Raw genomic sequence first — 55,894 nt, forward strand, 5'->3', positions numbered from 1 at the left:
CGGCAGGTGGTGGTAGTCCAGGGTGCGCTCGGCCCCGTCCAGGGCGTTGTCGGCGACCAGCGTGCCGTGGGCCCCGGCGACATAGACGAACTGCGGATGCCCGGTCACGTCCCCGGCCGCCCAGATCCGTTCGTTGCCGGTGCGCAGGTGCTCGTCCACGACGATCTCGCCGCGCTCCCCGGTCTTGACCCCCACCGTCTGAAGGCCGAGGCCGTCGGTGACCGGGCGGCGGCCGGTGGCGACCAGCAACTGCTCCGCCTTCCGTTCGAAGACGTCGCCCGCGCGGGCGGCGGTGAGCCTGTAGCCGCCGGTGTCGCGGCGCACGGCGGTGATGGTGACGCCGGTGTGCACGCTGATGCCCTCGCCGGTGAAGACGTCCTCGATCATCGCGGAGACCTCGGGCTCCTCGAACGGGGCGAGCCGGTCCAGCGCCTCGACGACGGTGACCTGGGTGCCGAGCCGGGCGAAGAGCTGGCCCTGCTCCAGGCCGATGGCGTTGCCACCCACCACGAGCATCGACTCGGGCAGGCGGTCGAGTTCCATGGCGGTGGTGGAGGTCAGGTAGCCTGCCTCGTCCAGTCCGTCGATGGGCGGTGCCCACGGGGCGGAGCCGGTCGCGATGACGTAGTGGGCGGCCTCGATGGTGGTGGTGCCGCCGTCGCCCAGGGCGACTTCCAGTTCGGGTCCGGGGGCGAAGCGGGCGGTGCCGGCCAGGATCGGCCAGTCGTACTCGGTGGCCAGGTCCTCGTACTTGTCCGCCCGCATCGCCTCCACCATGGCCTGCTTGCCGCTGATCAGGGCGGGGAAGTCCACCGGGCCCGCTTCGGTGCGGATACCGGGGAACGGCTGGGCGAGGGCCACATGGCGGGCCTCGGCGGCGGCCAGCAGCGCCTTGGAGGGCACGCATCCGGTGTTCACACAGGTGCCGCCGGTGGTGCCGCGCTCGACCATCACCACGCTTTTGCCCTTGTTCCGTGCGGCGATCGCGGCGGCGAACGCTGCCCCGCCCGAGCCGATGACCGCCAGATCGAACCGGCTGCGCTGCGTGCTCACAGCCACCACCTCCCTTGGATGGAACGGGTACCGGCCCGCTTTCTATATGCCTTGCCGAATACCCGAACCCCGCCATACTATTCGAGTAGGCGAATAGATGCATGTGGGAGAGGGGCTGTCATGGGCTCCGCACCTGTTCTGGTCCGCACTGAGGCCGCAGCGTCCGCCCGCCAGGCCGACGCCGGGTGTTCGCACACCGACACCGTGGCCCGGTTCTTCCGCGCGCTTGCGGACCCCACCCGGCTGAAGCTGCTGGAGTTCATCCTTCGCGGGGAGCGCACCTGTGCCGAGTGCGTCGGATATGCAGGGGTATCCCAGTCGCGGGTCTCGGTCCATCTGGCCTGTCTGACGGCCTGCGGGTATGTGACCGGCCACCGGGACGGAAGGAGGCTGCGCTACCGCGTCGGCGACCCCCGGGTGGCGGACCTGGTCGTCCTCGCCCGCGCCGTCGCCGCGGACCACGACGGCGTCCCGGACCGCTGCTCTGGTGATCGCGCCCAGCCGGGACCGACTCTCGGAAGGAATCGCCATGCCGACCTCTGACCAGCCCCCACGCCGCGAACAGGACCGGCCCGCCACGGGCGCTGCCCCGGGCATCGGGATCGTCCTGCTGATGATCGTCTGCTGTGCGGGTCCCGTCCTGGTCCTGTCCGGTGCCCTCGCCGGGATCGGCGCCTGGCTCGCCAATCCGTGGGTGATCGCCGCAGCCGTGGTCCTGGCCGTCGCGGCCGTCACCGTCCTCGTACGCCGCCGCGCCCGCCGCGACGACTGCTGCCCGCCCGGGGGCGCCTCCGGCAGCGCCGCAAGGCGACGCCGGGCACCACAGCAGCGAGGCGGCCCGCATGACCGCTGATTCCGACCCCGAGGAGACCGTTATGTATGCCCCTCCCCAGCCCTCACGCCGTCAGCTGCAACGGTCCGGTGACCGCGGTGCCGCAGGCTTCGTCCGGCTGCTGTCGACTGTCCGCGGTGCCGGTCCGTTCCTGCTCGCGGCCGTTGTCCTGGCCGGGATCGGCGCCGTTTTGTCTATCGCGTGGGTGGTCGACGCCGCGGTCGTCCTGGCCATCGCCGCCGTCGTCACCGTGCTCGTGCGCCGCCGCGTCCACAGCGACGCCGCATCCGCGCACGGCCAGGCCGGCCGGCGCCGCAGGCGGTGCTGCTGAACCGCGGGGAGGAATCCACCGATGGCCGCCTGGCTTTGTTCACGAATCGTTTCGAAGGCAGCGGGGGGCTTGCCAGGACGGCATCGGGGCTGCCCCGGAGGCAACGCCAGCCGGGGCAACCCTGAGGAGCTACTGGCCGACCCTGGTCATCTTCTTCCCACAGCAGCAGGTCGGGTTCTGCTGGCCACCACAGGTCGCTGGGGCGCCCTTGGTCACCGTCAGCTCGCACCCACAGTTCTCGTCCGGGCAGCGGTAAACCTCACCCTCACGGAATGGCACCGCGCTCACCTCCTTGTTCTCGCGTTTTTGTCCTACGCGAGCGACGCTAGAACCTGGCCCCTGGGGCAAGGTCAACACTGGAGAGGAGGAAGGGAGCGATCATGGCGTTGCACGGCATGACCATCGGGCAGACTGCCCGCGCTGCAGGACTCACGCGCAAGGCGGTCCGGGTCTATGAGGCCAGGGGCCTGCTGCCTGAGGCAGAGCGCAGCATGGCCGGCTACCGGCTCTACACTCTGGCCGATGTCAAGCTGCTGACCTTCATCCGCCAGGCCCGCGCTCTGGGACTCCACCTTGATGACGTCCGCGAAGTGTTGGAGATTCGCCGCGGTGGCACCCCGCCCTGCGACGCCGTCCGTGACCTCCTCGACGCCCGCATTGCTGAGATCGATGCCACCGTCGTTGATCTCTTGGCCCTGCGGCAGACCCTCACCGAGACTCGCGAGGCCGCTGGCGACCGCCCCACCGGAGAGCCTTCCACGGTCTGCTCGATCATCGAAGAGGCTTGAGGGAGCTGTCACAGACGGCGGGCTGCCCCATGCAGTGAGGTCATTTCTCCTCGTGAACATTCAGGCCGCTGTCGACCGCCAACCGACGCCCGAACCGATGGACAAACGCTGTCGCTTGAAGTGAACGAAGCCAGCCGCCGCCTTGTCCACACCGGCCCGGCAGCGCATAGTGCTGAGCCGGGCCGCTCGGAGACTGCTGGAAGTCACCCTTGCCGGTCTCGGTGCCCTGGCCGCCACGCTGGGCGCGGGGCTGTCGCTGGTCGGCCTCTGCTGTGGCGCTCTGGCCGCGGCGGGTGCGGGCACGGCCGCCACGGGCGCCGCCGTGCTGGGCCCCTGGCCGTGGCTGTTGCTGACGGCCGGGGCCACGCTGATCACTGCCGCGCTGTTCGTGCGGCGTCGGCGGACGGCCCGTCGGGACTACCGCCTGCCGAAGCCCACCCCGCCCGATCACCGCGCCCATGGCGAGGGCGCTATCGGCCAGGATCTCCGCAGACAGGGCGGGCGGGACGCCGGCTGAGTTCAGCCGGCGCAGCAGGAGAGCTTGGCGACGTCCGAGGTGAAGGTCTGGGCGGCCAGTTTGAGGGCTTCGGCCATGGTCAGGTAGGGGTGCCAGGTGTGGGCGAGCTGGTCGACGGTCAGTCCGGCGGTGATGGCGTAGGTCGCGGCGGTGATGATGTCGCCCGCGCCGTCGGCCAGGACGTGGGCGCCCAGCAGCTTTCCGGTGCCGCGTTCGGCTATGAGCTTGACCAGGCCGCGGGTGTCGCGGTTGGCCAGGGCGCGGGGTACGTACTCCAGCGGCAGGGTGCGGCACTGGCAGGCGATCCCGGCCTCGGCCAGCTGGGCGTCGGTCATCCCGACCGACGCGATGGCGGGGCTGGTGAAGGTGACCTTCGGCAGCGCGGTGTAGTCCAGGGTGCGCTCCGCCCCGTCCAGGGCATTGTCGGCGACCAGGGTGCCGTGGGCGGCGGCCACGTACACGAAGTCGGGGTGCCCGGTGACGTCGCCGGCCGCCCAGATGCGGGGGTTGCCGGTGCGCAGGTGCTCATCGACGACGACTTCGCCGCGCTCGCCGGTCTTCACGCCCACCCGCTCCAGGCCGAGGCCGTCGGTGACCGGGCGGCGTCCGGTGGCGATCAGCAGGTGGCTGGCGCGGATCTGCTGCTCGCCGTCGGGGCCGGTGAGGGTGGTGAGAATGCCGTCGCCGTCGCGGTGTACGGCGCTGGCCTGGGTGCGGGTGTGGACGGTGATGCCCTCCTCGCGGAAGACGGCCTCGATGCCGGCGGAGATCTCCGGCTCTTCCTGGGAGGCCAGGCGGGAGCGGACGGCGATGGTGACGCGGCTGCCGAGGCGGGCGAAGAGCTGGGCCTGCTCCAGGCCGACGTAGCCGCCGCCGAGCACCAGCAGGTGCTCGGGGAGCTCATCCAGTTCCATGGCGGAGGTGGAGGTCAGGTAGCCGGCCTCCACCAGTCCGTCGATGGGCGGCGCCCACGGGGCGGAGCCGGTGGCGATCACGTAGTGGGCGGCCTCGATGGTGGCGGTGCCGCCGTCGTTGAGCGCGACCTCCAGGGCGGGGCCGTCGTCGTTCGCCGTGAAGGTGGCGGTGCCGTGCACGATCTGCCAGCCGTACTCGGCGGCCAGATCGGTGTACTTCTCCGCCCGCAACTGCTCCACCAGCGTGTCCTTGCCGCCGATCAGTGCGGGGAAGTCGACCGCGGGCTCGGTGCCCTCCAGGCCGGGGAACCGGCTGGCCGCGCGGGCGCCGTGGCGGGCCTCGGCGGCGGCCAGCAGCGCCTTGGACGGCACACAGCCGACGTTCACGCAGGTGCCGCCGGTGGTGCCGCGCTCGACCATCACCACGCTCCTGCCCTTGCTGCGGGCGGCGATGGCCGCGGCGAACGCGCCACCTCCCGAACCGATGATCGCCAGGTCATAACCGGTGTGTGCCTGAAGCACAGCACTACCTCCCTCAGTGGGGGCCGGACGCTCCCGCCGAACCCGTTTCCTATGCGGCTTGCCGAATGGCAGACGGCCACCATACTATGCGGACAAGCGAATAGCTGCTTGTGGAAAGGCTCTGCCTATGAAAACCCCTGCCCTTGCCGGCTCACCGGACACGGCCGCCGCGGCCGAGGTGCCGTGCATCCATCTGGACACCACAGCCCGGTTCTTCCGCGCGCTCGCGGACCCCACCCGGCTGAAGCTGCTGGAGTTCATCCAGCGCGGCGAGCGCACCTCGGCCGAATGCGTCGAGCACGCCGGGATCTCGCAGCCGAGGGTGTCGGTGCACCTGTCCTGTCTCGTGGACTGCGGCTACGTCACCGCCCGCCGGGACGGCAAGAAACTGCGCTACTCCGTCGGCGACCCCCGCGTCGCGGATCTGATCATGCTGGCCCGGTCCCTGGCCGCCGACAACGCCGCCGCCCTGGACTGCTGCCCCCGCATCCCCGCAAAGGGGGACCCGCGATGACGCGCCCGCCCACCCAGCCCGGCGAGCGCCGAGGCGGTCTGCTCGGCACCCTCGGAATGGTCGGCGTCGTGCTGCTGCCCGTCCTGTGCTGCGCCGGGCCGGTACTGCTGGCCGGCGGCGCTTTGGCCGGACTCGGCGGGGCCCTGGTCAGTCCCTGGCTGCTGGCCCCGGCCGCGGTCCTGCTGGCCGGCGGTCTCCTCTGGTGGCTGCGCCGCCGCCCCACCGGCAGCGGCGATTCCTGCTGCCCGCTGCCCGCCCGCACCGACCAGCACGACCGCGACCTGCTCCGCAAGCCCTGAGCAGGTCGGCGACCGGCACCGCCACGACACGCGTATCCGCCCGCCCGCTCCGCCGCCGACCGGGACAAACTCCCGTCCCGCCTCCGAGGAAGGCCCGCACCACCATGACCTCCCCGTCCCCCACCGCCCGCCGCACCCGCCTGCGCCGCCGCACAGTCCTGGCCCTCGCCGCCGCCACCGCCGCCGTACTCACCCTGTCCGCCTGCGGCACCGCCACCACCGGCTCCACGGCCAAGACTGACACCGTCAGCGGCAGTTCCGCCGCAGCCAAGACGGACACCGTCACCCTCCTCGACGACACCACGCTGGCGGTGCCCGGAAAGAAGCCCGCCGCTCTGTTCTTCTTCTCCGTGGGCTGCGGCGAGTGCGCCGGAGGTGCCAAGTCGCTGGACAAGGCTGCCAAGGCGTTCGGGGACAAGGCCACCTTCCTCGCGGTGGACATGGACCCGAGCGAGTCGAAGACGACCATCATGCAGTTCCTCGACTACATCAAGGCGCCCGGACTGGCCACCACCGTCGACAAGGGCGCCGCCCTGTCCCTGCGCTACCAGGTCTCGGCCCTGTCCACGCTGATCGTCGTCGACCCCCAGGGCAAGGTCACCTACCGGGCCACCGACCCGTCGGCCGACCAGATCCAGGCCGCCTTGAAGAAGGCGGGCGCGTGATGAACGGCCTGCTCACCCTCGCCTTCGCCGCCGGGATGCTCGCCCCGGTCAACCCATGCGGCTTCGCCCTGCTGCCCGCCTGGATCACCTCCGCCCTCGGCGAAAACGACACCTCCCCGCTGCCGGTACGCCTCACCCGCGCCCTGCGCTCCGGCGCCGCCCTCACCCTCGGCTTCGCCGGCACCCTCGCCGCTGCCGGGCTCATCGTCAGCGCCGGGGCCCGCGCCCTGATCCGTGCCGCCCCCTGGCTCGGCCTGGCCACCGGCATCATCCTGCTGCTCCTCGGCGCCTTCATGCTCACCGGCCGCGCGCTCAGCCTGCGGCTGAACCTGCCCACCGGTACCCGCCGGTCGGCGGGCCCGCCGACCGCCCGGCGCATGGTGGTCTTCGGCGCCGGCTACGCCGCCGCGTCCCTGTCCTGCACCTTCGGTGTGCTGCTCGCCGTCATCGCCCAGGCCCAGGCCACCGCCAGCTTCGCCGGGCTCCTCGCGGTCTTCGCCGCCTACGCCGCCGGATCGGCCGCCGTGCTGCTGCTCGTCGCGGTCACCACCGCCGCCGCAGGCGCCGCCCTCACCCGCAAGATCACCGCCTTGGCCCGGCACGGCACCCGCATCACCGCCGCCGTCCTCGTCCTCACCGGCGCCTACCTGGCCTGGTACTGGTACCCCGCCGCCACCGGCGGCCCCGCCACCGCCGCCCCCGGCGGCGGCCTCGCCGCCTGGTCCGCCACCGCGACCGCCTGGATCCAGGGCCACACCACCACCATCGCCGTCACCGCTCTCGTGGTCGTCCTCGCCGTCACCGCCGCCGCCCTGCGCCACCGCAGGCGGCAGGCCGCCCGCAACGCCGCTCCCACCGGGGCAGCCCCCTCTGCCGAGGCGGACTGCTGTGCGCCCCAGCCCGTCCCCACCCCGGCCGCCGCCCCGGACCGCGACAATCCCGGCCACTGCTGCTGACCACGCCCCATCTCTGCGGCCGGGAAACGGATAAAGCCCCGGCCGCAGGCATGCAGAACGGACACTGCTCCATGACCATGCCAGCAGCCCGCGAGACGGCCACCCCAGCCGTGCACAAGAGCAGGCACGCGACGTGCGGCGCCAGCCGGACGCTCGCCCTCCTACTGATCCTGGGCGGCTCCCTCGGCCTGCTCGCCTCGGCCGTGCTCACGCACGACAAGATGGAACTGCTCGCCAACCCGGACTACGTCTCGGCGTGCAGCATCAACCCGGTGCTGTCCTGCAACAACATCATGAAGAGCTGGCAGGCCAGCACCTTCGGCTTCCCCAACCCCTTCATCGGCTGGGCCGCCTTCCCCGCCGTCATCGCCATCGGCGCGGGACTGCTGGCTGGCGCCCGCTACCGGCGCTGGCACTGGCTGGGCCTGCAGGCCGGCACCGTCTTCGGCATCGGCCTCATCACCTGGCTGCAGTACTCCTCGCTGTATGCCATCGGCGCACTGTGCCTGTGGTGCACCCTCGTATGGGCCGTGACGATCCTCATCTTCTGGTACACCACCGTGCACAACATCCAGCACGGGCTCATCCCCGCCCCCGACCGGGTACGCTGCACTGTCGCCGAGTTCCACTGGGCCGTACCCGTCCTGTGGATCGGCATCATCGCGCTGCTGATCCTGACCAGGTGGGGCAGCGCCCTGTGGGCCTGACCCCCAGCCCCCGAAGCCCCGGCCGCCAACCCCCGTGGGAGCCGGGAGGGCGGTCGGCTGCCGCATCCCCCCGAGCGGCAGTCGGCCACACCCTCACCCCTGCCCGCCCCGGCCCCTGGAGTCCAGCCGATGCACACAGCGCCCCCGCCCGGCTACGCCGGGTGCTCGGCCACCTGCTGACGGCCACGCTCGCCGCGCTCGGGGCCCTCGGCACGGCCCTCGGCGCCGGGCTGTCCATGATCGGCCTGTGCTGCACCGGCCCAGCCCTGGCCACCGCCGCCGCAGGCGGTGCAGCCACCGGGGCCGCCGCCTCCGTCACCCCTGTGACCTGGCCCTTCTGGACAGCCGGAGCCGTCCTGCTCACCGCCGCCGCATTGTGGCACCGCCGCCACCGCACCTCCACCTGCCGCAGCCGCCGCCTGCCGCCCGCATCACCCGAACAGCCCCGCCCCTCCGGCCCCACCGGCCCGCACGGCTGAGGATCTTCACACGCCCCAGTACGCACCGTCCGCACCGGGCTGGACAGGCAGAGACACAGAAGGAGTCCTCTCATGGCCGAGCGGTACGACACCCTGGTGATCGGCGGCGGCATGGCCGGCCTGCCCCTGGCCCTGCGCGCAGCAAGACACGGCCGGGTCGCCTTCGTGGAGAAGGAGAAACTCGGCGGCACCTGCCTCAACCGCGGCTGCATCCCCACCAAGACGATGATCGCCTCCGCAGCGGTGGCCCACCAGGTGCGCCGGGCCGCCGAGTTCGGCGTCCACGTCCCCGCCCCCAGCGTGGACCTGGCCGCCGTGGTCGCGCGCAAGAACGCGATCGTGGAGACGATCCGCTCCGGCTCATACAAGACGGTCGGCAAGGCCGACCAGATCGACTTCTATCCCGCCGAGGGACGCTTCACCGCGCCCCGGCGGCTGCGCGTGGACCACACCGAGATCGAGGCCGACAAGATCTTCCTGGTCACCGGCCTGCGCACCACCATCCCCGCCATCGACGGCCTGGAGACCACCCCGTACTACACCTCCCGCACCCTGCTCGACCTCACCGACCTGCCCGAGCACCTGATCGTGGTGGGCGGCGGCTACATCGGCTGCGAGTTCGCCCAGATGTTCGCCCGCTTCGGCTCCCGCGTGACGCTCATCCAGCGCGCCGAGCGACTGCTGCCCGCCGAGGACCCCGACATCTCCGCTGCCGTCACCGACGGCTTCACCGCCGACGGCATCACCGTCCTGACCGGCACCACCTGCACCGCCGTCGACGGCCGCCCCGGAAACATCCGGGCCGGCTGCCAGGGCAGCGAGACCGGCGAGATCAACGGCAGCCACCTCCTCATCGCCACCGGCCGCACCCCCAACACCGACATCCTCGGCCTCGAACACCTCGGGCTGGCCCCCGACGAGCGCGGCTTCCTGCCCGTCGACGACCTGCTGCGCACCGCGGCCGAGGACGTGTGGGCGCTCGGCGACATCCGCGGCGGGCCGATGTTCACCCACACCGCCCGCGACGACGCCGACATCGCCTACCGCACCACCTACCGCGGCCAGAACCGCTCCACCAACGGGCGGATCGTGCCGCACGCGGTGTTCACCGACCCCGAGGTCGGCTCCGTCGGACTGACCGAACCCGCCGCCCGCGCCGCCGGACACCAGGTCCTCATCGGCCGCCAGGACTTCACCGGCGTCGTCAAGGCCCGCGCCATCGGCAACACCCGCGGCCTGATCAAATTCGTCGTCGACGCCTCAACCGACAAGATCTTGGGCTGCCACATCGCCGGCCCCGACGGCGGGAACCTCGTCCACGAGGCCGTCATCGCCATGACCTGCGGCGCCACCTACAGCGACATCGCCCGCGCCATCCACATCCACCCCACCCTCGCCGAGGGCGTCAACACCGCCGCCGGCGGCGTCCACCGGGAGATCGGCACCTGACCCTCCGGGCCCGGTGGTGGCAAAAGACCGCCCGCAGCATTGTCAACTGCAAGACCCGTACGGCGCCGGACCACCGCGGGCGGCAGGCAGCCGACGGACGTTGCCGACGGCGGCCGCCTGTTCCCGCAGCCGCTCGATCTCCATCCGCTGGGCGGCGATCTGCGACAGAGCCCGCTCCCTGAAGTCAGTGAGCCCATCGATCTGCGCGTCACGCGCGGCGAGGCGCTCCTTCAGCCCGGAGACCTGTTCTTTGAGGCGCTCGATCTGTGCAGCCCGCGGGTCTGGAATCACGCCCGTTTCCCGAAGCTCGGTCAACCGGCGCTCGAACTCCTCCGCCAGGTGTTGATAGGGACCTGGCCGCGGCGAGCCGTCGCGGTTCTTCTTGGGATAGAAGCCGGTGCGTGCGACCCCGGCTTGGGCCGCGAGGGTCTTGATGTCGCACTTGCTGCCCGCGGGAACGTCACCGGCAAGGAGCCGCTCCATGACGTGCCGAATGGCCGCCTCGTTGTCCCGACGGGTCTCGTCGCTGATGCGGGCCACGTCATGCCCCCGTTCCGGAGCGGGCGTCGATCTCGGCCAGCACCCGTTCATCGCGGGCGAGTTCCGTACCCAGCCGGGCCTTCTCCGTCCGCTGCGCGCGTCCGATGGTGGCGATGAAGACCTTCTTGCTCTCGGCACTGGCCGCCCATACCGGGCGATGCCCGGCATGGTGGGTGGCCTGGGGGCACCGCGCCGAATCGCACATGCCGATCAAGGGCTCTGTCGCCCCGCGGGCGTGGGCCCCTGCGAGCTTGAGGCACAGCGCCTTGGACGGATCGAGGAACCAGCAGTAGTTCGCCGGCCCCAGGTGCAGGGCCTTGGCCCGCTTGGCGAGCAGGTTCGTCATCTCCTGGTCGCTGCGCTTGATGTTCGGCGCCCCGGAGGAATCCAGCTGTTCGTCGACGAACGCGAAGAAGTCCAGGAGGTCACTGGCGCCAGGCCCCGCAGGCCGGATACCGTTCTGGTAGTCGTGGAAAGCGTCGAGGGCGACGCGCAACTTGTGCTCCCGCTCCTCTTGGCCGAACTCGGCCATCAGCACCGACTGGGCCCCACCGGGGCGGTCCGCATAGCCCTCCGTGGTGACCACGGAAATGTGCTTGAGATGGATCTTGGCGGCCAGCAGACCACCGGGCCGGTGCGCCATTTCCACCGCGAGGGTTCTCCGTAGCATCCGCAGACTGACCGGCTCCTCGGGGATCGGCGCCAGCCCAAGGCGACGGCCGTCTGGGCCATTGACCCAGGTCAGGAACCATTCGTACGGGGTGAAGAAGGAGAGCGACTTGAACAGGTGACCGGTGTTCTTCACCGGGTCGGCGAGCGAGGCGGCCACGCCGGCGGTGTCGTACGCCTGCTTGATGGTCACCCACTGATCGTGTTCACCACCCAGCTTCCGGCCCTTGATGACCTTGCCCTTCAGGCGGTAGCGGAGGCGGCCCTCGCCGAGCTGCTCGGGAGGCAGGCGGCAGTCGTGGGTCAGCTCGGCCAGTTCGCTCTTCCGCATCCCCGTCAGTGCGGCGAGCGCGATGACGCACGCTGTGCGGGCCCGGGAGAGCTGCAGTCGGGCCTCGGTGGTGTTCATCGGCAGGGTCCAGGGGACACTGCCCCGTCCGTCCGCGCGTTCGACCAGGGCGGCCGTCCGGCCCCAGCGTTTGGCCAGGCCGACTTCCCGGACGGCCTTCTCCAGGTGGCCGCGCAGGGTGGGCAGCCACCTGGAGTGGAAGGCATGCCGTCCGGTCTCGTGGGCGAGGGAGATCAGATTCACCCGCAGCAGCGGATCGTCCGGATCCCAGCCGTCCGCCAGCCGCTGGGACACGACGTGATCGAGGGCGACATCCAACGGATCGCCCTCTTGTATGTGCCGGTCGATGGCCTGCGCGACCTCGACCCTCCAGTCCGGACGCTCTCGGTTGTTGCGGCCCGGCCGGTTCGGCACCATCTCCTGCAACTGTTGCTGCAGCTCCATGACGTGCGGCGCCAGCACCTCCACCACGTACAGGGCCGCCGCGACGAGCGGTTGGAAGACGTCGTTGCTCAGCGGCGGTGTCGTGTTGCCCGTCCGACGGACCATCCCGGCGACGGAGTACGCCGTGCGTCGCCCCCACGGACGGAAGGCCGACACGTAGCCGTCTGCTGAGAACAATTCCTTGTAGTAGCCCAGCTCCTGGATGACCGCCACTACGTCCATGCGGTAGCCGGGGCTGCTGTCGCGGATCACGACGCCGTGCTTGTCCCGTACCTTCTTGCGAAGCTCCAGGTAGGCAGCACAGTGCTGCTGGGTGACCTCCCCGAGACTGTCCACGCCCTGTTCGGTGAGCCAGTTCAGCCAGCCGGTCAGCACGGTCAGCCGCCCGTGCACCGTGGCAATCAGCACCGGCGTTCGATAGGCGTGAGCAAGTTCCCGCACAGCGCGGTGGTCCGGTGCAAGCCGGGCGAAGACGAACTCCTTCGCGAGTTCCCTCCACTGGGGATTGAGGATCTCGACGAAGGACAAGATCCGCGCGTACCGCGCAAGGTACCGCGGCAGCCCGATGACACCAGTGAAGTCCCAGATTGCGTCGTCGAAGTGAGGATGCGGGCCCGCACCGTGAACCGGCAGACCGGCCGCAGCGCACACGTCTTCACCTCGAAAGACGGAACGCGAAAAGGCAGCCGCGAGGCCCGCGGGCCGGTGCAGGGTGGTCATACGGTGTGCTCCTCAGGTCGCAGGGGAAGCTCGACATCGGAGTCGGTGACCTCGGCAGCGGCTGCCCGCAGCGCGTGCTCGGAGAAGTACCGGTCGGGGGTCAGGATCTCGTCGAGACGGTGGGCGTACGGGCCGAAGACGGGGATGAACTCGGCGGTGGTCATCTGCTCCCACTGACGGGAGAAGAACGCCCGTAGTCGCAGCAGGTTCGGCAGATGGCGGGGGGCGAACAAGGCCAGCGGACACAGCAGGCACACCCACGGACGTGCCGGACAGGGCTTGCCCTTCGGCCCGTGAAGTCCCGACATCTGATCTCCACATGCCGCAGTGAATACGTCGCGCTGCCCGGACAGGAGCTGCGCCAAGGCGTTGTCATCCAGGCCGAGCCGCTTCATGTGCTCGGGATAGTTCTCCACCAGGTCGGCCATTTCAGCGGTGGCCAGCACCAAGGGCGGCAGCGCCCGGCGAACGAGGTCCTCCTGCGCCTGGACGATGATGTCTTCCACCGCCTCACGCTGAGACGGCGTCGTGTTCGTCAGATAGTGATCACCCTCGATGCCGGGGGACCGGTTCGGATCCAGCGTGGACCGGCGGCTGCCGCGCCAGTGCGACCGGTCTTGCAGCGCGTCGTGAGTAGTGCGGATGCGGTGCAGGTGAAGGGCCAGGGGGAGACCGTCGTCACCGGTCATCTGCGCGGGGCGCCCGTCCTCGTCGACGGCCTGGCGCCGCTCCACCCAGGCGCATATGGACAGGCGCGTGGCCGGCTTGGCCAGCCATCGCTCTCCCGCCCATGTGCCACTCGGCGTGAAACGCACCCAGAGCTCGGGGCGCAGTTCCTCGGGCGCGAAGCGGCGGGCCACCGCAGAGTGATCGAGCCACTGCTCCAGCAGGCGAGTGGCCTGACGTGACAGAGCAAGGCTCTCCGCCGCTGTGCGGCCCTTGACGTAGCTGAGGAGGATCTTCTCGTCACCCGCCCACTCGATGTCGTCGAGTCCCAGGTCCGCGATCCCGTCCGGCACGACCCCGGTGTAGGCGCCGAACAGCAGCTGATAGGCGATGATCACGTCCAGGGTCGGGATCAGCGGATCCAGCACCGCGCGAAGACCGACCCCGTATCTCTGCCGGAAGGGGAACGAGCCGCGGTCTGCCATCTCGTTGACGAGCGGGTCGGGCCCGTGGTGAAGCACCAGCCAGTGATGGGCAGTGCGCTCACGGAGCGCAGCCCCTGGCCCGTCAGCTGACGAAGCCTGCTCACGGGCCGCGCAGAACGCGCGGAACGCGCCATCGACCTCGTCGCGGCAGGTACGGATGAGCCGGGCCCATTCGGCCTCGCTGTACGGCTGGTGCGAGCCGTACCGCTCGCCCGTGTTGAACAGCCGGCCATCGACGAACGCGCGCACGTCCGGCGCCAGAATCTGATCCTGGTCGTCGGCGCAACGCAACATCGCCCGCAGCGCGCTCTCCTGGGAGGATCGCACCCCTTGCCGCCAGTACCGGGCGAGGAGCGCGCGCGTCAGGTCGGAGGCCCCGCCGGAGAACCCGAACTCGACCAGCCAGTCGGTGAAGCCGCGGACGGCCGTGAGGTAGAGGTCGATCCCTCCCGCGCTGTCGACCTGCCCGTGCGGATGGACAAGATCCGTAACGCCTTCCAGCAGAGTGCGTGCCAGCCCCGGGAGCTCCACTCGTCGCCGCACACGCAGGGGACGGCGGTACTCCGACCCGTCGCTGAAGACGCAGTGCACACCCAGCGGGTCAAGGGTGACGGTGGCCGGCATCAGACCACCGCCAGTTCGTCGTCGAACTCAGTCTCGAGCTCCAGCTCGGCCTCCTCGTCCAGCAGCCCGTACTCCTTGCCGACCCGCCGATACAGGGAGGTGAACAGGCGGAGCACGTCCAGGCGGTGGAGGTACGCTTCCGTGGTCAGTGAACTGGTATGTCCGAGCAGATCGCGCAGAATCAGAAGCGGCTCTTGGGTCCGCAGGTAGTGCGCCAGGGCGGCATCGTCGTCGGTGTCGCGGACCTGTCGTGCAGCCTGCTCGTACCAGCCACGCATCAGCCGCGCCATGGTCGCCATGGCCATGGTGTGACGTAGCCGGTGCGGATTGACGTGCGGGAAGCGCGGCTCGTAACGCTCGCGGATGCGGTCAGAGGTCCTGGCGAAAACCGTGGCCCATCCGGTGAATGGACGTCCCTGGCCCCACACCGAGAGCAGCATCGAACCGCCCTCCGGGGCGACCAGACGCCGCCGTTCGTCAGGCCCGAGCGAACTCCACTGCACACGGACCCCGTTGACGCGTCCGCCCCGCTGATCGGCGTCCGTCACGAACAGCGGCTCTCCCCAGCGGGCCGGCGGACGCCACGACGATCCGAACGTTGCCGCTGCCCGGTCGAGCGAGATGTAGGAGTGCAGCTCGACCAGCGAGTCGTAGTCGATCCACGACTCGCGGTACTTGCTTCCCTTGGTGATTCCGGAAGGGACTGGGAACGACACTGGCACCGCGGTCCGTCGCGAGGGAAGCAGGGGCACCTCGCAGACCAGCAGGTATGTGTACTCCTGGCTGCGTAGTCCGCTGGAGACGATCATTCGGCCGACCGCCGAGTTCCGGGCCAACTCCCGTCCTCGGTAGCGCAGATCCCGCTCCCCGTCGGGGCTCAGGCCCGCCAACCCCTTCAGGAACATGTCCGTGAAGTCGTCGTCGAGATACTTGATCGTCACATGAGGCTTGGCTTGGCGCCGCCGTGACTGGTTGACCCGTCCGCGACGGACTTGCCCCTTGAAGGCCCAGACCGCCTGCCGGTACGTGAACGGCTCGGAGTCGGCGTACTCCTCATCCTTCGCCCACTTGTAGAACCCCGCCAGAATCCCCATGTTCTGGTTCCACGTGGACGCCTCGAAGCGATGCTTGATGGGGCCCTGGGCGCGATAGACGGAGTACGCGCCCAACGCCGCCTTCAGACGACGCCGCGTGTCGAACAGGGCGACTCCGTGCTCGGATATGAACTCCAGCCACTCACGCACCGTACGCACGTAGTAGGGCCACGAATTCGGCGATGGGCATCCATTCGCTGGCAGCTCGCAGGCCCAGCAGTTGATCACGGTTGTGGGACGGACACCGTTGCTGTCCTCGAAGAGAAGGTCGTCGTCGAACAGCAACGGCATCCCCTCCGGGATCGCCGGCCTGAACGCAAGTCCCCAGGACTCCCAGCCTGCTGATGAGTACGTCGATTGGTGCATGGCCGATGAGTATCAATGCAACCCGGCTGAGTGCAACACACAAACGAGCAGGTCAGGTGGCACATCAGGCAGTAAGCAACACCGTCGTTAAGCGGGAACAAGCAGGTACAGCGCCCACAAGGTATTGAGGAGCGCCAGGGCGAACGACGTCGTCGCGTTGACGAGGGTCAGGGTGCGCAGCCGGTGGTCGCCGTTCACGTAGCGCAGGCCATCACCGATCTCGGTGTGCAGACGTCGGCCTTCCGCTGCCGGCCGGGCGCTTTCGGGGGCCTGGATGCGGGCGGTGCACCAGGCGCTGACGAGGTAGGACAGGACATCCCCGAGAAGCGCCCGGGCCGGGCCGAGAAGCGCGGTCAGGGCGGCGCCGAGGTTGCTGCCCGCGGTGGCGGCGACGGCGAAGAGGCTGCCGACGCGGCTGTTGCTCCGCTGGAGCAGGGACCGGTCGACCAGGCTGGGCAGGAGACTGATCGCGGCGGCACCGTGCAGCACCCCCGCCGCGCCTTGCACGGCCGCGACCACCATCAGCTGGGTCAGGGAAAGCCGGTCCAGCGCGGCCCCCACCGGCACGCTGGCCAGCGCGGCGGCGCTGACCAGGTCGCCGGTGATCATCTGCCTTCGCTTGGAGTGTCGATCGGCGAGGGCCCCGGCGTGCAAGGCCAGCAGCGCGGGCGGCAGTTGGCCCAGGAACGTCAGCCAGGCGACCTCGGCGGTAGTCGCGTCCAGTTCGAGCACCGCCAGCACGGGGATCACCATGCTGCTGATCGAGCTACCGGTCACGCTGGCTGCCTGCCCGGTCAGGTAGCGGCGAAAGTTGCGGTGCCGCCACAACGACGGCCGGGCGCCGGAAGACGCGGAAGGGTCAGTGGAGGAGGTCATGGAGAATCTCCTCGGCTTCCGTAAGCCGCTCGCACAGCTCGACCATGGCCGCATGCCGATTGCGGCCGTACGCCTCGAGTTCAGGGGTGACGGCGGCCGGGTCGTCGACGGCCTCGGACAGGGGATACACCGAACAGGCCAGGTATCCGGCGGCGAGGCGGGGCACGGCGAGGAGGTCTTCGGCCGGCAGCGCTGGGTTGGCTGCCCGGTAGGCAGCGACAGCTTCGGCAAGGCCGGTGGGCCACTGAGGCTGCGCCAGGACCGTGCGTGGGTCCAGGACGATCCGCCCGAGCTCCCAGGCGGGGCTGCGGTGACCGGGCGGCCGGAAGTCGATCAGTGCCGCCACCTGCTGTCCGCGAAGGAGAAGGTTGGGTGAGGCCAGGTCTCCGTGGACGGTCTGCACCGTCAACGTCGTCGGCAGCCCTTTGACCATGGCGGCCACGGCAGGCAGCGCGTCGAGCCGCCGGGCGGCGGTCTCCCGTGCCCAGGCGGGAAACCCCGAGGTGGGCGACCTCGTGGCGAAGAGGGCGAGCAACCGGTCAATGCGCTGCCGGGCCCGCTTCACGTCGCAGACTTCCCGGGCGGGCACGCGGCGCGGAGGCCCGGCCGGGTGCCGGGCCAGGGTCCGGTGAAGGCGCCCGACGGTCTCTCCCACTGCGGCCCACCGGTCGCCGGACAGACCACCCTCGGCCGTCTCCGTGTCCTCGACGTACGCCGCGACCGACACCGCCATGCCGCCGGCGGCCGCGATGAGGTCACCGTCCAGGGTCTGCCGCACGACCGGCACCGGGATCCGGCCGAGCCGCGCGAACTCGCCGAGCTCGAGCGCCCGGCGCTCCGCGTCCAGATCGGTGGCCGCCGGGTAGGCCTTCACGAACCACCGGGCTCCGTCGCTGTCCCGGGCCACGTAGTTGCGGGTGGCGGTCCCCGCGGGACCTTCGCCGACCGCGGTTGGGACGATCCGGTAGAACAGCGTCAGGATCCCCGCCACGACCATCACGTCCGACTCTGCGCCGTTCATCGCCGAACCCCCGGCCGGCCGGAGGGAGGCAGCAGCTGGCGCAGTGCTCGGGCATCCGCCTGCAGCTGCTCCTCGTCCTGCCGTCCGAGATCGAGCACGTCGAAGGGCAGCGGGCCACCCGGCGCCGGGTCCGTTCCGGCTTCCCGCCGGGGAACGCAGTGCCAGTGCAGATGCGGGATCTGGTTCCCCAGCAGCAGGTAGTTCATCTTCAGCGGCTCGTAGAGCGCCTCCACCGCGCGGCCCAGGGCGAGGACGTCGCGCCAGAACGCGGCCGCCTCTCCCTCGTCCAGCTCGGTGGGCTCGGCGACATGACGGCCGGTGTAGATCACGACGGCATACCCGCGGACCTGGCCGCTGCGCCACAGGTAGGCGTTGCTGACCTCACCGCGCCGTACGAGCAGGCCCCAGCCGATGTCGTCGGCGTCGAAGTCGTTTCGGCACATCGGGCAGCCGGCGCCGATCCGGTGCGCGGTGAAGTCCGCCGGCCAGGCGCTGCCGACTGGTGAGTGCGCGGAGTGGGACTGAGGGGGGTCGGGGATCATGCTGCCTCGCCGGTGGTGCGCTGCTGCAGTTCCCACAGGGAGCGGAACAGCCGCGGCTCGCGGGTGAGTTCTTCGTAGGAGCCTTCCTGGACGATGCGTCCCTGGTCGAGAACGATGATCTTGTCCGCGATGGCGACGTTGGCGAGCCGGTGGGTGATCAGCAGGATCGCCCGGTCCTTGGCCAGGTCGCGCAGCCCGGTGAAGATGCGGTGCTCGGCTCGCGCGTCGAGCGCAGCGGTGGGCTCGTCCATGACCAGCAGAGCCGCCTGCCGGTGAAATGCCCTGGTGAGCACGACGCGCTGCCACTGGCCTCCGGACAGCTGCTGGCCGCCGAACCACTCGGACGTCAGCAGGGTGTCCAGACCGGACCGCAGATGGGGCAGCATGTCCGTCGCCCCGGAGGCCTCGCACGCGGCGAGCACCGCGGCGTCTGTGGAGTCCCCCTGCCCGAACGTGATGTTGTCCCGCATGCTCAAGGGCAGGTAGGTGTACTTCTGCGGCACCAGGGCGACATGCTTCCACGCCTCCCACGGGTCCATCTCGGTCGTAGCCGCGTGGTCCCAGGCCACCTCACCTGCCGTGGGCAGCAGCAGACCGCAGATCAGCCGCGACAGGGTCGACTTGCCCGACCCGTTCTCACCGACCAGCGCAATGATCTCCCCGCGCCGCACCTGGAGGGAGACGCCGCTGAGACTGTCCTTCGGGGCGCCGTCGTACCGGTAGGTGACGTTGCGGACCTCGAACCGCTCCGGCGGAGTGGACAGCATCTTGGTACCGCGGGAAGCGGTCATGGCCTGCCCGTGGGCGTTGTCGAGGAAGTTCTGCCAGTCCTGCACGTACCAGCCGGTGCGCACCAGTCGGGCCCCGCCGTTGATGATGCCGCGCACGGACCCGGTCGCCGTCTGCAGTGCGAAGACCGCGCCGCCTCCTGCCGCGAGGCTCATGCGGCCGGAAGCCAGGAGCCACAGCAGCGCGGCCCACACTGCGGCCGCCGCCACTCCGCCGGCAACCGCGCCGGCCAGTCCCATCCACGCGCCGGTGTTCGCGGCCTTGCGCTCCGCGGCGTTGACCGAGGCGGCGAGGCGCCGGTACCGGGCGGTGAGGAAGGGCCCGGCCAGGCAGGCTCGCATCTCCTCGCTGGACTCCATGTACGCCATGTGCCAGCGCAGCTTGTGCAGCATGCGGCGGCGTCCGGAGGTCTCGAGGCCCGCCAGGTACACCACCCGGGCGGCCCGCACGTACGCGGCGGCCTGTGGCAGGCAGGCCAGAAGGAGCAGGGGAAGGAGCACGGGGTGCAGCACGGCGAGAACGGTCGCGCCGGCGGCGAGCGTAGCCGTGGCCGCCAACACGTCCTGCGCCTCGTCCACCAGGTCCGGAGTGACCTGGGCACCGCGGTCGGCGATGTCATAGAAGTCGTTGTAGCCGGGCTTGTTGTTCGCCGCCAGCTCCGCGCCGAGCGCGGCCTCGATCATCGTCAGCTCCGCCGCCCGGGCCAGCACCGGCCGCAGCCGCCCGGTCAGCCACGTCACCGTGATCCCCAGCAGCGCCCGCAGCCCGGTGGCCGCGGCGACGACCGCCAGCTGTGGCGCCGCTTCCCACAGGCGTTCGGTGATGTCGCCCGACGAGATCAGCGCGGTGATCGACCCCGTGACGGCGAGCAGCCCCAGCGCGGCGAGCACGCCGGTGCCGATCTGGCACGCGAGCAGTCCGGCCGTCGCCCCCCGGTCCACCTGCCAGGCCATCTTCAGTGACCGCAGAACCAGCGCGGGCAGCCGTCGCGCCATCGTGCCGGTGGTCAGTTGCGCCCCAGCCTGATGCCTCGATTCGTCCCGGTACAGGAACTCCTCGTCCTGCGCTCTGCTCGTCTCGTCCGGCGCACCCGCCTCTGGTGTGCCGGTATCCGGCTGATCCTGTGTGCTGGCCGAGGTCAACGTGGCCCCCTGACGGTCGCTGCGGCTGGGTCGTGAAGCTCAACGACCCGACATGGATTTCGAACACCTGTGTTTCAGTCGAGCTGGGAACCCCGGAATTGAGCGCGCGGCGGAGGCTGCGGGATGCACCGACCCTTGGGGTCTACGGGTGCAGATGCTTCGTGCAGTTGGCCGAAACGCCGAGGCTCGCATCGGGGCCCGTACGTCGAGAGGTCCGACAGGACAGCGGATGTTCGGCCGGCCCACCCGGCGGGGTCACATGCGGGTGATGTCGAGGGTGACAATGACCGGGAGGTGATCGCTCAGCTGCTGGGTGACGGTGTTGTCGAGTACCTCGTAGGAGTGCAGCGCGGGGGCGAGCGTGGGGGAGAGCAGGACATGGTCGGCTCGGTGGTCCCACTTCTGCTCCGGACACAGGTGGCCCGCGGTGCGTGGGATGGGCTGGTCGAGGTAGACGGGCGGGTCGACGAAGCCGGCGTGCATGAGCGCGCGGATCGCCCGGCGGTCTGTGCCGCCGTATGAGCCGTCGGGCAGCATGAGGCGGTGCCCGGAGTGCTGGTGCGCCGGGATCAGATCCCAGTCCTCCGGCTCTTCGTCGTCGGCGCCGGGGGTGTTGAGATCTCCGGCCAGCAGGGTGCGTGCGCCGGCGTGCTCGGTCAGCCACTGGACTTCTGCCAGCCGGTCCTGAGGGCTGAACGGGTCGAGGTGGGTGTGAAGGAGCAGGACCGGCTCCCGGACCCCGGTGATGCGCAACCGGGCTCGCAGGACGGTGTGGTGGAAGTTGCCGCATGCACCGTCGGAGGAGAACCCCAGACACTGCACCCGCGGCCACCGGTAGTACGTGACGAGGTGGCATCCGTGACTGCGCGACCGTGCGAGCAGCGGCTGCATCCCCAGCCGTTCCGCGGTTGCGTACACGCGTTCGGAGTCCTTCTGGTCCCAGTGCTTGGCCTCCTGGAGGTTCAGCACGTCCAGGTTCAGGCCGCCCAGCAGGCCGACCTGGTCCTCCCAGCGCTCCTGGCCGCCGTTGAGAAGGTTGTAGCTGCCCACACGCAGCTGCCGGTCCGCCGGCAAGAGGAGTGGCGAGTCAGTCATACGGCTCGTATCTCACTTTCGCGTAGTTGGATCATGCAGACGCCTTCCAGGGCCGGCGAACGCAGGCGAGGGGCGCCGGGTAGTTAGGCCGGCTAGTTCTTCGCCATCCGCGTTCTTGCCGGGCGTGCGGTCGTCGTGCGCGCATGGCTGGGGTGGCAGCGGCGCGGAGGGCGCTGCCTTGAGCAGGGAGGGTCTGGGTCGGCCGGGCCGGGGAGGGGAGTGGTCAGGGAGTGAGGACGGTGAAGGCGGCCGCGGGGAATCGGCGCCCGTTGACCTGGAGGGCGATCGAGTAGGCGCCGGGTGTCAGCTTCGCGGTGGCCGTCGACCGCAGCACATGGTCCTTCGTGAGCTGGAGTTCGCTGTGGGGCTCAGCGGCGGCACGCAGCAGGAAGTACACCTTCTCTCGCGGCTTCCCGGTCGGTGTCGTTGACGAGATCACGAACATCACGTGCACGGGGGCGGCCGCCGTGGTGGTCAGCGTGGCGGAGAAGCTGAGCGTGTCGCCGTCGGCGAGCTCGGTGCGCTCCAGAGTGAGGGGCGACAGGTCGATCGGTGCGTCGTGGGCGTAGCCGAGGAAGGCGTACGCAGCCGGCCAGCCCTTCTTCAGCCTGCTCCGCAGGGCCTGCCGGGCGATGAAGGCGAAGTGCTTGTCGGCAGTGCGACCGGAGTCTTTCCAGCGCTGAAGGGTGGCAAGCACCAGGTCCGGCTGCGTATCGGACAGGTCGTGGAGGTGGTTGGCGACCGACGTGCGGACGTAGGTGCTGGAGTCGCTGTAGAGCTGTTCGAGTACGGGCAGTGCCGCGTCAGCCGGCAGGGAGATGCGCGGGGCGCAGGGCAGCAGCGGACGGGTGGCTTCGCTTGCGAGCCGGCGGGTCCGGTAGTCCTCGTCGCGGGCCCAGGCGTCGACCGCCTTCATCGTCTCCTCGGGAAAGTCGTTGAGGAAGTGCCGCGCGGCGACCTCTGCCGAGAAGTACCGGGTGAGGCGCGCGAGAGCGGCCAGGGCCTGGTCCAGGTACTCGCCGGTGCGAAGGTAGCGCGCCACGAAATGGGAGTGGGGCGCGTAGGTGTGCAGGCCGAAGTCGTTCGGCACGCCGGCCGCTTCCGGGGTCGGCGGCAGAGAGCGCAGCAGCACGTCGAGGGCCTGGGAGCCGGTGACCGGAAGGTAGGTGTGCAGGCCCTCGCTGGTCCGGGCGATCCGGGCGCCCAGCTCGAGCCGGGGAATGTCCGCCATCACCGACGTCACGAACGCGTCGGCGTCGAACTCGGGGCACACGGCGTGGACTTCACGGCCGATGCGGGCGATGCGCTCGGCGCTGATAGCAGTCTCTTTCAGGGGAACCTTCGCGGTCATGGGCACACCCTAGGGCCGGCTACGGGGGCAACCTCGTGTTCTCGCCGCAGGTCATCCGGCGGTATGAACCCGAGGGCTTTCGCTATCGGACGGCGGCGCGGTACAGCAGCCGGCGGTGGCGGGAGCTGTCGCAGGGGGAGGCGGTGTGGAGGGTGGCGAGGTTGTCCCACACGACCAGGTCGCCGTGCTTCCAACGGTGGCTGTAGACGTAGGGCGCGCTCGTCGTGTGCTCCAGCAGTTCCTCCAGAAGCGCGCGGCTCTCCTGCTCGGCGAGCGTGGTAATGCCGCTGATCACCATGGAGCCGAGCAGCAGGGAGCGGGCGCCGGTTACGGGGTGGGTCAGGACGAGCGGGTGTACGACCTCCGGGCTCGCGGCCAGGCTCCCGGCCGCGATCGACGACTGACCTCCGCTGGCCTGGCTCTGGAGCTCGCCGAGCTGCTCGATGGAGTGCACTGCGCGCATCCCCTCGATCCGCTGTTGCACCGCCGGGGGGAGGCCGGCGTAGGCGCGGGTCGCGTCGGCGAAGCGGGTCTCGCCGCCGCGTTGAGGGGTGATGACGGAGTAGAGCATCGTCGCCGAGGTGAGCTGGGGCTTGAAGCTGTTGTCGGCGTGCCACTCCTCCTCGTTGTCCCCGTCGTAGACGCCGATGTGCTTGCCGTCCTCGACGATGTTGCTGATGACGGTCAGGCCCGGGAAGCCCCCGACTGCGTACCGGCGGTCGACGCTGGTGTCCACCGTCCCGAAACAGGAGGCGACGGTCAGCAGGTCGGCGTGGGTCAGGTGCTGGCCGGGCACGATCAGCAGCCGGTGCTGATGCAGGGCCGCTGCCAGCTGGGGCGCGAGGCTCTCGGCATGGATGGCGAGGTTGGCGTCGACGATGGCGCCGAAGCCGTTCTCGTCGAGCGGGCGCAGCGACAGGTCCATCGCTACTCCTTCCGGACGGTGACCTGGGTGGTCAGAACTGGAGCGAGGGCTGGAAGACGCTGATGTCCTTGACGCCGGAGGCGGCCATGCACAGCCGCTCGATGCCGATACCGAGTCCGACGCTGGTGGCCGGCACACGTCCCGAGTCGATCGCCTCCCTGGCCAGGGCCTGCTCGTCGTCGTACAGGTCCACCGCGCGGGCCCGGTCGGCGAACGCGGCTCCGTCGGGCTCGTCCTCGTAGCCGTGGACGACCTCTATGCCGTCGACCAGGACCTCGAAGCGGTTGAGGACGGCCGTCGTTCCGGGTGCCAGTCGGGCGCACGGCTCGTCCCCGCCGACCGGGTACTCGGTCAGGAACAGCGCAGCGCCGTTGCTCTGGACCTCCACCTCGCGTTCCACGTACTGCCCGAGCACTGTCTTGAACGGCACGTCCGCGCTCATGCCCAGGTGGGCGGCCATTTGGGCGGGCAGGTCCCCGAGGGGCTCGCGGCGCAGGTCGATGCCGAACTGGTCGCGGACGTGGCCGGCGACGGACACGCGCTGCAGGGCGTACGGGAGGTGCGGGCCGATCAGCCTCTCGGCGAGCGTCAGGAGGAAGTCGAAGTCCTCACCGGCAGCGTAGAGGTCGAGCATCTGGAACTCGGGCGCGTGCAGTTCGTCGGGCTTCTCGGGCCGGAAGCACGCACCGATCTCGAAGATGCGCCGGTGGTGCTCCAGGTTCACGCGCAGGGCCGGGCCGATCATCGCCCGCAGGAACCGTCCGCCGTCGTGGTCCACCGGCAGACGGCGCCCCGGACCGAGGTCGGCTCTGCGCATGGTCGGGGTGGTCACCTCGACGAAGGCCTCGGCGCGGAGGGTGTCCCGCAGGCTGAACAGCAGGTCGGACCTCATGACGACTGGGTTGAGCACGGGTACTCCTCAAGGCCGGTGTTTTCGGGCGGAGTTCGCGGGAAGCCGGGCCCCACAGCGAGCTGTCGTTCGGGTCCTCGGCGGGGCCACAAAGTAGCCGCGCCCGCACGAGCAGCAGAAGCCCTCCCGCCTGCCCTCCCGCGTCCAACGGGCCCAAAAAGAGGCCCGTCCAGGGACAGAGTTCAGTGTTCTCGCAGGTCAACCTGGGTGTGCGCGCAACGGTGACGCAACGGTCCCGTGCAACCGACGCAACGGCCAGAGCCGTTGCGACCCTCCTCGGTCGAGTCCTAGCGTGACTGGCCAAGCGCCCGGCGTGACCGCCACGCAGCGCTCCTCCACAGGTGGAGGAGACGTGCTCCGGCGCGACCCCTCCACTGGCGTGCGCCCACACCACGGCGTGCCGAGCCGACGGTTCAGCACCTCACCCGACCGGCGGCCCGGCAGTTCCATAACCCGATCACCCGGACTCGCGGATCACCCGCGACCGAGCAGGGAGAACTCGATGACCGCTTCCGCTGGAATGACCCCGGACACCGGCCTGAAGGCCGGCATGCGGCCGGACGCCGCGGACATGAAGCTGGGGATGCGCCCCGACGCCGCCGTGCTGAAGGCCGGCATGCGGCCGGACGCCGCGGACATGAAGCTGGGGATGCGCCCCGACGCCGCCGCGCTGAAGGCCGGCATGCGGCCGGACGCCGCGGACATGAAGCTCGGGATGCGCCCCGACGCCGCCGCGCTGAAGGCCGGCATGCGGCCGGACAGCGCCCTCGTCGCCGCCTGATGCGCGGCTGATCCACCCCTTCGTCGTGCTCCGGCGCGCCTGCCCAACGGCAGGTTGCCCGTGCTGCCTGCCCCTCGGGGGGCGTGCCGGAGCCCGGCCTCCTTTCATCCGCACCACGTCGACTGGAGAACCTGATGGGCAGCCCCGCCGCCGGCAGGACCCGCAACGGCACCGGAGCCTCCGGCCCTGTGCGCAAGGCCCTCGGGCAGCAGCTCATCGCCGACCTGGAGAAGCTCTGCGGGCGCCCGACCATCGGCCTGTGGGACGTCGCCTGGGACCTCATGGGGATCGCCGCCGCAGCGATAGCGGGCCACCTCATCGGTCACGTCGTCGGCCCTCTGCTCGCCGTCTGCTACATCGGAGTGCGCCAGCGCCATCTCTCCAACCTCGGCCACGAGTGCGTGCACTCCAAGCTCATGGCCACCCGCCGCGCCAACCGGATCGTCGGCTACCTCCTGACCGGCCTGCTCGGCGAAGGCTTCGAGCCCTACCGCAGCAGCCACTACGTCCACCACGCCAAGCTCGGCTCGGACGACGACCCGATGTTCCAGTCCTACCGCGCCGGCAACATCCGCGCCGCGGGCCGAGCGCCCAGCCGCCGCGCCTTCGTCCTACAGGTCATCGTGCGCAACGCCCTGTGGCGGCTGCCGAAGACCGCGGTACAGACCCTGGTCACCCGCGCGCCGGGGGAGACCTGGCGGGCCCTGGCCACCCGGGCCGTGCTGTGGGCCAGCGTCGTCGCCGCGCTGTGGCCCGTGGGCGGCGTGCTCTACCTTCTGCTCTACTGGCTGCTCCCCCTCGTCCTGGTACGGCCCGTCGTCACCTGGATCACCGATCTCGGCAACCACGCCGGGCTGATCGAGAACGATGATGTCCTCCTGCAGACCCGGGGCTGGACCTCCCACTGGCTCACCCGGCACCTGCTCGGCGGCCACCTGGACGACATGTTCCACCCCATCCACCACTGGTGCCCGCAGATCCCCTGGCGGCGCCTGCCCGAGGCCCGCGCCCTTGCCGCGCAGCACCTGCCGCGCTTCGGCGAAGTTCCCTGGTGCTCCGGCTACTTCTTCAGGCGCCGCGCCACCCCGGACCAGCCGTGCGTGATCGAGGACATCATCACCCGGCTCGCCGCTGCCCCCGGCACCGCCTGCACCCCGCCCCGGCACGCCTCAGCCGCCTGACCTCGTCCTCGCCCGACCTCGAACCCCGTACGGCACCGCCCACCCCGGCCTCGCACCCGCGCGCCGCAGGCGAGGGCGCGCCGTCGCCCGCCGCCGAGGAGGCGGCCCACCATGCCCCAGCCCGCGCCCACCTCGCCGCCGGCCCTGAACAGCTTCGACGAGTTCACCCGGCTCGACGAAGTCCTCCTCGGCCGCGCCGAGCACTACGACGCCCACCACACCGACACCTCGTGGCGGCTGTTCTTCTACGACAACGTCGCCCCCGTCCTCGGTCAACACACCAGCCCGTCGGGGGAGGATCTCCTCCCGATCCCCACCCAGCTGGTCGACGAGCTCAACGAGGACATCGCCGGCCTGGCCGAGGCCCTGACCGGATGCGGGGTGAAGGTCCTGCGGCCCGCCGCGCCCGGCAAGGACATCGACATCCGCTCCCCGCACTGGGACGCCAGGGCCACCCCGCCGCTCAACGTCCGCGACCAGACCATCATCCTCGGCAACACCATCGTGGAGACCGCGCCCCACGTCCGCGCCCGCATCTTCGAGAACGACCTGCTCAAGCCCGCCTTCTACCGCTACTACCAGGACGGGGCGAACTGGCTGAGCATGCCGCGCCCGGCCCTGGCCCGCGACTCCCTGGACACCGCCTACTTCACCCGCCAGAACCTGGACGTCCGCCGCGCCACCGACGGCGAGAGCGCCGGCGCGATCGAGGGCCTGGGCCTGGAGATGGTCTTCGACGGCGCGCAGTGCATGCGCCTGGGCCGCGACGTCCTTGTCAACGTCGCCAACCACAACCACGAACTCGCCCTGCGCTGGCTAAGGGACAACATCCGCGACCTGCGGTTCCACCGCCTGGACGCCATGGCCGACAACCACATCGACAGCGTCCTGGTCCCGCTGCGCCCCGGCCTGATGCTGCTGCGCTCCCCGGCCTACCTGAAGTACCTGCCCAAGGCCATGCAGTCCTGGGACGTGATCTACGCCCCCGACACCGACGACAGCAACTTCCCGGACTACAGCGACCTCGGCTTCGTCATCCCCATCGGCAGCCGGTACATGGACATCAACCTGCTGTCCATCGACGAGAACACCGTCGTCGTCAACTCCCTGTACCCCGAGCTGATCGAGGTCCTGGAGCGCCGGGGGTTCACCGTCGTCCCGGTCCGCCACCGCCACCGGCGGCTGTTCGGCGGCGGCTTCCACTGCTTCACCCTCGACACCGTCCGCCGCGGCGGCCCCGAGGACTACCTCAGCTAAGCCCGGCGCCCCCGAACACGGCACTCCGCCCCGACGTCAGGAGATCCTTGATGGACACCGCCTACCCCTGGCCGCCCGACCAGACCTTCTGGACCAGCACCTTCCCCGACCACACCACCGGACGGACCACGCCCTTCCTGTTCAAGGGCATCATCCCCGCCACGGCGGCCGGCCCCGACGACGTCCTGGCAGGGTTCGAGGCCATCCGCCGGGCCCACGCCGCCGGCACCGACATCAAGGCGCACGCCCGCGTCTACGTCGGCGAGGACCGCCGCGACGACCTCCTGCCCCAGGCGCTGACCGCCCCGTCCTGGGACGGAGGCGTGGACGCCTTCGTGCCGTGGATGCAGAACCTCGCCGCCGCCGAGCGGTTCTCCCTGGTCATCAACAACCTGGAGACCGTCAGCCCCGCCCTCGCCGCCGGCCTCGGCACCTTCCTCAAGACCCTCATCGACGGGTGGGGCCTGCCGCTGGGCGGCGCCGAACAGGTCGCCTTCGCCGGGAACTACGCGGGCACCGCCTTCGGGATCCACGAGGGCTACGAGGACGCCTTCCTCGTCCACCTCGGCCCCAACGCCAAGAACTTCTACTGCTGGCCGGCCGAGCAGTACGAGAAGCTCACCGGCGGCAAGGAGCCCACCTACGGCGACTACCGCGCGCTGCTGGAGGAAGCCGAGCACTTCCTGCTGGAGCCGGGCGACGCCCTCTTCCTGCCCCGCCGGGTCTTCCACGTCGGCACCCAGGACACCTTCTCCGTCTCGGTGGCCATGCCGCTGTACACCTACCCGTACGCGCAGATCCTGCAGAGCCGCATCATCCCGGACGTCCTCGCCGACCTGGCCGGTGACGGGCCCGACGACCCGCTCAACGAGCCCTCCGCGATGGCGGACACGGCCACGGGGCCCGGCGCCGTCGCCGACCGGCTGGCCGGCGTCGGCCGCGAACTGCTGACCGTCGCCGCCGACCGCGTCCGCGGCGCCGCCGGCCGGCACGCCGAGCAGCGGTGGGCCACGCTGCTGAGCAACGGCGGCTGGGAACTCGTCGAGGGCGACCTCTCCCGCCAGGAAGCCGCGGACGCCTTCGACCCCGAGCAGGTCACGCCGGGCGCCAGCATCCGCGTGATCGCCCCCTACCAGGTGACCACCCTGCTCGACGACGGCGACTCCCACCAGGTCCTGCTGCGCGGCCACCAGCCGGGGATCGCTCTCGACGGCGCGGGCCTGGACCGGGACACCGTCACCGCCCTCAACCGCGGCGACACCCTCGTCCTGCCCGACAACGCCGAACTCCTGACGGCCGTCCGCGCCCTGGGAGCCACCGGCGGCCTGCACCTGACCCCCCGCCCCTCCGACCTCAAGGACGCCGACGCATGACACCCGACAACAGCCTCGTCCAGGCCTACCTGAAGGCCCACCCCGAGACGCAGAGCGCCGTCAACGGCACCCTGCTGGGCAACTTCACCTCCGGAACCGCCCTGGTCACCGCGCACCTGGCCCCGCTGGTCGACTGGGTGTACGCGCGGATCGCCGAGAAGGTCGGCGCCGCCGACCTCAACGAGCGCCAGGCCCGGATGTACATCGAGGAACTCTCGGTGTTCGCCCGCTACAACGCCCAGTACCTCAAGGCGGCCGCCACCGCCGTGGAGGGCTACTGCCCTGAGCTCGCCCACGAGCTGCGCCGCAACCACCTGGAGGAGGGCGGCGAGCGCGGCAAGGTGCCCGCGCACTACGTCCTCTACACCAACGCGCTCCTCTCCGACCTCGGCCTGCTCGTCAACGGCCACGTGCCCGCCCCCGAGACCGAGACGCTGGTCAACCTCCACCAGTGGATGGTCGGCTCGCACATGCCCAGCCACATCGCCGGCGCCTACTACGCCACCGAGGCCGTGGCGATCGCCGAGACCGAGATCCTGCGCGACATCACCAACCGCTACGGCGAGCTGACCATCGGCCGCAGCGGCAGCGAGCTCAAGGCCCTGCACTACTACTACGAACTCCACCTCGACGACGAGCACGAGGCCGCCCAGGTCGGCGGCATGAGCGTCGAGGCCGCCCACATCGAGGGCCTGGCGAGGTTCATCAAGGAGAGTGAAACCTTCCACATCGACCTGCCCCAGGCCCTCGACGGCTGGCTGACGATCACGGAGGGGATGACACACTGGTGGGCTCAACTGGCCCACCGCGCCTCGGAGATGAACTGATGAACGCCACCCCCGACATCGTCGCCGCCGCCCAGGAGCGATCCGGCGGATGCCTGTGCGGAAAGATCCGCTTCACCGTCAAGGGTGAGGCCGTCTATCCGCACCTGTGCTTCCCTGATGATTGAGTGAGTTCAAGGGACTCACAGGGGTGGCAGATGGACGAGTGGTGGTTGGTGTTCGTGCCGGATTCGGAGCGGTGGGGGCCGCTGCCGAAGGAGGGGGTGCTGGGGGTCCGCGACTTGCCGGCAGCGGTGGCCGCGGTAGGGCTTCAGCCGGGCGATCCGGTCTTTGTACGGCCTGATTTCGTGGTCGATCCCGAGCTGCTGGAATTCGTGCTCTCCTCGGAATTCCATCCTCTGGAGCGGGAAACTCGGCGGAACTACGCGCTGGATATCCGGCTGTTGCTGACTTGGTTGTGGCGACGCGGGATCCCGTGGCGGCAGGCGACCGAGAGCGACTTGCGCGCGTATAGGGAATTTCGGTGCGACTCGCCACTCAACCCAAGCCGAATCAGCGGGACGAAGTGGGATCGGGAAGCGTCGGCTTTCACACGGCTCTACCGGTGGGCGAAGGTCACGCCACTGCCGGTGGACAGCCAGCGCCGGGTGGACCGCGCAGCGGACGCCCGCAGCTCCCGAGTGTCGTGGCTGACACCGCGGACCTGGGGTCTTTGGCAGGACGTGGGCCTTCGCCGCCTCGGTCCCGACGGGGCACCGGTGCCGGGCTGGGACGGGCGGACCGAGCTTCGGAATACCTCGTTCGTCGGGTTCACACTCAGCTCGGGACTGCGGAGGCAGGAATCCGGCGCCATCTTGACGTTCGAAGTGCCGGCCCGCCCGCTGCGCTCGGGCCGCTACTGCCACGGGCAGATGGCCAGAGCGCTGTCACGGTCAAAGCGAGATCGGACCTTCTACGCGTCCGTCGAATCATTGCGCCAGGTCAGCGCCTACGCGGAGTCGGAGCGGGCCTGGGCCGTCGCACGGGCGCAAGCCCAGGGGCGCTACGAGAAGTTGCCGCTGATGCGGCTGATCACGAAGGTCACGACGGGCCTCACCCCAAGGGTCCACTGGGTCAACCGCGACGGCGTCCCAGGGCGACATGACCTGAGCCTGCTCGACTGGCGCGAGCGGCAGTGGCTGTTCATCGAGGGACCACAGGGCCCGGAGCCGGCGTGGCTGTGGATGACCGAGCAGGGCATGCCCATGCTGCCGGACCGCTGGAACACCGTGTTCCGGCAGGCCAACCAACGCTGCGAACAGGCTCTGCTGACCCCGGAAGAACGAGAGACGCCCCGGCTGCTCCGGGTCGCGGAGATCCGCGGGAAGGTCCCGTACGCGACACCCCACTCCATGCGGCACTCGATGGCGCTCTACATGTTGATCCTGCTCAACGAGCTGATGGACAAGAAGTACGGGCTGACCGCCGCAGACCGGCGCGACTTCGCCCAGCTCTACGGCGACCCGTGGTGGCTGGTCAAGACCTTGTTGGGGCACAAGGACGTTGAGACGACGAAGGAGCACTACCTTCGTCCGGTCATGCATCTGCAGCTGGAGTCGATCCTCGCCTTCGACACCGAGGACGAGCACGGTGAGATGGACGAGACGAAGGACCTGAACGGTCTGTTCGCCCGGCTGGCCCGGGAGACTTCCGGGATCCAGGACATCGAGCGGCTGGTCGAGGCCCGGCCCGTCGCGGCGGCATCGTGAGTGGGCGGGGCCGCCGGGCGGTCCTGCCGCCGCCGGACTTCCAGGCAACCGAGCGGATAGCCGCCGACGGGCTGCAGGTCACCGTGCTGAACAAGGAAGGCTTCAGGCGCGTCTTCGACTTCGCCGCGATCACCGTGCCCCAGCCGATGCGCTCCTCCCTTGCGCGAGCGTTCGCTGCGCAGTCCATGGGGTGGAACAGCCACGCGAGCGGTGAGTCGTACTGGCGGTCCATTGAGGTCTTCGCCCGGTTCCTCAAGGCGCAGGGCCACCCGGCCGACGATCTCGGCGACCTCACCTCGGCCACGCTCCGGCTCTGGCGCAACAACCACAAGGACACCCCCGGCGGGCGCGAGGCCCTGGCCAAGATCCGTACGTTGCTGAAGCGCGAGCCGCGGCTGGCGCAGGGCCTGGCCGCCGAGGAGCTGGCCCGCCCCGTTCCGAAGAAGGGCAAGCCCTCCAAGCAGTCCTACCGGCCATCGGAGCGCGACCAGGTGCTGCTGGCCGCCGAACGGCAGTTCCGGGCCGCGCTGCTGCGGATCCGGGAGAACACCGCGCTGCTCGCCCGCTACCAGTCGGGCGCACTGGACCCGGACAGCCGTGACTGGAGGATCGGGGCGGTCCTCGAGTGCGTCGCCGCCACGGGCGAACTGCCCGGATACCCGGACAAAGAGGGGAAGGTCTACACCCGAGCCGAAGGGCTGCTGCGCGGAAAGAACCGCGGGAAGACGACGGGTCGGCTGTTCCTGAGCCGGGCGGAGCTGACGGCCCTGGCCGTGATGATGACGGACCGCTACGGCTGGAATCTGTCGGTCTACGACCGTCTGCACGTGCCCGTCATCACCCCTTCCGCGGGAGAGACTGCCACGGTCACCTACGAGGTCCTGGTGGAGAAGCGCCGCTCGGGCGAGGGCCGCTGGTTCGACACGGAGAACTACACCGACTCCGGCGCGGACTCGCCCGGCCGGCTCATCACCCAGGCCCTGGAAGCCACGCAGCACGGGCGAGCCCTGGCCGCTGCCCTGTCGCCTGGCCACGACCTGCTGATGGTCGCGCGCAACCGGCGCCGTACCGACGTGGACTCCAACCTGGACCGGCCCCGGAACGTCGGCCCGCTGTGCTTCGGGGTGTCCAAGGCCGACGCACGAGTCTGGGCGAGAAGTCACAAGATCGGCTCGCCCTTCCAACGCGCCCGCAGGACCACCATCACCACCACGGGCAAGCCACTGCAGCACAAACGCGGCACCCACGAGAGCGTCTACGTCCTGCCCGACGAGAACGTCCAGGAGGCCGCGGTCGACGTGATCGCGGCCGGCGCCGAGGAAGCCCTCGAACAGGCCCGCGACTACACCTTCAAGGGGCGGCTCACGGACGCGGCCGACGCGACTCACCAGGAGACCGCGACCGCGGGCTGCGCGGACGAGGAGACCAGCCCCTGGCCGGACCCGAGCGGGGGCTGCGGCGCCGACTTCCTGCTCTGCCTGTCCTGCGAGAACTCCCGGGTCCACACCGGCCACCACCCGCGCCTCGCGCTGCTGCGCCGCCAGTTGATATCGCTCCGCTCCAGCTGGCCGGAGAAACTCTGGCGAAAGCGATGGGACGAGCACCTCCAGCGACTCGATGACCTGCGGACGAAGGTCAACGAGAGCACCTGGGACGCCGCTCTGGCCCGCATCACCGACCGCGACCACATGATCGTCGACCACCTGCTCAAGGGAGACCTCGCCCCGTGACAACAGCTCTGACCCTCGAGGCCGATCCCTACATCCTTCCCCTGCCGGGGCCGGAGAGCCCGGTGGTCCTGGACCGGTGGATCAGCGCCGGCAACCCCCACCCCAACTCCCGCTACAGCGACGACGTCTGGTCGATGGGACCGCTGATCGACAATCCCGGGGACAGCATCCACAAGATCGCTCTGAGGAGGTGCCCCGCCTCCCTGCGCAGCGAGCTCAGGCTCCTCATCTGGATCCTGATCAACGGCGAGCTGCGCCCCACCTACGTACAGGAACGGGGCTTTCAGAACCGGGGACGCGACGGCGTGACCAACATGCGCGACAACATCCTGCAGTGGTTGAAGTTCGCGCGCTGGCTCGACCGGCAAGAGGTGTCCCAGCTCAGCGACTGCACCGTGGAGCACTGGAAGGCGTACGCCTCCAAGTGCACCAGCGGCTGCACGCGCGATCATGCCCAGACGATTCTGCGCTGGCTCTCGGACCTGTGGGCCTTCGACCAGCTGTCCCTCAGCCCCTGCGGCGTCACGCAGCCGCCCTGGGAGAGCGAGGGCATCGACGACTACCTGCCGGCCGCCACCGGGGAGGCAAGTGGGGAGAACAAGACCGAGCCGCTGCACCCAACCGTGATCGGCCCCTTGCTGACCTGGTCGATCCGCCTGGTCGAGGACTTCTCCGACGACATCCTGGCCGCCTGGGACGAGCGCCGCCGCATGCACGCCCGCGTGAAGGCCACCCCGAGCACCCGAGGGGGCCTGGCAGCCGTCAAGAACTATCTGCAGCCACTGCTCGATTCCGGAGCCCTCCTGCCCGCCACCGTGAGCCGAAAGCACGGCATCACCCTGGCCCACCACTACGTCGCCGCGGTCACGGGAGCCAGCTGGAACCAGGTCCACGACTTCGCCTTTCGGCGCGGGCTGCGTGCTCTCGTCGCCCGGCGGCCCGGCCCCAGCCCGATGCAGGTGCCGGTGACGGGCCGGATCGAGGGGCGGCCCTGGCGCGAGTTCATGGACTACGAGGAGACGCCGATCCTGGTACGGCACCTGGCCACGGCCGCCGCCATCGTGATCCTGTACTTGACCGGGATGCGCCCCCAGGAAGCCCAATCGCTGCGGTCCGGCTGCTGCCCCGATCCGGAACCCAACGAGGACGGCTCGATGCCGCGGCATCTGATCCGAGCCCACCACTACAAGAACGTCCGCGACTCCGACGGCCACCACATCTCCGCTGGTGAGGAGCGTGCCGTCCCCTGGGTTGCGATCACCCCGGTCGTGAACGCCATCCGTGTCCTGGAACGCATCGTCCCCAAGGGCGAGCTGTTGCTCAGCTCCACCCACCACGACATCGTCGGCCAGCGCAAGCACCACGGGGCGCTGAAGCGTGCCAGCCTGGGCCGCCGGGTCGAGAATCTCGTGGCATGGATCAACCAGGAGGCCACCGCCCAGGGCCTGCCCGCCCAGGCGGTCCCGGAGGACCCGCACGGCAATCTGGGACTGAGCCGTCTGCGCAGAACCCTGGCCTGGCACATCGCCCGCCGCCCCGGCGGCCTGGTCGCCCTCGCCATCCAGTACGGGCACATGCGCACCGCCCTGGACGCCCGCACCTCTACCGGCTACGGCAGTCGCGAGCGTCGGGGGTTCCACGGGGAGCTCGACGTCGAAACCGCGCTCGCCGCCGCGCAGACCGCAGCCCGGCTGCGCGACGCCGCAGCGGCCGGCGAGAAGATCTCCGGTCCCGCTGCTCGACGGGCTCTCATCGGAGCCGCCTCGATCCCCGGCTTCGAAGGCGCCCTGACCACCCCGAAGGCCGCTGCCAAGTTCCTCGCGCGCGATGGCCTCGTCCTCTTCGACAACCCGGACTCGTTCCTCATCTGCGCCTTCAAGCGCGACACGGCCCTGTGCGACCCGGACCCCGGGGCGACGGCACCCAACCAATTCGCCTGCCAGCTCGGCTGCGGCAACGCGATTCGCACCGACAGTCACGCGCAGGCCGCTCGAGAGCACGCTGATCGGCTCGATGCGAAGGCAGCCCTCGTGCCTCAGCCCCTGGGCGACCGGTTTCGCAGGACCGCCGGCCGCTTCCGCGCTCTCGCCGACGCCCACGACGCCGCTGCCCAGCCTGCCGAGGAGGCCGTCGCATGAACCTGCAGCACGAGGACGAACGGACCCGCATCCGCGCGGCCATGGACCGTCTCCTGGCCGGCCAGCCCACCGGCTCCAACGGCAGCCTCACGGCGGTCGCGCTCGCCGCAGAGGCCGGTGTCCACCGTATGGCGCTGCAGAAGCGCCATGCTGACCTCAAGGAAGAGTTCTACGCGCGGGTGCGTACGGAAACGCACCAGACGCCGGAAGTCGAAAAGCGGCTTCGCAAAGAGGTCGTCCGCCTGAAGGAAGCTCTCAAGGACTCCCGGGCGGCCGAAGCCGCCTCCCGGCATCGAGCGGAGCAGATGGCCCTCGCAGCAGCCGTCCTCATCCTCCGGCGACCCGACAGCCAGGACCAACCTGCCCCCGACAACGTCATCCCGCTCCGCCCCTCCAGCGATTAAAGAGAGCGGGCCGTCACGCGGCGACGCCGAGCTCCTCGCGGGGGGACGAACTCGCGGACGGCCGGCTTGCGCCGCCAGTGGGCGAGGGCGCCATTGAACTCGCGGACGTAGTCCTTGGCCTGGCTCGACTGGACGCGGGCGAGAATGTCGACGGACCAGTTGCCGAGCTCGAGGGGCCGCCCGGAGCTTCCGGACGGCCCCGCCTGGGAGTGTTGCTCAGGCCGGGACAGCAGCGGTTGCAGGCTCGGTTTCGGCCGTGCCGCGGGCGGCGAGGTAGCGCTCGGCGTCTAGGGCGGCTGCCGCGCCGGTGCCTGCGGCGGTGATGGCCTGGCGGTAGGTGTGGTCGACGACGTCGCCGGCGGCGAACACCCCGGGCAGGCTTGTCCGCGTCGTCGGGGAGGCCACCTGGATGTAGCCCTCGCCGTCGAGGTCGAGCTGGCCGGTGAACAGCTCGGTGCGCGGGTCGTGGCCGATGGCGATGAACAGCCCCGTGACATCGAGGTCGCGGGTGGCGCCGGTGAAGACGCCGCGCAGGACGACGCCGCCGAGCATGCCGTTCGTCTCCTTGATCTCGGCGATCTCGCTGTCGAAAGCGAAGGAGATCTTGTCGTCGGCGAACGCCCGGTCCTGCATGACCTTGGAGGCGCGCAGGGTGGAGCGGCGGTGGACGACGGTGACGGAGCGGGCGAAGCGGGTGAGGAAGGTGGCTTCTTCCATGGCGGTGTCGCCGCCGCCGACCACGACGATGTCGCGGTCGCGGAAGAAGAACCCGTCGCAGGTCGCACACCAGGACACCCCGCGACCGGACAGCTCGTCCTCGTGAGGCAGGCCGAGCTTGCGGTAGCCGGAGCCGGTGGCGATGATCACCGTCTTCGCACGGTGGACGGTGCCTGCGGAGTCGGTGAGCAGCTTGATGTCGCCGGTGAGGTCCACCTCGACGATGTCGTCGTCGATCATCTCGGCGCCGAACTTCTCGGCCTGGGCCCGCATGTTGTCCATCAGCACGGGGCCGTCGACGCCCTCGGGGAAGCCGGGGAAGTTCTCGACCTCGGTCGTGGTGGTCAGCGAGCCGCCGACGAAGATGGAGCTGCCGAACAGCAGGGGCTTCAGCTGGGCGCGGGCGGTGTAGAGGGCGGCGGTGTATCCGGCGGGGCCGGAGCCGATGATGACGACCTCGCGTATCTCGCTCACGCCGTCGCCTCCGGCTTGGCGGGGGCGATCTCGGCGATCAGGCCCTCGACCAGGGTCTTGATCTCGTCGCGGATCGGGCGCACGGCCTCGACGCCCTGGCCGGCCGGGTCCTCCAGCTTCCAGTCCAGGTAGCGCTTGCCGGGGAAGACCGGGCAGGTGTCGCCGCAGCCCATGGTGATGCAGACGTCCGACTCGCGGACCGCGTCGACGGTGAGGATCTTCGGCGTCTCCTTGGAGATGTCGATGCCGATCTCGGCCATGGCCTCCACGGCGGCCGGGTTGACCTGATCGCCGGGGTTGGACCCGGCGGAGCGGACCTCGACGCGGTCCCCCGCCAGGTGGGTCAGCCACGCGGCGGCCATCTGGGAGCGGCCGGCGTTGTGGACGCAGACGAACAGGACGGACGGCTTGTCAGCCATGGTGATCGTTCTCTCTCGTCGCATGGCGGAACCCAGCCGCCAATGACTTCAGCCCCCGCTGGTATCAGCGAGTGGTGATGTGAGAGTATCAGTGCATGCTGACTTCAGTCGATCCTGACGTGATCCGGGTGCTGGGCGATCCGCTCCGCCTGAAGATCGTGACCCTGCTGGCGCGCGAGACGCTCTGCACGACGCACCTGGTCGAGGAGACCGGAGCCAAGCAGACCAACCTGTCCAACCACATGAAGGTGCTGCGCGAGGCCGGGATCGTGGAGACCGAGCCCTGCGGCCGCTTCACCTACTACAAGCTCAAGCCCGAGGTCCTGGCCGGCCTGTCCGAGCAGTTTGCCGAGCTCGCCGCCTCCGCCCGCACCGCCGCCGAGAACAAGAGGGCCTGCCCGTGACCTCCACCGAGCCCACCACCGCACCCGCTCCGGCCGGCGGTGGGGACGACTCGATCGTCAAGAAGCTCTCCACCCTCGACCGCTACCTCGCGGTGTGGATCCTGCTCGCCATGGCCGTCGGCCTGGCCCTGGGCCGGATCATCCCGGGGATGAACGACGCGCTCGCGAAGATCGAGATCGGCGGGATCTCCCTGCCGATCGCGCTCGGACTGCTCGTCATGATGTACCCGGTCCTCGCGAAGGTCCGCTACGACCGGCTCGACCGCGTGACCAGTGACCGCAAGCTGCTGATCTCCTCGCTGGTCATCAACTGGATCGTCGGCCCGGCGGTGATGTTCGCCCTGGCGTGGATCTTCCTGCCTGACCTGCCCGAGTACCGCACCGGCCTGATCATCGTCGGCCTGGCCCGCTGCATCGCCATGGTCATCATCTGGAACGACCTCGCCTGCGGCGACCGTGAGGCCGCCGCCGTCCTGGTCGCACTGAACTCGGTGTTCCAGGTCCTCGCGTTCGGCCTGCTGGGCTGGTTCTACCTCGACCTGCTGCCCCGGTGGATGAACCTTGGCGACGGCCAGGGCCTGGACGTCTCCGTGTGGCACATCGCGCTGAACGTCATCATCTTCCTCGGCATCCCGCTGCTTGCCGGGTTCCTCACCCGCCGCATCGGTGAGAAGAAGCTGGGCCGCGCCGACTACGAGGCGAAGTTCCTGCCGAAGATCGGACCGTGGGCGCTGTACGGGCTGCTGTTCACGATCGTCATCCTCTTCGCCCTCCAGGGGAAGACGATCACCTCCCAGCCGCTGGACGTCGCCCGGATCGCGCTGCCGCTGCTGGTGTACTTCGCGGTCATGTTCTTCGGCACCTTCCTCCTCGGCAAGGGCCTGGGCCTGGCCTACGACCGCACCACGACGCTGGCGTTCACCGCGGCGGGCAACAACTTCGAGCTGGCCATCGCGGTCGCCATTGCCACCTTCGGCGTCACCTCCGGCCAGGCCCTGTCCGGCGTCGTCGGACCGCTCATCGAAGTCCCGGTGCTGATCGGCCTGGTCTACGTCGCGCTCGCCTGGCGCAGGAAGTTCGCCCCGGGCGCGGTGACGACGGCCCCGTGACGCAGCACACGGATGTGGTGGTGGTCGGCGGCGGGCAGGCAGGGCTCGCCGCCGGCTACCACCTGCGCCGCCAGGGTCTGGACTTCGTGATCCTGGACGCGGAGGCGGCGCCGGGCGGGTCGTGGCAGCACATGTGGGACTCGCTGCACCTGTTCTCTCCGGCGGAGCACTCCTCGCTGCCCGGCCGGCTCATGCCCGCCCAGCCCGGGGAGACGTACCCGGGCGCGGGGCATGTGGTGGACTACCTCGCCGACTACGAGAAGCGCTACGACCTGCCCGTCCAGCGCGGCACCCGTGTGGACGCCGTACGCCGCGATGCAGACCGGCTCCTGGTCGAAGCGGATTCCGGCATCTGGCGGGCCCGTGCGGTCATCAGCGCGACCGGCAGCTGGTCGCGGCCGTTCCTGCCCGCCGTCCCCGGCCGATCCGTCTTCACCGGGCGGCATCTGCACACGGTGAACTACCGCTGTCCGGCCGACTTCGCCGGGCAGCACGTGATCGTGGTGGGCGGCGGGAACTCCGGCGCGCAGATCGCCGCCGACCTCGCCCTGGACGGCCATGTCGAGGTGACGTGGGTGACCCAGCGCCCGCCGCGGTTCCTGCCGGACGACATCGACGGTCGCGCCCTGTTCGATGTCGCCACCGCCCGCCGCCGCGCTCTCGACGCCGGCCGCAGCGACACCGGCGGGGTCGCCTCCCTCGGCGACATCGTGGCCGTGCCGCCCGTCAGGGCCGCTCGCGATGCCGGACTTCTGCAGGCGAAGCCGATGTTCGCCCGGTTCACCGCCGACGGTGTCCAGTGGGCCGACGGCAGCCATACCGGCGCGGACGCCGTCGTCTGGTGCACCGGCTTCCGCCCGGCCCTGTCCCACCTCGCCCCGCTGAACCTGCGCGGTGCGCGCGGCCACATCCCCACCGACGGAACCCGGGCTCTGGGCGAGCCGCGGCTGCATCTGATCGGCTACGGCGACTGGACGGTCCGGCCTCCGCGACCCTCATCGGCGTGGGCCGCCCGGCCCGGGACGCGGTACGCGAGATCGCCGGGCTCCTGTGAGCGCGGGTGGTGCGGCCGTCCCCGGCCGCGCGGTGCCGGGCGGCCGGGGACGTGCGGCTACGCGGCCTTGACCATGGTCTTGCCGCAGCAGCACGTCGGGTTCTGCTGGCCGCCGCAGGTGGCCGGGGCGCCCTTGGTCACCGTCAGCTCGCACCCGCAGTTCTCATCGGGGCAGCGATACACCTCGCCCTCACGGAACGGCATCGCGCTCACCTCCTTGTTCGCGTTTCGCTTCCGTCGCGAGCGACGCTAGAACCTGGCCCCTGGGGCAAGGTCAACACTGGGCGGGAGGAGGAACGCACATGGTGATGCAAGGGATGACGATCGGGCAGGCGGCCAAGGCCGCCGGGCTCACACGCAAGGCCGTCCGGGTCTACGAAGCCAAGGGCTTGCTGCCCAGGGCGGAGCGCAGCCAGGCCGGCTACCGGCTCTACAGCGAAGACGACGTCGAGCTGCTGACGTTCATCCGCCGGGCCCGCGCACTGGGCCTGCACCTGGACGATGTCGGCGAGGTCCTGCACATCCGCCGCGGCGGAACCCCACCGTGCGACGCTGTCCGCAACCTGCTCGACGCGCGCATCGCCGAGATCGACGCGACCATCACCGATCTCCTCGCGCTGCGCCAGACCCTCACCGAGACCCGTCGGGGCGCCGACGACCGGCCCTGCGGCGAGCCGGCCACCGTGTGCTCGATCATCGAGGACGCCTGAGCCCCACCGCCGTGCCGGTGCCTGGCTACCTGATCGCGGGCCGCCCATGGCGAACCACGACTGCACCTGCAGCGCAGATCGCACTGTTGCTGAGCCACTGAGCGCGCACTCTCACGTGGTCCTGCCCGCGCAGCACGGAGGCCGGCGACCCGCGTCGACTTGGCAACGTCAGTGATGGCGGGCGAGCTTGATGGCGGAGGCGAGCAGGATCACGGCCAGCAGGGGGATGAGCACCAGGTCCGGGAACACACCCAGGAGTAGTCCGCCCAGCACCGCGCCGACCGTGGACCCCGCGACCATGACCAGGGTGAAGCGGAGGTTGACTCCGAGGACGGCGAAGCTGCCGTCGCGGCTGTAGCGGGCGAACGCGACCAGCATCGTCGGCAACGACACCAGCAGCGAGAGGCTTCCGGCGGTCTTGATGTCCTGGCCGAACAGCAGCACGATCGTCGGGATCAGCAGCTCGCCTCCGGCGACACCCATGATCGCGGCGACCAGGCCGATGCCGAACCCGGCAATGACGCCAGCCGGCACCTGGGCCCACAGCGGCAGGGAGAGAGTGCCCAGGGACGTGGTGTGGGTGGCCACCAGGGCGCTGGCCATGAGCACCATTAGCGCCGCCAGCACCTTGTAGAGGGTGGAGCTTCGTATGCGCACCGCCCAGCTCGCTCCGGCCCACGCACCGATCAGACTGCCGGCCAGCAGGTTGACCGCGACCGGCCAGCGTGCGGCCACCTCGGCGGCCGGGACCCCGGCCAGGCGGGCGGGTAGCGCAACGAGGACCACCACCAGGCTCATCGCCTTGTTCAGAATGACGGCCGAGAGCGCCGCGAACCCGAAAAGGCCGATCAGCAGGGGCAGACGGAACTCCGCCCCGCCCAGCCCGATCATCCCGCCCAGCACCCCGATGGCCGCTCCCGCGCCGAACACCGCAGGTATGGAATGCGTCGGGCGCAGCGGAACAAGGCTCTGGTCAGTGGTCATGCCGGGCATCTTCGCTGTCAGCCGCCCCCGCCCGCTACGGCACCACGTCCCCTTCGGCCGAAGGCACCGCGTACCCGGTCAGGATTCGTCCAGACCTCCGAGTAGCGGCATCCGCGCACGCTGCCACCGCATGCCCACCGAGCGGCCTGCGTTCAGTCGATCGCTGGGCTGCGGCGCTCGACGAGGACGACGTCGCGCCAGACGCCGTGGTGGCGCCCGATCCGCTCCCGTGTACCGATGACACGGAAGCCGGCACGCTGGTGGACGGCGAGGCTGGCGGTGTTCTCGGGGAAGATCCCGGACTGGATCGTCCAGATCCCCGCGCGTTCGGTGGAGTCGATCAGCGCCTTGAGCAGGGCGGAGGCGATGCCGCGGCCGCGGGCGGCAGGGTCGACGTAGACGGAGTGCTCCACCACGCCCGCGTACGCGCAGCGGTCCGAGACCCTGCTCGCGGCGACCCAGCCCAGCACCGCCCCGTCCGCGTCGAGTGCGGCGAAGCGGTGCTCGGGCAGCTTTGCGGCGTCGAACGCCTCCCAGCTCGGGGCGGCGGTCTCGAACGTGGCGTTGCCCTCGTCGATGCCCGCCTGGTAGATCGCCAGCACCTGCTCGGCGTGCTCCGCCGCCAGCGGCACCACCACCGCGCTCAACGCCCCACTCACCACGGTTCCCCCTGTCTCTGGTCGATCATCAGGCCGCGGCCGGCAGCGTCAGCAGCTTGCCCATCGCGGCGAGCACCGACGGCTCGACCCGGTAGTAGACCCAGGTGCCGCGCCGCTCGGAGGTGAGCAGCCCGGCCTCCTTCAGCTTCTTCAAGTGGTGGGAGACGGTGGGCTGGGAGACGCCGACGTCGGAGATGTCGCACACGCACGCCTCCCCGCCCTCGTGCGAGGCCACGGCGGAGAACAGCCGGAGGCGGACCGGGTCGCCGAGCGCCTTGAACATCCGCGCGGCCGTCTCGGCCTCCGCGGCGGTCATCGGGCGCTCGGTCAGCGGCGGGCAGCACGGCGCCACACCCTGACCGTCGGCGGGCTCGAGCAGCGGCAGCACCTTGGCATTCGACATGCGTCTATGTTGACACACATCGAACCAGTGCGGGGAGGCCGTCAGCGGCGCGCGAGATGGGCGGCCAGGCGCCGGGCGATGCGCTCCGCGTCACGTCCGACGCCCCGCAGCGAGTTCGACGACAGGCTGCGCTGCCATTCCAGCCCGACGAACGCCAGCCCGCGCACACCGGTGGCGATCCCTTCGCGGTGCCGGGGGTTCCCGTCGGCGTCAAGAGCGCCGTCGAGGCCGGCGAGGTAGGGCAGGTCGGGGCGGTAGCCGGTGGCGAGCACGATCGCGTCGACCTCTTCCCGCTGCCCGTCCGGCCAGACGAGCTTGGCCCCGTCGGCGCCGGTGAACAGCGCCCGCCGGTCGGGTCGTCCGGCGGCCAGGGCGGCCCGGTAGCGGCCGTCGTCGAGGACCGGCTGCGCCGGCGGGCGCGCAAGGAACCGGCCGAGGGGCGCGGTGTCCAGGCCGGTGCGGGCCGTCCAGAAGTGCAGGTCGCGGCCGAGGACGCGCTGGGCGGCGAACTTCACCGGGGCGCGGCTGGCGAGCGTGACCCGTGCCGTCTCGGCGAGCTCGGCGGCGATCTGCACCGCGGAGTTCCCGGCCCCGACCACGACCACCCGGCGGCCGGAGAAGGGGGCCGGGCTGCGGTAGTCGGCGGCGTGCAGCACCTGCCCCGTGAACTCCTGAAGGCCCGGCAGCGCGGGCCGGTGCGGGTGGCCGAACGTCCCGGAGGCCGCCACGATCGCCCGCGCGGACAGTCGGCCGCCGCCCTCCAGCTCCGCTGTGAAGCCGTCGCCGGTGCGGCGGACCGCGGTGATGCGGCAGCCCGTGCGGAGGTCGGCGTCCAGGCGGTCGGCGTAGGCGGTGAGGTAGGCGACGACCTCGTCGCGGTGCGGGTAGCGGTCGCGGTCGGCGCCGGGGAACGGCATCCCGGGCAGGGAGCTGTACCGGGCGGGCGAGAACAGCGTCAGGCTGTCGTAGTAGTGCGGCCACGAGCCGGCCGCACGGTCGGACGCCTCCAGCACCACCGGCCGCAGCCCGCGCCGCAGCAGCGCATGGGCGGTGGCGAGACCGGACTGGCCGCCGCCGATCACGGCGACGTCAATGTGCTCCATCAGCGAATCCCCCCAGGGTTCGATGAATGTCTATGTTGACGCCCATCAATACAGGTGTCATGCTGGGCCGCGCAAGCATCGACAGATGTCGAAACACGCAAGGAGTCGCCGTGAACGCGCCCGCCACCACCGAGCTGCCCGTCGCCGTGAACGCGCCCGCCACCACCGAGCTGCCCGTCGTCGTGATCGGGGCCGGACCCGCCGGCCTGGCCGCCGCCGCCCACCTCATCGACCAGGGCATCGAGCCCCTGGTCCTGGAAGCCGGGCCTACCGCCGGCGCCGCGGTGCGCGAGTGGTCGCACGTGCGGCTGTTCTCCACCTGGGGCGAAGTCGTCGACCCCGCCGCCGAGAAGCTCCTGGCCCCCACCGGATGGACCCGCCCCGACCCGGCCACCTACCCCTCCGGCGGCGACTGGGCCGACCTCTACCTGCAGCCGCTCGCCGACGTCCTCGGCGACCGCGTCCGCACCGGCGCCACCGTGACCGGCGTCTCGCGCACCGGCCGGGACCGGATCGTGGACGCCGACCGCGAGGCCCAGCCGTTCGTCGTGCACGTCGCCCACACCGACGGCCGCGAGGAGCGCCTCTTCGCCCGCGCCGTCATCGACGCCTCCGGCACCTGGGCCACACCGTCCCCGGCCGGCGGAAGCGGACTGCCCGCGCTCGGTGAGAAGGCCGCCGCGGACCGGATCACCTACCGCGTCCCGGATCTGAAGGACCCCGCCGTCCGGGCCCGGTACGCGGGTAAGCGCACCGCCGTGATCGGCTCGGGCGCCTCCGCCTTCACCGCGCTCGCCTACCTCGCCGACCTCGCCAAGTCCGACGACGGCGCGGGTACGAAGGGCGTGTGGATCCTGCGCCGGGGCATCTCGGGCTCCACCTTCGGTGGCGGAGAAGCCGATCAGCTCCCGGCGCGCGGCGCCCTGGGCCTGGCGGCGAAGGCCGCCGTAGACGAGGGTTACGCGGACGCGGTCACCGGCTTCCGCACCGAGGCGATCGAGCGGGCGGACGACGGCCGCCTGGTCCTGGTCGGCGAGGACGGCCGCCGTCTGGACCCGGTCGACGAGGTGATCGTGCTGACCGGCTTCCGCCCCGACCTGTCCTTCCTGGACGAGCTGCGCCTCGGGCTCGACGAGCGTCTCCAGGCGCCGGTCGAGCTCGCGCCGCTGATCGACCCGAACCAGCACTCCTGCGGCACCGTCTACCCGCACGGCCACCGCGAGCTCTCCCACCCGGAGCAGGGCGTGCACCTGGTCGGCATGAAGTCCTACGGCCGCGCCCCGACGTTCCTCGCCATGACCGGCTACGAACAGGTCCGCTCCGTCGCCGCCGCCATCGCCGGCGACCTCGACTCCGCCGACCGCGTCGAACTCACCCTCCCCGAGACCGGAGTCTGCGGCGGTGCCGGCCTCTTCGACAACCCCGACGCCCAGGAAGGTGACGGCGGCGGCTGCTGCGCCCCGGCGCCGCAGCTCGTCCAGCTCGGCGCCCCCGTTGCGGTGGCCGTCGGCGTCACGGCGGCCGAGGAGGCTCCGGCGGGCGGCTGCTGCGGCTCGTGACCGACCTCAACACCTCAGTCCGCGGGGCCGCGACCGGATCGGGGGACCGGTCGCGGCCCCACGCCGCCCTGCCCGCCCTCTGCCTGACGCAGATCACCAGCTGGGGCATCGTCTACTACGCGTTCCCCGTTCTGAATTCCGAGATCACGCACGCGACCGGCTGGCCGGCCGGGGCGACCACCGCGGCCTTCTCCCTCGCCCTCGTCGTCTCCGCCCTCGCTGGAATCCGCGTCGGCCGGGTCCTGGACCGGCGCGGCCCGCGCGCCGTCATGACCACCGGTTCCCTCCTCGGCACCGTCAGCCTGCTGCTCGTGGCCGCCGCCCCCAACCTGCCCGTCTTCTTCGCTGGTTGGGCCCTCGCCGGACTCGCGATGGCGTCCACCTTCTATCAGCCGGCCTTCGCCGCCCTCACCCGCTGGTGGGCCCCCGACCACATTCGCGCACTCACCATCGTCACCCTCGCCGGCGGACTCGCGTCCACCGTCTTCGCACCCCTGACCGCCCTGCTCGCCGAGCATCTCTCCTGGCGGCACACCTACCTGGCCCTCGCCGGACTGCTCGCCGTCCTGACCATCCCCGCGCACGCCCTGGCCCTGCGCGCACCCTGGCCGCCCGCCCCACCCGCCGCACCCCACCATGCCGACGGCACCACACCCGTCGCCAGAAGCCGCTCCTTCTGGCTCCTCGCCGCAGCATTCACCCTGTCGGCGTTCGCGATGTACGCCGTCGTAGTCGCCCTCGTCCCGCTGCTGCTCGAACGCGGCTACTCAACCGCCCAGGCCGCCTGGGTCCTCGGCATCGGCGGCGCCGGACAAACCCTGGGCCGCACCCTGTACGCGGGCCTCGCCCGACGTACGACCGCGACCATGCGCACCACGGTCCTCATCACCCTGGGCGGCATCACCACCATCGCCTTCGCCGTGACGCCAGGCCCATACGTCCTGCTGATCGCCGTATCGGTCGCAGCTGGCATGGTCCGCGGCAACCTCACCCTGCTCCAGGCCACCGCCGTCACCGACCGCTGGGGCCACACCCACTACGGCCGTCTCTCCGGCCTCCTCGCGGCCCCGGCTACCACCGCCGCCGCACTCGCCCCCTTCGCCGGCGCCGCACTCGCGCCCCTCCTCGGCGGCTATCCCCACCTCTTCTGGTTGCTGGCCACCACATCAGTCCTCGCCGCGCTCATCGCCACCTGCTCGGACCCCGCCGGTGTGCGCAGAGGACCACGTACATCGCCGAGCTGACGGAGGAGCACCGCCCCTGCGAACCCGCTCCCGGATCACTCTCCACGGCGATCCAGCGAGCGGGTCCTCCTTTCCACCACTCCGGGAATCCGCGAACCCGCGCGCTTCGTACGTGTTCGCAGCCAAGATCGGGAGGGACGAGGTCGGTCACCGCAGTGGCGAGTGGCGCTTCGTCGGGTTCGGCACACCACCCGGCGATTCAGACAGGCACTGTGCCCTGGCGCGATGCCCGATGGGCCGTGCGCGCCCTGGGACGCCCCTGAGCGCGGGTTCGTCGCCCGGGCCCGTGACGTCTCCGCGATCGGCGCACACGGCCGGGGCCACGCCAGAGCCGCCAACAGCGTCCTGGCGATCACGGAAGCGATGGCACACTGATGGGCTCAACTTGCCCACTCCACCCGGGAGATCACCTGATGAACGCCACCCCCGCCGCCGACACCCAGGGAGCCGAAGAAGCCGAGGTACGCACCGGCGGCTGCCTGTGCGGCCGCATCCGCTTCACCGCCCAGGGCCCGGCAGTCTTCCCCCACACCTGTGAATGTGTTCATTGCCAGAAACTCGGCGGCACCCCCGTGATGTGGTGGGTGGGCTTCAAGACGATCACCTGGACCGGCGAGGGTGGCGAACCAACCTGGTACGAGACCTTCCCCGGTGAGGCGAAGCGCGGCTTCTGCCCGACCTGCGGCAGCCGCGTTGCGGCGATCGACAGCGACGTCCTGGAGATCGGCATCAACGTCACGGCCCTCGACGACACGAGCGGCGAAGACCTCGTCCCGATCCACGCGTCCTTCCACGACAACGCCGTGCGCTGGCTGCCCTCGGTGGCACTGACAGAGCCCAGCGCGACCGGCTGACACCGCGGCAGTTCAGGGACATTCAAGGTACTTGAGAAATGCGCGGGACTACTTCCTCGACGAATTCGAGCTGCCACCCCATCGTGGGACGAAAGCGGAAGTGAGAGCCAGGGCTTTGGTTAGTCAGGCAGTGTCGAATTCGAGGAATCTGGGTGGGCCAAGCATCGGGGTACCGGTGACGAATTGCGAGCCGCCCCCGCGAAAGGGGCACATCAATTTCATCGAAGCGGCCCCAACACCCCGTAAGACACAGCAGAATTAGCCGTACAGGAACTGTCCATCCCGTCCGTCGGCTGGCCGTCCCGCTCCTTCGGCAGCCGCCACTGCGCGCCACCAGAAAGAGGGGGCACAAGACGTGAACACAAGCACTTGACAGGGAAACCTGCAGCTGCCGGCACTGCAAGAAGCTCGGCGGCGGACCGATGATGTGGTGGGCCGGCTTCGCTCCCGAGAACGTCACCTGGACAGGCGGTGTCGAGCCGACCTGGTACACCACGTTCGAGGGCGAGGCTCAGCGCGGCTTCTGCCCGAACTGCGGCAGCCGCCTCGCGGCGATCGACAGCGACGTCCCCGAGCTCGGCATCGTCGTCACCGCCCTGGACGACACCACCGGGGACGATCTCGTACCCGTCAACCAGTCCTTCCGCGCCGACGCCGTGCACTGGCTGGACCAGGTCCCCGACACCCAGAAGAAGAGCCCCGTCGGCTGACACCCGCGAGACCTCCGGGGGCCAGCAGCCCTGACCCTGCCGGCCCCCGGAGCCGCACCCTCCTGGGACCGTCTGCGCCCCGTCCGGCTCACCTCCGACGGCCCGTCCCGCACCCCGCCCAGGAGACCCATCGTGCTCACGCCTCACGCCACCAGCGAGTACGGCACCCTGCGCCACGTCGCCATGCGCTACGCGAGCGACGTCACCCCCGACCTCGACGGTCCCGACGTCCACCCCGTCCTGACCCGCCAGAAGACCACCAGCTCCTGGAAGCCGTACGACCCGGCCACCGTCCGTACCCAGCAGGACACCCTGATCGACCTCCTCCGAAGCCGCGGCACCGAGGTGACCCTCCTCGACGCCGCGCCGGGCTGCCCGGTCCAGCACTACCCCCGCGACATCGCCTTCGTCATCGACCACCTCCTGGTCATGGCGCGCCTGAACGCCACGCACCGCCTCCCCGAGGCCGACGCCCTCGCCCCGCTGCTGACCGGCGCCCCGCACGTCGCCCGCCTGGACGCGGGCACCATCGAGGGCGGAGACGTCGCTCTGCACACCGGAACCGTCCTCGTCGGCCTCGGCGAAGAGACGTCCCCCGCGGGTGTGGCGGCACTGCAGCAGGCGCTGTCCCACCACGGCGTCGACCGCGAGGTCCGCCCGGTCCGCTTCGCCACCCGCGGCATCGTCCATCTGGACGACCACTTCACCATCGTCGCGCCCGGCACCGCTCTCATTCACCGCGACGTCTTCCCGCACGCCGAACAGCGCTTTTTCGAGAAGCACTTCGACCTTGTAGACGTCACCGACGCAGAAGCGCGCGCCGTCCAGGCCAACGTCCTGGCGATCGCTCCGGACACCGTGATCGTCATCGCCGGCAGCGACCGCATCGCGGGGCAGCTCGCCGCACGCGGACTCGAGGTCCTCGCCGTCGACTACAGCGAGGTCACGCGAATCCCCGGCTCGCTGCGCTGTACCACCCTGCCACTGATCCGCGCCTGATCCACCCCACCCGCCCGGCCGCCGCGCCGCCCGTGCGGTCTCTCGCCCGACTTCTGGAGCTGTCGTGTCCGACGCGCTGTTGCCCGTGCTTCTCGCCGTCCCGGTCGTGGTCCTCGCCTGCCAGGCCGGCGGGAGGGCTGTCAGGCTGCTCGGCCAGCCGCCGGTCATCGGCGAGATCCTGGCCGGAATCCTCCTCGGTCCCTCGCTGCTCGGCTGGCTCGCACCCACCGTCCAGATGCACCTCCTGCCGCCCTCGGTTCTCCCCGTCACCTCCACCCTGGGCACCCTCGGCCTCCTGGCGTTCCTGTTCCTGATCGGACTGGAACTCGACCTACGCAGCCTGCGCACCACCCGCAGCGCTGTCGCTGCGGTCAGCCTCACCGGGCTCCTGATCCCCATGGCCCTCGGCGCCGCCCTGGCCGCCGCCCTCTACCCGCACTTTGCCCCAGACGGCGTCGGACGGCTGCCGTTCACCCTGTTCGTCGCCGTCGCCCTGAGCATCACCGCCTTCCCGGTCCTCGCACGGATCCTCGCCGACCGCGGCCTGGAGACCACCCCCCTGGGAACCTTCGCCCTCGCCTGCGCCGCCACCGACGACGCCCTCGCCTGGTGTCTGCTCACCGCCGCCGTCGCCCTGGCCACCACCGGCACCGCCCTGTCGGCCCTGACCACCCTTGGTCTCACTGCCGCCTTCGCCGCCGGCCTCACCCTCATACGCCCCCTGCTGCGCACCCTGCTCGAGCGCGCCAGCCGCACCGGCGACGAACTCGTCCTGGCCCTCCTCTTCGCCGGACTGTGCCTCAGCTCCTACACCACCGACCAGATCGGCGTGCACCCCGCTTTCGGCGCGTTCCTGTTCGGCGCCGCCGCCCCACGCGGCCTGCCGGCCGTCGAGCGCAGCGCCGCGCGCATCCGCGCCGTCGTCCTGCCGCTCCTGCTGCCGCTGTTCTTCGTCGACGCCGGCCTGCACACCGACTTCTTCGCTCTGCCCGCCGGACAGTGGGGCTGGGGCGCGGCCATCCTCGCCGTCGCCGTGGTCGGCAAATGGGGCGGCGCTGCCGGCGCCGCCCGGCTCACCGGCTCCGACTGGCGCTGGTCGGCCGCCGTCGGCACGCTCATGAACTGCCGCGGCCTGACCGAACTCGTCGTCCTGGGTATCGGCCTGCAAGCCGGCGTCATCACCGAGCCTCTGTTCACCCTCCTGGTGATCATGACCGTCATCACCACCGCCGCAACCGCCCCGATCCTCCGCCGCGTGACCGGTGACGACCCACGGATGACCCCGCCAGCACCGCATGACGATCCCGAGCGCGCCCCGGCCCGAAAGGCGATCCGATGACCCGATCCCCGAACCCGGTCCTGGATGCGGTCCTCACCCGGCGCAGCGCGCCCCACCTGACCGAGCCCGCCCCCGGCCCCGCCGACCTGGAGCGCCTCGTCCAGGCCGCGGCCACCGCACCCGACCACGGGCGGCTTCGCCCCTGGCGGCTGGTCGCAGTAAGCGGCGACGAGCGGGGCCGACTCGGCGACGCGCTCGCAGAAGCCGCCGCCACACCGGAACAAGCCCGCCGCGCCGCTGGCAAGCCCATGCGTGCGCCCCTGCTCCTGACGATCGTGCACCGGCCCATGCCCGACCACCCGAAGATCCCCGAGTGGGAGCAACTGGCCGCCACCACTGGCATGGTCACCACCTTGTCGCTCCTCCTGCACAGCCACGGCTTCGCGTCGATCTGGCGCACAGGCGGCGCCGTCCAGGCGCCCCAGGTCCGCAAGTACCTCGGCATCGACGACGATGAACAGCTCCTGGGCTGGCTGTACGTCGGGACGCGGCCGGCGGACGAGGTCATCAAAATGCGCGCACCGTGCGACGTCCGCGGCAAGATGACCTGGTCTTGAGGCGGCTGACCCCGCCGACTCGTCGACCTCCACGACCGCAGTCTCTTCCGGGGGCTGACCGGTCCGTCGGTCTCTCGGTCGCCACTGGGTGGAAGCCCTCCTACCTCACGGACTGCCGGCTACCCGGTCTCCGGGGCGCGCAACAGCTCTTGAAGCCGGCGTGAGTCTGACAGAGTAGAAACATGGCGACTCTCGACCGCCCGACCCGTCTGGGCTTCGCAAGCATCCCGGCCCTCGGCGTAGCCCTTCTCACCATCGCCTGCTGCGCGTTGCTCAACGCCCAGCCGTCGCCGTGGGCTTGGCTGGCGGGTACGGGTGGTGGCGCCTGGGGGTACTGGTACTCCAGCCGTTGGGCGACATCTGCAGGTCGGTAGGAGACGGCATCCGTCTCCCGCTCGTGGATGACCAGGGTGCACTGCGGCGTCAGCGTGGCGCTCAGAAGTCGCGCAACGGCTCGCCCGCGTTCAAGCGGTCCAGGCGCTCGGAGAGCCGTCGGCTCATCAGGTGCTGCGACGCCTGGGAGGCCCGTCTCGCCGCCGCTGTGTGCTCGGCCGCGTTACCGCGCAGCCGGGCCAGCTCGGCCTCCGTGATCAGGAGTTCCACCGTGTCGCGCGTCCGGTCCGACGGAAGGGCCGATGCCTCCTTCAACGCCTGAGCGCCATGTTCGGCCAGGCCGGCGACGGCGAACGCCCACGCCGCCTGCCCTTCCAGCTCGCGCAGGTCGAACCACTCAAGCCAGGCTGGGCTGACACTGCTCTGGGCGCGGTCGAAGAACTCGCGGGCCCGCTTCACCGCTGCCACAACCTGGTCCGCCTGACCGTTCAGCGCCCACGCCCGGGCCTCGGTCACGTACGCGTAGGCCCTGACCAAAGAAGGGGCTCCCTGGGCCGCCAGCACAGCGCTACGCGCGTGTGCGAGCACATCCGCCTGGCCTCCCTGCGTCGCCGCCAACCGGGCCTGGTGGATGTGGACCCGGGTGATGCGGGCGCGGTCGCCGATCGCCTGGGCCAGCCGCATCGCCTGAAGGTCGTAACGCTGGGCGAGACCGGGAAGCTGGTCGTCATAGGCCATCGAGGCCATCGCGAGGACGGCGTCCACCACGCTGCCGTACAGCCTGCGCCCGGTCCGGGCGGAGAAGCTCCCGTTCAACATCGGCGTGGCGTGTGTGTCCATCATCGACGCGAACGCGCCGCGGAACTTGCCCCCGCCGTGCTGGGAGTCGAGCTTGCCGAACAGCCGTGTCTGCTCGTCAAGGAGGTCGATGTCCGCCGCGCTCACCTTGTGCTGCCCGTGACCACCGATCACGGCGTCGGCCGGCATGACGAGTGCCTCCCTCGAGGCGGGGCCGAAGACGCTTGGTGAGAATGCGCTCTTGACGACGTTGCGCCGGCGCATGGCGTCCAGGGCCCACAGCTTCGAGAGCATCAGCACAGCGTGAGGGACGTCCAGGTACTCCAGCGACTGCGCCGCGACCAGGCCGGTGTCGGACGGCCAGCCAAGACTCTCTGGCGTCACTACCCGGTGCAGGGCATGGGACAGCACGTGGCACGCGGCGGCCGCGAGGTCGGCGCTGGGGGTTGCGCCCTTGCACCATCGCGAGACGGTGCTCGTGACCACCGTGTAGGGCAGGTGGACGGCCTCGCATCGAGCGGCGATCCGGCGGGCGAAGCCGCTGATGGACCAGTCCAGCGTCTCCAGATGCTTGAGTAAGACCTCGTTGCGCTCCGCCTTCGCGGAGCCCGGCTTCGTCATCGCGCCGCCCATCGTCGTGAGGTCAGTGGAGAGGGCGAAGTGGTGCCAACCGGGAGAGTTGGCGCCCACGTCGAGAGAGGAGGGGAGATAGAGGCGGGGCCGGTGGCGTGCACCTTGGCCGCCGAGACGAGCAGGGTGATCAGAACGCCCAGCAGAAGCACGGTGAGGCAGCCGCCGAGATCGCGGAGCGTCGACTTCAGCGGATCCCGGTCCCAGGACCGCTCGTCGTCCTGGTGCGGGGCGTGCCCCACCTGGGCCGCCGGGCGGTCGGGGATCGAGCGGCGGACGAAGGCGTCGATTGCGGACGGCGCGTACCCGAAGTGCCTGCCCCGCTCGGCATCATCCCTGGGCTGGCGCGGCCCCCAGTTGACGGTGTGGCAGGTGTCTCGATGGGCCGACAGGCCAAGTCGGACCCGCGGGAATCCGGGCCGGTCCCGCAGAGCCGCCCAGACGCGCACGGCTTCGGCCACAGTGCCCACCGACACGTAGCCGCCACGGCGGCTGCCGCCGGCGGGCACCGCAAGGAGTACGGCGCCGTCCACCTTCACACCAACCGCGCCGTCAAGGAGGTTCGGGTCGGCGAGGCGTTCCCAGAACCAGGCGTAGTCCTCAGCGCACTCCTCGGGTGAGGGGCGGCAGAGCGGAGCGGCGATGGGCGCCAGCGGGAAGCGTGGCATGGAAGGCGCGGGCCTCGCATCGTAGGAATCGGTCACGCCGCCCGGGTGAGCGGGTAGTTGAGGATCTCGGTGAGGGTGTCCCGGTCCAGGCGCACCACGACCGTGTGGTGGTCGGAGAGGCCCTTCATGTCGACGACCTCGACCTCGCGGACGGCGGGCAGGAGCTGCTTGCTGGCGTAGATCCGGTCGATGCGCGCGTCCGGGCCGTGGGTGTCGCAGGCGTCGACCGTGGGCGCGACCGCGCTGGTGTCACCCGTGGTCGCCACGAGGTGGCGGGCGACGTCCTGGAGGCCGGCGGCGCGCAGGGTGTCGTCCGGCCGGTCGTCCATCCGGCGAACGCCGTCCGCCCCGAGGTAGGAGCGATGCGCCCGGTGGGGCTCATCCTGGATCTCCTCCAGGACGGGCAGGGCCGGGTCTCCCGGGGTTCCGACGACGGGGTAGCTGTTGTTGTCGCCGCCGAGCAGCGCGGGGTAGTGGACGTATCGGTCGCCGTCCTTCACCCACTTGTCGTTCCACTTGGTCAGCCACTCGGCCTCCGCCAGGCGCGACGTGGGGGAGCAGTAGTTGAGGTGGTAGGAGCCCACGATCAGCGGGGCGGCGTTGGGGGTCGTTCCGGCGAGCTGGAAGCTGCACACGGTCGGTGGGAGTGCCCACGTGGGGCCGGTTTTCGGGTACTCGTCGACCGAGGTGAAGAGTTTCGGGTCGTGGTAGACGGCGGTGCAGCACTCGCGGCCGATGAAACCGGGCATGCCCAGCATGGCTTCGGCCGCGTCCGCGAGCTCGTTGCCGTTGTCCTGTGCGTTCCACATCTCCTGCCGCAGGAGCAGATGCAGGTTGAGCGAGGCCAGGCGGTCGTGCATGCGCTGCCACAGGTCGCGGTCGCCACCGCCGTTGTTCTCGAAGTTGCAGATCGCTGCGTTGATGAGCACGAAGGTCCCCCAGAGGTTGAGGTGTCAGCGGGTGGGCGTGAGGGCTCGGCGCAGGACGTCGAGGTCGAATCGCGCGAGGAGCAGGGCGTGGTCGGAGACCGCTCGGACGTCGTCGGTCGCTAGGACCTCGAAGGCGGTCAGGGCCGGCACGAGGTCGGGGGTGCAGTACATGCGGTCGATGCGTTGGGCGGGCCCTTGGTCGGTGCGCTTCAGGCTCGCCGTAGCCGCGAGGGCGCCGGGCTGGCCGAGGACCGTGGCGGCGTGCAGGCCGAGGTCGGTGAAGACCGGGTTTCCGCCGGAGAGGATCTCGTCCGGTCGGGTGTCGGAGACACGTCGGTCGGCACGCTCGATGGTCCGGTGCTGGTAGTGCACGCGGTCCTCGACCCTGTCCCAGTCCGGGAGCGCCACGGATTCCAGGTCCGTGCGGTGCGGGTAGCTGTTCGCGTCCATCCCCACCAGGGCACTGCGGGCGCTGTCGGCGAGGGTGGTGAGCCGCCGTGCCTCGGTCGCGCGCAGGTCCGGGTCGAAGTGGCACAGGTGTGCCGAGGCGAAGTCGATCGGCTTCGGGCAGCCCTTGAGGCGGACGCGCGGATTGCAGATCGGCTTCCACGGCATGTCGTGTTCGAAGTCGCCGTCGACGAAGAACACGTTGGGGTCGACCATCACGCCGACCGGGTTGCGGCTGCGTCCTTCCTGCGGGGGGGACATGAACGGCGTGAGGCCGCCGAGCCGGTTGGCCTCGGCGTACAGGTCCGCCTTCCCGCGATCCCAAGCGCCGGTCAGCTCCTGGCGCAGCACCACGTGCGGCTTGATGGAGGCGAGGATGTCGCGGGCCAGCTCGCGGTGGTCCTCCCCTCCGTGTCGGCCGCGACCGTTGTGCTCGATGTTCCAGCACACGACGCGGATTTCGTTGTCGAGGGTGGGCTGTGCAAGGGACAAGGGGGCCATCTCCTTGGACGGGTGGCGGCGCGCAGGACCGGTTCGGGTGGATTGGGGTCGTGGCGCGGTCACGCCGCGCGTGTGTCGGGTGCAGGAGTGGGTTCAACCGCGGCGGGGGCAGATAAGGAGGCGATCGGCCCGTGTCGCTCGCGCAGACGGCGGGCCTGGTCGGTGTACGGCGGCAGGCCCGCGCCGGCTCGGCGGGTGTCGAACTGTTCGGGATCGGCGATCGGGTGCGGTTCAAGGAGCCCGTCGGGGCGGTACCAGT

General features: G+C 70.6%; 58 protein-coding genes and 2 pseudogenes (2 of these 60 cut by a window edge). 34 read left to right on the plus strand and 26 right to left on the minus strand.

Annotated elements, in window-relative coordinates; translation table 11 throughout:
* Window positions 1-1,053, minus strand: the 5' portion of a protein-coding gene (merA, locus tag IO29_RS12525; protein ID WP_030379241.1) for a mercury(II) reductase. The gene continues 372 nt to the left of window position 1, outside the view; only the first 1,053 of its 1,425 coding nucleotides appear in the window; its start codon is at window positions 1,051-1,053; its stop codon lies beyond the left edge, outside the window.
* 120 nt (window positions 1,054-1,173) lie between these two features.
* Between merA (IO29_RS12525) and IO29_RS12530 the strand changes: the two genes are divergently transcribed.
* The 5 genes from IO29_RS12530 (at window position 1,174) to IO29_RS12550 (ending at window position 3,521) form a co-directional block, all read left to right on the plus strand.
* Window positions 1,174-1,596 (plus strand): ArsR/SmtB family transcription factor, encoded by a 423-nt coding sequence (locus IO29_RS12530; protein ID WP_006143054.1) that lies wholly within the window; start codon window positions 1,174-1,176, stop codon window positions 1,594-1,596.
* Window positions 1,583-1,906, plus strand: a complete 324-nt coding sequence (locus IO29_RS38895; protein ID WP_006143053.1) for a hypothetical protein — start codon at window positions 1,583-1,585, stop codon at window positions 1,904-1,906. Before IO29_RS12530 ends, IO29_RS38895 begins: the two co-directional genes overlap by 14 nt.
* Entirely contained in the window at window positions 1,896-2,216 is a 321-nt protein-coding gene (locus IO29_RS38490) for a hypothetical protein (RefSeq protein WP_030379243.1), read from the plus strand. Before IO29_RS38895 ends, IO29_RS38490 begins: the two co-directional genes overlap by 11 nt.
* A 380-nt stretch (window positions 2,217-2,596) precedes the next feature.
* Window positions 2,597-3,004 carry a MerR family DNA-binding protein gene (locus IO29_RS12545; RefSeq protein WP_030379244.1) on the plus strand — a complete coding sequence of 136 codons (408 nt, stop codon included), beginning with the start codon at window positions 2,597-2,599 and terminating at the stop codon, window positions 3,002-3,004.
* Between the two features lie 142 nt (window positions 3,005-3,146).
* Entirely contained in the window at window positions 3,147-3,521 is a 375-nt protein-coding gene (locus tag IO29_RS12550; protein ID WP_063738086.1) for a hypothetical protein, read from the plus strand.
* A gap of 2 nt (window positions 3,522-3,523) precedes the next feature.
* Here IO29_RS12550 and merA (IO29_RS12555) read toward each other — a convergent pair whose 3' ends face one another.
* Window positions 3,524-4,957, minus strand: a complete 1,434-nt coding sequence (gene merA / locus IO29_RS12555) for a mercury(II) reductase (RefSeq protein WP_006143050.1) — start codon at window positions 4,955-4,957, stop codon at window positions 3,524-3,526.
* A 127-nt stretch (window positions 4,958-5,084) separates the two neighbouring features.
* On the opposite strand from merA (IO29_RS12555), the gene IO29_RS12560 reads away from it, so the two are divergent.
* The 7 genes from IO29_RS12560 (at window position 5,085) to IO29_RS12590 (ending at window position 10,026) form a co-directional block, all read left to right on the plus strand.
* Window positions 5,085-5,471, plus strand: coding sequence for an ArsR/SmtB family transcription factor (locus IO29_RS12560; protein ID WP_006143049.1), 387 nt, complete (start codon window positions 5,085-5,087; stop codon window positions 5,469-5,471).
* Complete coding sequence (locus IO29_RS12565) at window positions 5,468-5,770, plus strand: hypothetical protein (protein WP_006143048.1); 303 nt, start codon at window positions 5,468-5,470, stop codon at window positions 5,768-5,770. Before IO29_RS12560 ends, IO29_RS12565 begins: the two co-directional genes overlap by 4 nt.
* Before the next feature lie 104 nt (window positions 5,771-5,874).
* The gene (locus IO29_RS12570) at window positions 5,875-6,435 is read left to right on the plus strand and encodes a TlpA family protein disulfide reductase (protein ID WP_006143047.1); all 561 of its coding nucleotides are present in this window, start codon (window positions 5,875-5,877) and stop codon (window positions 6,433-6,435) included.
* Window positions 6,435-7,391, plus strand: coding sequence for a cytochrome c biogenesis CcdA family protein (locus tag IO29_RS40015; protein ID WP_030379246.1), 957 nt, complete (start codon window positions 6,435-6,437; stop codon window positions 7,389-7,391). Before IO29_RS12570 ends, IO29_RS40015 begins: the two co-directional genes overlap by 1 nt.
* 71 nt (window positions 7,392-7,462) lie before the next feature.
* Window positions 7,463-8,098, plus strand: coding sequence for a vitamin K epoxide reductase family protein (locus IO29_RS12580; RefSeq protein ID WP_030379247.1), 636 nt, complete (start codon window positions 7,463-7,465; stop codon window positions 8,096-8,098).
* A gap of 161 nt (window positions 8,099-8,259) precedes the next feature.
* Complete coding sequence (locus IO29_RS12585) at window positions 8,260-8,577, plus strand: hypothetical protein (protein WP_030379248.1); 318 nt, start codon at window positions 8,260-8,262, stop codon at window positions 8,575-8,577.
* A 72-nt stretch (window positions 8,578-8,649) separates the two neighbouring features.
* On the plus strand, window positions 8,650-10,026 hold the full coding sequence (locus tag IO29_RS12590; protein ID WP_006143043.1) for a dihydrolipoyl dehydrogenase family protein: 1,377 nt from the start codon (window positions 8,650-8,652) through the stop codon (window positions 10,024-10,026).
* Window positions 10,027-10,068: 42 nt separating this feature from the next.
* On the opposite strand, the gene IO29_RS12595 is transcribed toward IO29_RS12590, so the two are convergent.
* The 12 genes from IO29_RS12595 to IO29_RS12650 all read right to left on the minus strand — a co-directional run bounded on the left by IO29_RS12595 (window position 10,069) and on the right by IO29_RS12650 (window position 24,634).
* Complete coding sequence (locus tag IO29_RS12595; RefSeq protein ID WP_006143042.1) at window positions 10,069-10,566, minus strand: coiled-coil domain-containing protein; 498 nt, start codon at window positions 10,564-10,566, stop codon at window positions 10,069-10,071.
* Between the two features lies 1 nt (window position 10,567).
* On the minus strand, window positions 10,568-12,748 hold the full coding sequence (locus IO29_RS12600; protein WP_006143041.1) for a site-specific integrase: 2,181 nt from the start codon (window positions 12,746-12,748) through the stop codon (window positions 10,568-10,570).
* Window positions 12,745-14,523, minus strand: coding sequence for a hypothetical protein (locus tag IO29_RS12605; RefSeq protein ID WP_006143040.1), 1,779 nt, complete (start codon window positions 14,521-14,523; stop codon window positions 12,745-12,747). Before IO29_RS12605 ends, IO29_RS12600 begins: the two co-directional genes overlap by 4 nt.
* Window positions 14,523-15,908, minus strand: coding sequence for a site-specific integrase (locus IO29_RS12610; RefSeq protein WP_006143039.1), 1,386 nt, complete (start codon window positions 15,906-15,908; stop codon window positions 14,523-14,525). Before IO29_RS12610 ends, IO29_RS12605 begins: the two co-directional genes overlap by 1 nt.
* Window positions 15,909-16,070: 162 nt before the next feature.
* Window positions 16,071-16,859 (minus strand): MFS transporter, encoded by a 789-nt coding sequence (locus IO29_RS12615; protein ID WP_030379250.1) that lies wholly within the window; start codon window positions 16,857-16,859, stop codon window positions 16,071-16,073.
* Window positions 16,843-17,880: a phosphotransferase enzyme family protein gene (locus IO29_RS12620; protein ID WP_234307482.1), complete on the minus strand. Its 1,038-nt coding sequence runs from the start codon at window positions 17,878-17,880 to the stop codon at window positions 16,843-16,845. The genes IO29_RS12615 and IO29_RS12620 overlap by 17 nt, the downstream gene beginning before the upstream one ends.
* Entirely contained in the window at window positions 17,877-18,422 is a 546-nt protein-coding gene (locus tag IO29_RS12625) for an HIT family protein (protein ID WP_234307483.1), read from the minus strand. Before IO29_RS12625 ends, IO29_RS12620 begins: the two co-directional genes overlap by 4 nt.
* A complete protein-coding gene (locus IO29_RS12630; RefSeq protein WP_030379253.1) occupies window positions 18,419-20,353 on the minus strand; it encodes an ATP-binding cassette domain-containing protein in 1,935 nt (644 codons plus the stop codon). Before IO29_RS12630 ends, IO29_RS12625 begins: the two co-directional genes overlap by 4 nt.
* A gap of 255 nt (window positions 20,354-20,608) precedes the next feature.
* Window positions 20,609-21,448: an endonuclease/exonuclease/phosphatase gene (locus IO29_RS12635; protein WP_234307484.1), complete on the minus strand. Its 840-nt coding sequence runs from the start codon at window positions 21,446-21,448 to the stop codon at window positions 20,609-20,611.
* A gap of 223 nt (window positions 21,449-21,671) precedes the next feature.
* A complete protein-coding gene (locus tag IO29_RS12640) occupies window positions 21,672-22,799 on the minus strand; it encodes a DNA alkylation repair protein (protein ID WP_030379255.1) in 1,128 nt (375 codons plus the stop codon).
* Window positions 22,800-22,881: 82 nt separating this feature from the next.
* Window positions 22,882-23,724 carry a TauD/TfdA dioxygenase family protein gene (locus IO29_RS12645; protein WP_024126785.1) on the minus strand — a complete coding sequence of 281 codons (843 nt, stop codon included), beginning with the start codon at window positions 23,722-23,724 and terminating at the stop codon, window positions 22,882-22,884.
* A gap of 31 nt (window positions 23,725-23,755) precedes the next feature.
* The gene (locus tag IO29_RS12650) at window positions 23,756-24,634 is read right to left on the minus strand and encodes an amino acid--tRNA ligase-related protein (protein WP_030379256.1); all 879 of its coding nucleotides are present in this window, start codon (window positions 24,632-24,634) and stop codon (window positions 23,756-23,758) included.
* A 502-nt stretch (window positions 24,635-25,136) separates the two neighbouring features.
* Here IO29_RS12650 and IO29_RS12655 point away from each other — a divergent pair.
* The 10 genes from IO29_RS12655 to IO29_RS12700 all read left to right on the plus strand — a co-directional run bounded on the left by IO29_RS12655 (window position 25,137) and on the right by IO29_RS12700 (window position 36,031).
* Window positions 25,137-25,415: a hypothetical protein gene (locus tag IO29_RS12655; protein ID WP_030379257.1), complete on the plus strand. Its 279-nt coding sequence runs from the start codon at window positions 25,137-25,139 to the stop codon at window positions 25,413-25,415.
* A gap of 134 nt (window positions 25,416-25,549) precedes the next feature.
* Window positions 25,550-26,596 carry a fatty acid desaturase family protein gene (locus IO29_RS12660; RefSeq protein ID WP_030379258.1) on the plus strand — a complete coding sequence of 349 codons (1,047 nt, stop codon included), beginning with the start codon at window positions 25,550-25,552 and terminating at the stop codon, window positions 26,594-26,596.
* A gap of 111 nt (window positions 26,597-26,707) precedes the next feature.
* A complete protein-coding gene (locus tag IO29_RS12665) occupies window positions 26,708-27,853 on the plus strand; it encodes an inosamine-phosphate amidinotransferase (protein WP_030379259.1) in 1,146 nt (381 codons plus the stop codon).
* 50 nt (window positions 27,854-27,903) lie between these two features.
* Window positions 27,904-29,226, plus strand: a complete 1,323-nt coding sequence (locus tag IO29_RS12670) for a JmjC domain-containing protein (protein ID WP_030379260.1) — start codon at window positions 27,904-27,906, stop codon at window positions 29,224-29,226.
* Window positions 29,223-30,053: a DUF3865 domain-containing protein gene (locus IO29_RS12675; RefSeq protein ID WP_030379261.1), complete on the plus strand. Its 831-nt coding sequence runs from the start codon at window positions 29,223-29,225 to the stop codon at window positions 30,051-30,053. Before IO29_RS12670 ends, IO29_RS12675 begins: the two co-directional genes overlap by 4 nt.
* A complete protein-coding gene (locus IO29_RS40020) occupies window positions 30,053-30,178 on the plus strand; it encodes a hypothetical protein (protein WP_267881977.1) in 126 nt (41 codons plus the stop codon). Before IO29_RS12675 ends, IO29_RS40020 begins: the two co-directional genes overlap by 1 nt.
* Window positions 30,179-30,208: 30 nt before the next feature.
* Window positions 30,209-31,759 carry a site-specific integrase gene (locus IO29_RS12685; protein ID WP_030379262.1) on the plus strand — a complete coding sequence of 517 codons (1,551 nt, stop codon included), beginning with the start codon at window positions 30,209-30,211 and terminating at the stop codon, window positions 31,757-31,759.
* Entirely contained in the window at window positions 31,756-33,489 is a 1,734-nt protein-coding gene (locus IO29_RS12690; RefSeq protein ID WP_030379263.1) for a hypothetical protein, read from the plus strand. The genes IO29_RS12685 and IO29_RS12690 overlap by 4 nt, the downstream gene beginning before the upstream one ends.
* A complete protein-coding gene (locus tag IO29_RS12695) occupies window positions 33,486-35,627 on the plus strand; it encodes an integrase (RefSeq protein WP_030379264.1) in 2,142 nt (713 codons plus the stop codon). Before IO29_RS12690 ends, IO29_RS12695 begins: the two co-directional genes overlap by 4 nt.
* Window positions 35,624-36,031 (plus strand): hypothetical protein, encoded by a 408-nt coding sequence (locus tag IO29_RS12700; RefSeq protein WP_030379265.1) that lies wholly within the window; start codon window positions 35,624-35,626, stop codon window positions 36,029-36,031. The genes IO29_RS12695 and IO29_RS12700 overlap by 4 nt, the downstream gene beginning before the upstream one ends.
* 216 nt (window positions 36,032-36,247) lie before the next feature.
* On the opposite strand, the gene trxB is transcribed toward IO29_RS12700, so the two are convergent.
* Together trxB and IO29_RS12710 are read right to left on the minus strand one after the other, a co-directional pair.
* The gene (trxB, locus tag IO29_RS12705) at window positions 36,248-37,222 is read right to left on the minus strand and encodes a thioredoxin-disulfide reductase (protein WP_030379266.1); all 975 of its coding nucleotides are present in this window, start codon (window positions 37,220-37,222) and stop codon (window positions 36,248-36,250) included.
* The gene (locus IO29_RS12710) at window positions 37,219-37,641 is read right to left on the minus strand and encodes an arsenate reductase ArsC (protein ID WP_030379267.1); all 423 of its coding nucleotides are present in this window, start codon (window positions 37,639-37,641) and stop codon (window positions 37,219-37,221) included. Before IO29_RS12710 ends, trxB begins: the two co-directional genes overlap by 4 nt.
* Window positions 37,642-37,736: 95 nt before the next feature.
* On the opposite strand from IO29_RS12710, the gene IO29_RS12715 reads away from it, so the two are divergent.
* From IO29_RS12715 to IO29_RS12725, 3 genes and pseudogenes are all read left to right on the plus strand, one after another.
* Window positions 37,737-38,045 carry an ArsR/SmtB family transcription factor gene (locus tag IO29_RS12715; RefSeq protein WP_030329993.1) on the plus strand — a complete coding sequence of 103 codons (309 nt, stop codon included), beginning with the start codon at window positions 37,737-37,739 and terminating at the stop codon, window positions 38,043-38,045.
* The gene (arsB, locus tag IO29_RS12720) at window positions 38,042-39,154 is read left to right on the plus strand and encodes an ACR3 family arsenite efflux transporter (protein ID WP_030379268.1); all 1,113 of its coding nucleotides are present in this window, start codon (window positions 38,042-38,044) and stop codon (window positions 39,152-39,154) included. The genes IO29_RS12715 and arsB overlap by 4 nt, the downstream gene beginning before the upstream one ends.
* A pseudogene (locus tag IO29_RS12725) lies at window positions 39,151-40,208 on the plus strand (ArsO family NAD(P)H-dependent flavin-containing monooxygenase). Before arsB ends, IO29_RS12725 begins: the two are co-directional and overlap by 4 nt.
* A 57-nt stretch (window positions 40,209-40,265) precedes the next feature.
* On the opposite strand, the gene IO29_RS38495 reads toward IO29_RS12725, so the two are convergent.
* Window positions 40,266-40,412, minus strand: a complete 147-nt coding sequence (locus IO29_RS38495; RefSeq protein WP_158709320.1) for a hypothetical protein — start codon at window positions 40,410-40,412, stop codon at window positions 40,266-40,268.
* 98 nt (window positions 40,413-40,510) lie between these two features.
* Here IO29_RS38495 and IO29_RS12730 point away from each other — a divergent pair, with 98 nt between their 5' ends.
* Complete coding sequence (locus IO29_RS12730) at window positions 40,511-40,918, plus strand: heavy metal-responsive transcriptional regulator (protein ID WP_030379269.1); 408 nt, start codon at window positions 40,511-40,513, stop codon at window positions 40,916-40,918.
* A gap of 168 nt (window positions 40,919-41,086) precedes the next feature.
* Here the strand turns inward: IO29_RS12730 and IO29_RS12735 are convergent, their stop codons facing one another.
* The 4 genes from IO29_RS12735 to IO29_RS12750 all read right to left on the minus strand — a co-directional run bounded on the left by IO29_RS12735 (window position 41,087) and on the right by IO29_RS12750 (window position 44,067).
* Window positions 41,087-41,902, minus strand: a complete 816-nt coding sequence (locus IO29_RS12735) for a sulfite exporter TauE/SafE family protein (protein ID WP_030379270.1) — start codon at window positions 41,900-41,902, stop codon at window positions 41,087-41,089.
* A 152-nt stretch (window positions 41,903-42,054) separates the two neighbouring features.
* Window positions 42,055-42,561: a GNAT family N-acetyltransferase gene (locus IO29_RS12740; RefSeq protein ID WP_030379271.1), complete on the minus strand. Its 507-nt coding sequence runs from the start codon at window positions 42,559-42,561 to the stop codon at window positions 42,055-42,057.
* Between the two features lie 28 nt (window positions 42,562-42,589).
* Window positions 42,590-42,964, minus strand: a complete 375-nt coding sequence (locus IO29_RS12745; protein WP_030379272.1) for an ArsR/SmtB family transcription factor — start codon at window positions 42,962-42,964, stop codon at window positions 42,590-42,592.
* A gap of 41 nt (window positions 42,965-43,005) precedes the next feature.
* On the minus strand, window positions 43,006-44,067 hold the full coding sequence (locus tag IO29_RS12750) for a flavin-containing monooxygenase (RefSeq protein ID WP_030379273.1): 1,062 nt from the start codon (window positions 44,065-44,067) through the stop codon (window positions 43,006-43,008).
* 146 nt (window positions 44,068-44,213) lie between these two features.
* Between IO29_RS12750 and IO29_RS12755 the strand changes: the two genes are divergently transcribed.
* The 8 genes and pseudogenes from IO29_RS12755 to IO29_RS12785 all read left to right on the plus strand — a co-directional run bounded on the left by IO29_RS12755 (window position 44,214) and on the right by IO29_RS12785 (window position 51,329).
* Entirely contained in the window at window positions 44,214-45,626 is a 1,413-nt protein-coding gene (locus IO29_RS12755; RefSeq protein WP_030379274.1) for an NAD(P)-binding domain-containing protein, read from the plus strand.
* Complete coding sequence (locus IO29_RS12760; protein ID WP_033225335.1) at window positions 45,623-46,870, plus strand: MFS transporter; 1,248 nt, start codon at window positions 45,623-45,625, stop codon at window positions 46,868-46,870. Before IO29_RS12755 ends, IO29_RS12760 begins: the two co-directional genes overlap by 4 nt.
* Before the next feature lie 225 nt (window positions 46,871-47,095).
* Window positions 47,096-47,245 carry a hypothetical protein gene (locus IO29_RS38500; RefSeq protein ID WP_158709321.1) on the plus strand — a complete coding sequence of 50 codons (150 nt, stop codon included), beginning with the start codon at window positions 47,096-47,098 and terminating at the stop codon, window positions 47,243-47,245.
* A gap of 38 nt (window positions 47,246-47,283) precedes the next feature.
* Entirely contained in the window at window positions 47,284-47,724 is a 441-nt protein-coding gene (locus tag IO29_RS12765; protein ID WP_030379276.1) for a GFA family protein, read from the plus strand.
* A 392-nt stretch (window positions 47,725-48,116) separates the two neighbouring features.
* Window positions 48,117-48,434: pseudogene (locus IO29_RS12770) on the plus strand (GFA family protein); the annotation flags it as partial.
* A gap of 132 nt (window positions 48,435-48,566) precedes the next feature.
* Window positions 48,567-49,433, plus strand: a complete 867-nt coding sequence (locus IO29_RS12775) for a dimethylarginine dimethylaminohydrolase family protein (protein ID WP_030379278.1) — start codon at window positions 48,567-48,569, stop codon at window positions 49,431-49,433.
* 64 nt (window positions 49,434-49,497) lie between these two features.
* Window positions 49,498-50,772, plus strand: coding sequence for a cation:proton antiporter (locus tag IO29_RS12780; protein WP_030379279.1), 1,275 nt, complete (start codon window positions 49,498-49,500; stop codon window positions 50,770-50,772).
* Window positions 50,769-51,329 carry a nitroreductase family protein gene (locus IO29_RS12785; RefSeq protein WP_030379280.1) on the plus strand — a complete coding sequence of 187 codons (561 nt, stop codon included), beginning with the start codon at window positions 50,769-50,771 and terminating at the stop codon, window positions 51,327-51,329. Before IO29_RS12780 ends, IO29_RS12785 begins: the two co-directional genes overlap by 4 nt.
* Before the next feature lie 435 nt (window positions 51,330-51,764).
* On the opposite strand, the gene IO29_RS12790 is transcribed toward IO29_RS12785, so the two are convergent.
* From IO29_RS12790 to IO29_RS12810, 5 genes are all read right to left on the minus strand, one after another.
* Complete coding sequence (locus IO29_RS12790; RefSeq protein WP_234307485.1) at window positions 51,765-53,150, minus strand: NsdA family TPR-like regulatory protein; 1,386 nt, start codon at window positions 53,148-53,150, stop codon at window positions 51,765-51,767.
* The gene (locus tag IO29_RS38900; protein WP_063738087.1) at window positions 53,078-53,794 is read right to left on the minus strand and encodes a DUF6302 family protein; all 717 of its coding nucleotides are present in this window, start codon (window positions 53,792-53,794) and stop codon (window positions 53,078-53,080) included. The genes IO29_RS12790 and IO29_RS38900 overlap by 73 nt, the downstream gene beginning before the upstream one ends.
* Complete coding sequence (locus tag IO29_RS12800; RefSeq protein ID WP_030379283.1) at window positions 53,791-54,687, minus strand: hypothetical protein; 897 nt, start codon at window positions 54,685-54,687, stop codon at window positions 53,791-53,793. The genes IO29_RS38900 and IO29_RS12800 overlap by 4 nt, the downstream gene beginning before the upstream one ends.
* Window positions 54,688-54,711: 24 nt before the next feature.
* On the minus strand, window positions 54,712-55,626 hold the full coding sequence (locus IO29_RS12805) for an endonuclease/exonuclease/phosphatase family protein (protein WP_234307486.1): 915 nt from the start codon (window positions 55,624-55,626) through the stop codon (window positions 54,712-54,714).
* A 68-nt stretch (window positions 55,627-55,694) separates the two neighbouring features.
* On the minus strand, window positions 55,695-55,894 hold the 3' portion of the coding sequence (locus IO29_RS12810; protein ID WP_051707554.1) for a DUF6624 domain-containing protein. 412 nt of this gene lie beyond the right edge of the window; the window shows 200 of its 612 coding nt (coding positions 413-612); its start codon lies beyond the right edge, outside the window; its stop codon occupies window positions 55,695-55,697.

Source organism: Streptomyces sp. NRRL F-6676, assembly GCF_000725625.1.
In the GTDB taxonomy this organism is placed as follows: Bacteria; Actinomycetota; Actinomycetes; order Streptomycetales; family Streptomycetaceae; genus Streptomyces.

Coding starts and splice junctions, on each gene's coding strand:
- IO29_RS12565 (WP_006143048.1), top strand. CDS start 5,468: ATGACGCGCCCGCCCACCCAGCCCGGCGAGCGCCGAGGCGGTCTGCTC.
- IO29_RS12625 (WP_234307483.1), bottom strand. CDS start 18,422: ATGATCCCCGACCCCCCTCAGTCCCACTCCGCGCACTCACCAGTCGGC.
- IO29_RS12655 (WP_030379257.1), top strand. CDS start 25,137: ATGACCGCTTCCGCTGGAATGACCCCGGACACCGGCCTGAAGGCCGGC.
- IO29_RS12665 (WP_030379259.1), top strand. CDS start 26,708: ATGCCCCAGCCCGCGCCCACCTCGCCGCCGGCCCTGAACAGCTTCGAC.
- IO29_RS12590 (WP_006143043.1), top strand. CDS start 8,650: ATGGCCGAGCGGTACGACACCCTGGTGATCGGCGGCGGCATGGCCGGC.
- IO29_RS12560 (WP_006143049.1), top strand. CDS start 5,085: ATGAAAACCCCTGCCCTTGCCGGCTCACCGGACACGGCCGCCGCGGCC.
- IO29_RS12620 (WP_234307482.1), bottom strand. CDS start 17,880: ATGAACGGCGCAGAGTCGGACGTGATGGTCGTGGCGGGGATCCTGACG.
- IO29_RS12600 (WP_006143041.1), bottom strand. CDS start 12,748: ATGACCACCCTGCACCGGCCCGCGGGCCTCGCGGCTGCCTTTTCGCGT.
- IO29_RS12640 (WP_030379255.1), bottom strand. CDS start 22,799: ATGACCGCGAAGGTTCCCCTGAAAGAGACTGCTATCAGCGCCGAGCGC.
- IO29_RS12570 (WP_006143047.1), top strand. CDS start 5,875: ATGACCTCCCCGTCCCCCACCGCCCGCCGCACCCGCCTGCGCCGCCGC.
- IO29_RS12615 (WP_030379250.1), bottom strand. CDS start 16,859: ATGACCTCCTCCACTGACCCTTCCGCGTCTTCCGGCGCCCGGCCGTCG.
- IO29_RS12730 (WP_030379269.1), top strand. CDS start 40,511: ATGGTGATGCAAGGGATGACGATCGGGCAGGCGGCCAAGGCCGCCGGG.
- IO29_RS12660 (WP_030379258.1), top strand. CDS start 25,550: ATGGGCAGCCCCGCCGCCGGCAGGACCCGCAACGGCACCGGAGCCTCC.
- IO29_RS12765 (WP_030379276.1), top strand. CDS start 47,284: ATGAACGCCACCCCCGCCGCCGACACCCAGGGAGCCGAAGAAGCCGAG.
- IO29_RS12645 (WP_024126785.1), bottom strand. CDS start 23,724: ATGGACCTGTCGCTGCGCCCGCTCGACGAGAACGGCTTCGGCGCCATC.
- IO29_RS12715 (WP_030329993.1), top strand. CDS start 37,737: ATGCTGACTTCAGTCGATCCTGACGTGATCCGGGTGCTGGGCGATCCG.
- IO29_RS12750 (WP_030379273.1), bottom strand. CDS start 44,067: ATGGAGCACATTGACGTCGCCGTGATCGGCGGCGGCCAGTCCGGTCTC.
- IO29_RS38500 (WP_158709321.1), top strand. CDS start 47,096: ATGCCCGATGGGCCGTGCGCGCCCTGGGACGCCCCTGAGCGCGGGTTC.
- IO29_RS12710 (WP_030379267.1), bottom strand. CDS start 37,641: ATGGCTGACAAGCCGTCCGTCCTGTTCGTCTGCGTCCACAACGCCGGC.
- IO29_RS38490 (WP_030379243.1), top strand. CDS start 1,896: ATGACCGCTGATTCCGACCCCGAGGAGACCGTTATGTATGCCCCTCCC.
- IO29_RS12580 (WP_030379247.1), top strand. CDS start 7,463: ATGACCATGCCAGCAGCCCGCGAGACGGCCACCCCAGCCGTGCACAAG.
- IO29_RS12545 (WP_030379244.1), top strand. CDS start 2,597: ATGGCGTTGCACGGCATGACCATCGGGCAGACTGCCCGCGCTGCAGGA.
- IO29_RS12745 (WP_030379272.1), bottom strand. CDS start 42,964: ATGTCGAATGCCAAGGTGCTGCCGCTGCTCGAGCCCGCCGACGGTCAG.
- IO29_RS12635 (WP_234307484.1), bottom strand. CDS start 21,448: ATGACTGACTCGCCACTCCTCTTGCCGGCGGACCGGCAGCTGCGTGTG.
- IO29_RS12610 (WP_006143039.1), bottom strand. CDS start 15,908: ATGCCGTTGCTGTTCGACGACGACCTTCTCTTCGAGGACAGCAACGGT.
- IO29_RS12785 (WP_030379280.1), top strand. CDS start 50,769: ATGACCCGATCCCCGAACCCGGTCCTGGATGCGGTCCTCACCCGGCGC.
- IO29_RS12700 (WP_030379265.1), top strand. CDS start 35,624: ATGAACCTGCAGCACGAGGACGAACGGACCCGCATCCGCGCGGCCATG.
- IO29_RS12685 (WP_030379262.1), top strand. CDS start 30,209: ATGGACGAGTGGTGGTTGGTGTTCGTGCCGGATTCGGAGCGGTGGGGG.
- IO29_RS12735 (WP_030379270.1), bottom strand. CDS start 41,902: ATGACCACTGACCAGAGCCTTGTTCCGCTGCGCCCGACGCATTCCATA.
- IO29_RS38495 (WP_158709320.1), bottom strand. CDS start 40,412: ATGCCGTTCCGTGAGGGCGAGGTGTATCGCTGCCCCGATGAGAACTGC.
- IO29_RS40020 (WP_267881977.1), top strand. CDS start 30,053: ATGAACGCCACCCCCGACATCGTCGCCGCCGCCCAGGAGCGATCCGGC.
- IO29_RS12605 (WP_006143040.1), bottom strand. CDS start 14,523: ATGCCGGCCACCGTCACCCTTGACCCGCTGGGTGTGCACTGCGTCTTC.
- IO29_RS38895 (WP_006143053.1), top strand. CDS start 1,583: ATGCCGACCTCTGACCAGCCCCCACGCCGCGAACAGGACCGGCCCGCC.
- IO29_RS12530 (WP_006143054.1), top strand. CDS start 1,174: ATGGGCTCCGCACCTGTTCTGGTCCGCACTGAGGCCGCAGCGTCCGCC.
- IO29_RS12675 (WP_030379261.1), top strand. CDS start 29,223: ATGACACCCGACAACAGCCTCGTCCAGGCCTACCTGAAGGCCCACCCC.
- IO29_RS40015 (WP_030379246.1), top strand. CDS start 6,435: ATGAACGGCCTGCTCACCCTCGCCTTCGCCGCCGGGATGCTCGCCCCG.
- IO29_RS12670 (WP_030379260.1), top strand. CDS start 27,904: ATGGACACCGCCTACCCCTGGCCGCCCGACCAGACCTTCTGGACCAGC.